Below are 44,531 nucleotides of genomic sequence, written 5' to 3' on the forward strand. Positions count from 1 at the left end.
GGACTTGCTGACGATAGCGTCCTCGGAGGATTCAATGATAGCGGCCAGGAAGGCGGCCGCGTCGTGCTCCGGCTTATCCGCTCCTGCGGCAGCATCAGGCGGCCGGAAGCGTCCGTCGGCTCCGTCGCCATCGCCGCTATCATGTCTGTCTGCCATTGGCGTTACGTACCCTGGGATGTTATCGAAAAGTTGGATGGAAAGAGCCCTACTCCCGTGGGAACATTAGCTCCCCACGCCAAGAAATAAAGGCTTTTGTATCGCCCGGCTGTTGCAAAATCGCGTGACGGTTTTACGGTGCGGCCGAACCCCACATCCTGGACGACCATCGCGATGAACGAACTTCCAAGACTATCAACCGGCATATCCGGTCTGGACACCATTCTTGGAGGCGGCCTTGTGGAAGGCGCATCCTACATCATCCAGGGCCACCCGGGTGCGGGCAAAACCATCTTCGCCAACCAGGTCGCCTTTGCCAACCTTTCGCGAGGGGGCAAGGTGCTTTACGTCACCCTTCTCGCCGAGACCCATGACCGGCTGTTTCAGTCGCTCGGAACGCTGGAGTTCTTCGACAACGCGCAGCTGGGGACTTCCATCACCTATGTCAGCGTCTTCCAGACACTGAGGGATGAAGGCCTTTCCGCTGTTGTGAGCCTGATCCGCCAGGAAATCGCCAGGAAAGAAGCAACGCTGCTGGTCTTTGACGGCCTCCTCAGCGCTCGCGATCGGGCCGACACGCAGCTCGACGTCAAGACCTTCGTCGCCGAAGTCCAGAGCCAGGCCGCGTTTGTTGGATGCACCGTTCTTTTCCTCACCAGCACCCGGATTGCAGAAGATAGCCCCGAACACACCATGGTCGACGGCGTCATAGAGCTTAAGGATGAGCTATCCGGTGTAAGAGCCGTACGGCGCCTTCAGGTGAGGAAGTCGAGAGGAAGTGCCGCTCTCGGCGGGTACCACCAGTTCGAGATTACCTCGGCCGGCATCACTGCATACCCGCGAATGGAAGCAATCGTGGCTCCGACGGTTGCTCCGGATGATCATAATCCTCCCCCTCCCCTCTCAAGCGGCACAAATGGACTGGATCGATTAATGGGTGGCGGCCTTCCTCGCAGCTCGGTCACGCTGATGTTCGGTCCTTCCGGCTGTGGGAAGACCGCAATGGGACTCAACTTCTTAAGCCAGGCAAGCAAGGAAGAACCTGGATTACATTTCGGCTTCTACGAAACACCGGCCCGCCTTCGGGCCAAAGCGCGCGCATTAGGCGTCGATCTGGACACGCCACTCGAATCCGGCGCCTTGGAAGTCATCTGGAACCCGATGACCGAGAACCTGCTCGACAAGCTCGGGCACCGTCTGCTTGATGCGATCCGGACGCGCGGCGTCAAGCGCCTGCTGATCGATGGTTTGGGCGGTTTTGAGCGCGCCGCCGTCCACCCGCCGCGGCTCGTGGAATTTTTTGCAGCGTTGATGAACGAGATACGTCGGCTCGGCGTTACCACCATTGCGACCTGGGAACTGCGGGACCTGTTCGGCCCGACTGTGGCGGCTCCGGGCCCGGAGATTTCAAGCCTCCTGGATAATCTCGTGATGCTGCGCCATGTAGAGATCGACTCGCGGTACAAGCGCACCATATCGGTGCTCAAGGTGAGGGATAGCGCCTATGAGCCGGTCATTCGGGAGATCGAGTTTGGACCTCGTGGGATAGCGGTTTCCGCGCCGCTCGAGGCAGTGATCGGCGCAGCCACCGGCGTGGCGACACCCTCACCGAATTGATTCAAGTCTGGCTGAAAGAGCATGAGCAGCAACAGATGCCATTGATCGTAATCGCCGAGGATGAGTTCCTGATCGCTGACGTTCTGGCCATCATGCTGGAAGATGCCGGTTACGAAGTCGCCACGGCATCACATGGCAAGGCAGCCTTGGCTCTCGTGCGCGAAAAGCGTCCTTCGCTGGTAATTACAGATTTCATGATGCCGCTGATGACCGGGCTAGAGTTGGCTCAGGCAATGCGCGGAGACGGTGAGCTATCGCACATTCCGATCATTCTGACGAGTGGAGCACAGGGAAGCATCGGTCGCGCCAATCCAGACGTGTTCGATGTCGTCCTCGACAAGCCTTACAACGAGAAGAAGTTGATCGCAGCAGTGAGAGCGCTCCTGGCGGAACCAGATTGAACCAGCCAGCAAGTTCCGGATTTTGCAGCAGATGGCGGAACAGGTTCTCCTGCCGGCAGTTCTGAACCTATGACCCAGGACACTGAAAAAGACTTAGCAAAGATCATCGGGCGCGCTGGCCGAGAGAGGAACAGGATGACTGCGCGCCTTGTTCTGCAGCGTGGCGATGAATCGGTTCAACGGCGGCGATCCCATGCCATTCGAGCGTGCGATGCGCGAGTCCAGGACAGACACGGGTATCTCTCAGCTCCAAACGGCGTGTGGTGGATGACGTTCTTCCCGTCACAGCCCGCTTTTGGATCAAGATGGTGGCTTTTAGATAACCATTACGCACGCGACCGTGCTATTGCGGTTTTGCGTTAGAGGAGGCTAAATCATGGTAGGCAGACGGGACGTTTCTTTTGAAGAGTGGCGCGCTCTTCTGCATCTTTTCAGAGCTGAAGACGTGGCGCTTAAGGAGAACGAACAAAGGCTCCTTCATCTCGGGTTGATCGATCAAGGCGACGGCATCGCACTCAGCGCGGCGGGGAGGACGCTTATAGAGCACGAGCTTCTGTTGGAGCGGAGAAACCGCCTTCAGCACTAATGGCGGTCTGGGCTGGGCAAAAGGCCAACCGCCTGTAATGAGGCCACCGTCCCGGGGTCTATCGGGACGTCCGAGAAAGCCCGCAGCGCGTTCGCAAATCTACGGTACGATAGGCCAGACAAACCGATTGCTTTCCGTCAGAACAATCCAGGAGCGTTCGTCGTCAAGACCCAGACGCCGCTTGGTGGCAGCCGGGATTTCAACGGCGTCTTGCGGGTCGGATGGCGGCGAATGCGTGACGGGGGAAACTCTCACGGCCGGCGTTCCGTCTTCCAGAGTAGCGACGATCGCCAGGACAAGCACCGGACGGTCTTTGTCTGCCTCCTCCCGTCCTTCGAGATGCTGCCAATGCCAGATATAAGAATATCGGAAGAGCCAGCCGACCTTTGGTTCAGTCGGCAGCATGCTTTTCCGTCAACAGTTCGGCATTGAGATGATATTACGGAACAAAGGAGTTTTGCCATGACATCCACAGTAACCGCTGCGGCGGTGTCGAAAAATTTCGGGGCTTATCAGGATGCCGCTGTCCGTGAGCCGCTGATCATCACCAAGAACGGCCGCCCGCGCACGGTGTTGATAGCTTATGAGGATTATCTCCGGCTGGCGAAACGGGATCGCCGGGTTGAACTCTCGGCAGCCCTTGGTGACGATGAACTCGCAGCCATCGAAGCTTCGCGGATGGAGCCGGGCCTGGTGTGATTCCGGGAAATGCGATTCTCGATCCTGCTAGAGATGACGAGAGAGGCTTCCACGGTTCGCCGTTCGGGGGCCTTTTTCTTTTGCGGTTCAGTCTCCGTTTGTTTCGGTTTTCGATCCTTTGTATTCCTCGTACAAACTACCGATGTGTGAAGACAGCCATTCGCTGAAAGGCCTTGCTTCAACATTCGTAAGCTCGATGGCAACCTTCTTGGCCTTCGAATTCATCACCATGTTCAATGCGCGATCGGTCGAAGTCCAGTCCCGGACAGGGACTTGAGTCTTCGGCTTTCTCGCGGCTGATTTGACTTGTACCGCTTCAGGTAGTTGTGGAGCGTATCGAAGCGCTCGTTCTCAGAAAGCTTTCGGAATTCGGCGGATTCCGAAAACTCCACTGCTACCTTCGACAGGGCAGGGGCAAGAACAAGCTGACGAAGGCTCAGCCATCGGTCGCGCCCTATTTTCTTGAACGCTCCCAATGCCGCGATTACTGATCTCGGCACTGCCTCGACCACCGCGAGCATCTTCGAGAGCATTGCTTCGTCGATGGCGAGCGAGGAACGAACCGTTTCCTTGGTCATGCCTGAGCCAATCAGGTTCTGTGCGAAGTAGGCGCGCTCGATGAAGGATAGGTTTGACCGGGCCGCGTTTTCCTGGCCTTGAACGATGGCCGAGGTGGTGTCGTCGAGCTGCTTGACGATTGCCTTGACCGGAACCCCAAGCTCACGAGCCACCCTGAGGCAACGATGCCCGAAGACGACCATATATCGCTTGGCGTCTGTCGAACTCGGGCGAACAAGGATAGGCGTCGTCTGTCCTGCTTCCTTGATCGCCTGAAGCAACTCCTGAAATTCTTCCCCATCGTCCGAAAGGCGGTCGGCCACGAAGGAGACATCGATCAGTCGCGGATCAAGATCCACGATAACCTCACCTTCCATAAGCTTCTTGGTGTTCTCGGCCATGTCCTCGATGGAGCGGACCACCGTCTTCGCAGCCCCCGTCATGCCATAGCCGGGCTTGGTCGGCGTCTGGTTTGCCGAGATCGACGCCATATCCAGCTTGGCGAAAGGATTTTCACGAGACATGAATACCCTCCAGATTTAGTGTCAACGCCAATAAGCCGTTGAAATTACGTAGTAAAATACCAAAAAAACGGCTGACAAGTGTCTCATTTTCGCCCCCAGGCACCGTGGATGAGCTCAACAATCTCCGCATTGGCCGAATTCAGGCTTTCCATGGCTCGGTCGTAGGTCGCCCGGACGAATTCTCCCCGTTCGACCTCATACAAAGTCTGCTTCTTGATCGACGCATCGGAAATCGCGGTCGACTTCAGCACGTGGTTTCTCGGCATTTGCTGTGCAAACATGACTGCATGAACCCGACCATCTGAGCCTGCGGGATGTCCGTGGGTTCAAATCGTGTGATGAGGTAGCGGAACCATTGAACACGCATTTCGGCGCCTGCCTCGGCGACCGGTCCCATGATCCCGCCGAGCATCATCAAAAACTGGCTCATCGACATGATGTCCAACATCTGAGGGTGGATGGTAATGAGGTGCAAAGCGCCCGATGGACAAGCGGTCGTCACCGGGATCGGCGGAGACGGCAAAGGGCCGGCTCCGTGCCATCGGTATAGAGCGCAGTCCGCTCACCGAGCGGATGATCCCCCACGCCGAAATCTTATTGCATATTTCGCATAAAATACGTAAATTACCTACTTCAAAATCGAGGCCGAAGATGAAGCAGTATACGTTTTCCGACATGAACCGGGCGTCCGGAGAAATCCTGGAGGCCGCCATGATCGAACCGGTCGCTCTCACCAAGCGCGGCAAGCAGAAGCTGGTGATCCTCACAGCCGATGCCTATGAGCGCCTGAAGGGTGAGCAGCATACCAAAGCTTACCTCCTGGAAGATGCTCCCAACGACATCCATAACGAGTTGATGGAAGGCATCGATGCAATCCTCGACGAGGCGGATCGCAATGCTTGAACGGGGCCAGATCGTCCGCTTCCATTATCTGTGGGCCAGACAGGCGGATGCCGGCGAGGAATCCGGCCGCAAGGCGCGACCGGTTTGCATCGTCGTGCGCGCGCTCGGCAATCCCGGTGCTGTCTACCTCTTCCCGATCACCTCACAGGAACCGCAGGACGGTCGCATTTCACTTTCCTTTTCCGAAATGGAATGCCGCCGCGCCGGTCTTTCCTTTCCGTGCTGGATCATTCTCGATGAGTATAATCGCGTCGATCTCGACAAGGCTTTCGACTTCGCCTCGACCCGGCCCATCGGCAGTGTAAGCACCGCCTTCCTCGAAAAGATCGCAACGGCAGTCAAGCAAGCTTCCGCAATCCGCCGGCTTAGGGGCGTCAACCGATCTTAGGGGAATGATATGGCGATGAACGATCTTGAATGCCCCGCACTCAAGCGGTGGCTGAAGATCGCCCGGTAACGTGAACCATCTTGGAGACCTGCATTTGGGGCCAGGCGGACGTTTCCCACGAGGCTCCGGAAAACCCTACGGCGCTATATGGGAGCGCGGGTTTCCTCCGCTTGGCTACCGCTCGCCTGCGATGCCGGCTCACTCCGGCCGCGGTCGCGCCGCCTGGCGGCACTGCGGCTGGAAAACGAATTCGAACAGCGCTCGCGCGCAGACTTAACCTGTCGATCGCGCCAGCGCGACGTGAAACGAGCACGGAGCGATCCGGAAAAGATGAAGAGTATCGGAGAAATCAGTATAGCGCCGGCCGACGCTCTGGATTTCGAGAATTCTCGCTGCGCAGGGAGCGGAATGAGGGCAGCCGCAGGAGCTTAAACATAGCGGCCCGGAGGGGAAGCGGGATCGACTGCCCCCGCTGCTTGCGCTCCGTTTTTCATGGGCGGGTGGGGAGTTTCGAGGGGTGGGCCGCCAGGGGGCACCCCTCGCGCCTGGCCCGCTCCGCTCGATGCGGCTCGGGACAGGCTGCGGCGTTACCAGCCACGCTTGTCGTTTGGCGCTCGCCGATCTGACTGAGGCCGCTACGGCATTCGTTTTCTGCAGTGGTACGTTATGATTGTCTCCATCCCGAGTGAAGGTTGCCGAGGAGACAGAAATAGAAACCCGCGTCTTCGGCAGGCTGCAGCTTCCAAAAGTCGAACGTGCGCTGACCCACCACCGGATGTTGCTCATGCCAGTTTTGATACCAGGGTTTTAGACTGTTGTACAAGTCGAAGAAGACCGCTGTCGCCAGTCACAGATATTCCTGCCCGTCAACAATAAGCTGAGCCAGTCAAATGTCAGAAGGAGCAGGCAGAGGTTACGTCGCATCCCTCACTGAGCCACTTGTGGCCGCTAGCGGCTTCCTCGAGTTGGGGTAAGGTCCTGTTGCCCTCTCTAAAGAGATTGATGAATACCTCCGCCGCCAAGGCCGCGTCCGGAGAATGTCTCGAGATCGAATGTGCAAGGCACCACTGCTCCAGCGCGGCGTCCAGGATCTTGAGCTCCGCCGGCCCAAACGTCGCGTCAAAGAATTCACTCATCTAACCCTCCCTTGATTCCTTTTTGTTTTGAAGCGGAGGTATGGATTCGAATGGCGCCATTCAAGGAGGTGTTTGGCGGCGGCCAGTGTATTGCGGCTGCAACATGCCTTGCGGATAAAGGCCTTCCGGGTCGCCTCACCCAAGCTTTCGCTTTGACACCAAAAACCTTCAGCAGCATCGTTGGGCGAGGCTGGAGCGGTTCGATATGTTTTCTTCTTACGATACCCTCGACAATGAGGACTTGACGGTTTTGCGTCAGGTTCTCGAGGAAGTTTGCGCCGAAAAGCAAATCACTCTCGACAGCGACGCGGCAGCGGCAACTGCTCGGGACTTGGTGAACTGGTACCTCTTTGGGATCAAACAGCCTCAACAACTGAAAGCAATACTCAAACCGCTTGCGTGAATGCGAGGTCTTGATGGGTATAGAACCGCAGCTTGCGTTCTCTGCCCTTCCCATCACCGACGTTCGTAATAGAAGTCATGGCGGCTCAATCCGCCCGCGCCTCGCAGGCGCTTGTTTAGGCAACTAGGCCAAGAAGACTTAGTCCTTCTTTTAGATCGGAGAAACAGCGGGCCGGTCGGATCCTGAAGGTCATGCTGTTCGGTTCATATAGCCGCGGCGGCTGGGTGGAAGACCACAAGAGCGGTTATCGCTCCGACTACGATATTCTGGTCGTCGTCAACATGCACAGCGTCGGAGAGGAAAACGAGCTCTGGCACGATGTCTCCGATCATTTTTTGCGCGAGCTATTGGTGACAAAGACGATCGAGACGCCAGTCAATGTCATCGTGCACACGCTCCAGGATGTGAACGACCAGCTCGCCCGGGGAAGGCCGTTCTTCATCGACATCATTCGTGATGGCATCGTGCTCTAGGAGAAGGAAGGTCATCCGTTTGTGGCGCCGAAGCCGCTAGATGAAGATGAGGCCTTGGAGGAGGCCAAGGGCTACTACGAGCGGTGGTTTCCAAGCGCACTGGCGTTCGGGATTCAGCAGATTCTCTTCTCCGACGAGGCAACCCGACAGAAGCGGCAATCAACTGCCATCAATCGACAGAACGCCTCTATCACTGCGTCCTACTCGTACTCACTGTCTACAGCCCGAAATCGCATCGGCTCAAATCACTGCGCTCGTCAGCCGAATGACTTGAACCGAAGCTGATCGAAGCATGGTCGCGTGACACGAAGTTTGCCCGACGCTGCTTCGAGCGGCTCGATCGTGCCTATGTCGACGCGCGATATTCGCCGCACTACGAGATCGCAGAAGAAGAGCTCCGCTGCTGATCGAACGGATCCAGGCTCTGCAAAACCTTGTCGAGCAGATCTGTAGGGAAAAGCTGGAAGGATATCGGCCGACGACGGGCACTTCCTGTTGAATGTATTGATTTCGAGGTTTCTGCGGCGGCTTTTGCGATGGCGGTCATCCCGTGAGCCACGCCAGCGGATTGAGACTGATCATCTTACCCAGAACTCAGGCAGGTTCAGTGCTCGAACCGCTCCAGCATCTTCTTCAATTGTGCATTTTGCAGTTGAAGCTTGCTCGCCAATTGCTCCCGCAGCAGCTGAATCTCTTCATCAAGGCTTAGCGTGTTGTCATTAACGGTGGGAACATCCGCCGAGGTCGGCGGAACGACTTCAAGCACTTTCGCCTTCTTGCCGCGTCTGCGACGACCTGGCTCGACGCGTTGGCGAAGCTGGGCCGGTTTCGCAGCAACTGGATCAACCGTATCGGCACTCTCAGACTGGACCGCATCAGCAGCCTCCGCGAAGTCGCTGCCTTCCACATCGGCCGTCCCCTGAGCGCTGATCACTGCCGTGGAATGCTGAAGATCCGCTAACGTCTCATCGGCTTGATCCTGCAGTTGCAGCTCTTCAACTGCCAGTCCATCGCTGGCGCTCACGCTTCCTTCGCTGGCGGGAATCTCAGAGGGCGTGACGATAGCCAACAGTTCCGGCGTCACGTCGTCAGCAGAACCGTTTTCTGGCCGCTGCTGCCGTCGCGGCGACACCAGCCGAGCCAGGAATTTCCAGGGAGACGCCATTTTGTCGACCTCTTATTCCACCCTGCATGCAGGCTGCGCGTTCAATCCTTGGCGGCAAAAATTACCGCCGCCAAAGTGAACATCTCGATAAGCATGAAATGCGGCCAGCGCTTGGCCGCGTGCTGCAGATCAATCGAGGTTCAGCCGCTTCCGCAGATCGGCATTTTCAGCACGAAGCTTCTCAGCCAGCAGCTTGCGAAGTCGCCGGTTTTCTTCCTCCAGCTGCAGAAGATCGGCCATCTCGTCAATTGCCGCCGGCGAAGGAGCAGCGACTGTTGGCACAGCCTTCGGACCACGTTTGACCGGCCCCCGCTTGGCACTCATTGCACCACCGTCAGACTTGGCCTTGCGTCCCCTCCTCTGCTTTCCAGCTGGGACGTTTAAAGCAGCGACGGGTTCCGCCGCAACTTCTGCAGACTGCGTTTCGGCGGCCGCCTTTTTGGCGCGCGGTTTGCGCTGTTTCTTGGGCACATCGGGCGATGCTGCGGCTGGCGCTTCAGCATCAGCGATCGTATCGTTTTCGTCTGCCATTCTGCTCTCCTGTAAATCCGATGCAGTTGTCTGATGCTCGATCGACACTGTCAATAATGGTCCGGCCGGTTCTTCGGGAGATAAAGATCCGCCACCGCCGGTTTTGCTATCTGGTGAGCCGACTGGCGAAAATGGCAGTGCCTCTTCCAGTATATCTTGTGACAGGGATTTGAGGTTTATGTCTCCCCAGATCGAATTGGATTTCGGTTCGGTCTTTCGCCGGCCGGATTTGTACTCGACGGCAAAATTGCGTTGTACTTTTTTCAATTGTGAAGCCTGGGTGCCTGCGGAGGTGTTTCACCGACGCTGTGAGCATCGCGACAAGCCTTGCAAATAGCGGCTCCCGCGCTGGCGGTCTATATCATCACGATTGTGTCCACCAGAGCAGGTACAAGCATACCAGTCTTCTTAAACGCAGATTCAACACAGCGCCCTACCAGAAACATGTCGGCGGCAATATTGCCGAGGACCGCAATTGCTCCTCAGGGAATGGTGACTTGGGGCCGATTCTGGACAGAACGAGTCAGGCGAAGAAACGGACAAAGCCGCCGCCCCGCAGTCGCCCATTGCAGACTGGAAGCCTCCTTGAGTCGACCATTGAAGCCATTAAGTAACATTACGCCTCAGCCCTTCGTCGATCTCGTGCGGCCTAGGGCAACCTCACGGCGTGCACTTTTAAGCGAAGTGGCGAACCCAGAATCGGGATCTTGCAGCAACCGCTCTGTCGCATTGACGTGCTGCCGAACCGCCACGTCTCGGTTTTCTGCCGCGAAAGCAAGGACAGGCGCGATCACGTCCTTTCCCAACGCAACAAGGGCCCGACTCAAACTGAGCTGAGCCTCGGCGCTTCCGTGGCCAAGGCGGGCGGCGAGTTTTCCCGCCAACCAGTCGCGCTCGCTTTCGGGCACCAGCGCCACGGCCGAATACCAGGCCGTGCGGACAACGCCCTGATCCTCGTCATCCAGGCGACCCGCCACGGCTGGCCACGCCGTCCGATCCTTGAACTTGGACAGCGTGTGGAGGGCCTGGCGCCTAGCCTGTGGTTCCGGGCGGGCCAGTTCCTCGACCACGCGCGGGACCACTCTATTCGCCGGGAGCCGGATCAGCGCCCAAGTCAGCATTTCACGGACCTGGAAATCCTGCTCGACCACACATTGACGCAACAAGATTTCCAGGTCCAGCAACGAAGGGCTCATCCCCGCTCGGAGGGCCGCTTTGAGACGCATTGATGGGTCGGGGTTGGATAAAGCGGCTTCGAGAGGGCTCATCGGAATATCGGTTTAAAGTTCGGAGAGGACCTTTGGTTGGTTGGCCACTCATGGCCGGACCGGCTGTTACTCAGTTCGGCCGACTGCTCGCTCTGGAGTGCAGCCCGAAACCCCGGTTCATAACCTGTGCCGGCTCCCTCGGTTTTGTCGATCACGGTCATGCCTCCAGGCATGCGCTAACGAGCTTAAGCAACATCGCGGCGTCGACCGGCGATGCGATGAGGATGATCTTGACGCTGCGACGCTCGGGGTCATGCGCAATATCGACCGAGATGGGCGCGCCGGAGGGTTCTTTGCCTTTGGAGGCTCCGAGCAAAACGGCTGACAGGCGTTGCAGAAGCGCCGGATCGACATCTTTAATGTCCACAATGCTGGTGGCTCTGGCCTCGTGCACGTCATTCGGACTATTCGAACCAGCGAAGGTGTTCAGGTCGGACCGCATCACTCGATACTGCTTGCCGACCTTGGCCGCGCGCAGCCGCCCCTCCCGGATAAACCGCAGAACGGTCTTCGGATGCAATTGCAGGAGTTGAGCGGCAGCTTCAACGGTCAAGAATTCAGTTGCCATTCGCCCTCATTATTCCCTATTGTTCTCATGAGAGGATAATGAAGGCGTTATAGGGAGTCAATACTGTCGGCTGTGAGGTGGCCGTCCCAACGGCAGGAACTGACGGTGAACCAAAAGCTATCTCGCGAGCCAGAACAAGCATTCGACCGCCCTATATGCCGGCGGAAACGAGCGGCCGCGAGCTCACCAGCTCGATGAGGCCGGGCAGAGTTGAGGATAATAGCTGGCCTATCAGGCGCCGCTCCATCATCTGTTTTGCCAGCCCCAGCCGGTCATGCTCCTTGAGGCCGAGCTCCGCGGCCGCGACGATGCCATTGACGATCGCCAGCAGCCTTGTGTCGCGACCGCGATGCCGGCGCCGCTCGACGGCGACGGATTTGAGGCCGAGATTGACGGCAGTCAGATGCGCCGCCGTTGTCAGTCCTGCCTGCCGCAGCGCTTCGGCGGCCAGCAGCCGGCCGGGCCATGGCGCGTGCTGCAGGATCTGCAGCACGTTCCAGGCGTCGAAGGCGATCGTCGCCCGCAATACCCCCCCGGCCTGGCTGCTCTGGTACTCAGCGTGGCATCTCGTTGAATGGACAAACGTCGTCTTCGAAGGGCACGTGCCGTCGCCGAAACTGTGTGCCCGCCACGATCTCCGGCTTGTTGATCCTGTCCATGCGGAAGTGGCGGAAATCTTCACGGCCGGAGTCCCAGGCCACGAGATACCAAAGTGGCGGCAGTATAAGCATTGCCTGTGGTTCGACCTCGCGGACGGTTTCCACTCCTTTGGCGTCACCGTAGCGGAACCGCAGATTTAGCCGCTGGAGAAATGCCGCCTCGAAGGCAGGCAACAGTTCGGGATCAATTGAACCCAGGTTTGAAATGTCCTGCCTGGGCGACAACTGTCCGACATACAGGCAGTCGAGGAGACGACGCAAGTCTCGCACCTTTTCTGCCGACAAGGCCTTTTCGATCTTGGCAAGCCCCGCATCGGCGAGATCGGAGAAGGGAAGGGATCGGGCCGCGCGCATTGCCGCAACGCTGATGATGAGTGCAAACATTTCCGTCACGGAGAGCCGAGTAGTTGTTTGCACCGATTCCGGGTCGAGTTGAAGCCCGCCACCCCGGCCGGATTCGGAATGGATGACGAAGCCTTGGTCACGCAACGCTCCGATGTCGCGCAGCACCGTTCGCCTGGAAGCGCCAATTTGCTCCGCCAAATCGTTGACCGTTGAGGTTCCGTTGCGCCGGAGGATGCGCACTATGGCGTCATGTCTGAGGCGGATGTTCATTTGCGGACCCTAGCACAATCGGTGCCAAATTATGGCACCGATTTACTCTAGGCGGGTCCTGGCAACTCAGCAAGGAGACTGAACATGACATCCCAAAGCCAAACACCTGCCGCCAGTGTAACGCCGGTCATCGTCAACCCTTCCCACCTGCATGACCCGACGCCGAATGGCTACAGCACAGTGGTCATCGCCCCTGCTTCCGGTCGGTTGGCTTTTATCTCAGGGCAAGGCGGACAGGACCAGGCCGGCGCACTCTCGTCCGATTTCGGCGAACAGGTGAAGCAAGCCTATGCGAACCTCGCAGCCGTGATCGACGCGCTCGGCGCTCGCCCGGACCAGGTTGTGAAACTGACGGTTTTCGTGGTCGACCACGATATGTCGAAGTTGGGTGTGCTGACCGAGAACGTGACGCGGATGTTCGGCGCCAAGCTGCCTGCGCAGACGCTGGTTCCGGTGCCAAAGCTCGCCATCGACCCCATGCTTTTCGAGGTTGAGGCTGTGGTTCTCTTGGATTAAGCACCTGAGCTGCGCCGACCTGTCGGTGCCCGCACTTAGCGGGACACCCCGGTCTGCGTCGCCGGCGAACCGGGGTCGGTCCGTAAGGCCGGGACCGATTTCTCTCGAGTTTTGAGAGTGCCTTTGGCGCATGCGGCTCAGGCCGCTTCAGACCGGCATTGGTGCCGAAACCATAGAGCAAAGAAGTAATCGTTAATCCAGAGCAGTCTTAGGAAGGGCGATACGCCGAGGTTTTGAAAGCATCGAGAAACCCCTTGTCCGGCGCCGCTTCCTTCAAAATATCAAGAAGGCCGGACGTCGGCCAGCGCTGGCCGATGACCGATTTGATGGCGGCCAGCCCCTTCGTTCCGGCTGGCTTGAACGGCGTGATCGAAATCCGGTTTTCGCAGCGCCAGAGATGATTATCACCTTTTCGTTTCGCGGGATTGTTTCATTGAGGAGCTGCAACTCGTGTTCCAACTCCTTGCGAGCCATCGTCACAAATTCGCGGGCATTCTGTGCCACTGATTGACCGATTTGGCAGCGCAGAGCCGCCGTTGAACGCTTCAATCGGGCCAGCAGGCCAACAAGCGGTGGAGCTTTCCGCCTTGAACGGATTCGAACTGCCGACACCCACCTAGAAGATGCTAACTGCTTGAGCATTCTTCGGTTTCTTATGTTCGAATGTCTCGGTCTCGGATCGGGAACATGTCCTCGCCGCGGTGATGTAGACGGGTGTGATGTAGCCGACATAGCCAGCGTACCCTCAGAGGCTCGTCGTATCGATCGTGATGAGCATCGACCGCACGAGTCCCACAGACTTTACATGTCTGCTTTTCCAGATCAGCCGCCTTCACCGCCCGCTGCACAACAAGATGAGCATCATATTTGGCCGGATTTGCTCGGCGCCAGTTCGCCTGACGGGTATGGGTTTTCAGCATTTACGCATCCCAGATGAGGCTAAGAGGCAACAAGCTCGGCGAGCTTGTCTGCAACCACTACCATCGTGTCTTCTTCAGTGCTCAGGCCGCTTCGCGACGCCAGAAGAGGGCTGACATTGCGGAGTGCCTCATACGTTGTGTTGTGGACGATGGGTACGAGCTGCTCGGTTGCCAGGAGCGCCGAAAGCTCCTTGTCAGCAACACCCGCAGCAGGGAGACGGCGTAGCAGCGCGGGTGTCACCAGCACAACTCCGACCCGGGACTTCACCAGACCTTTGTCAAAGATGTATCCTAGAACATCTGGATTGATCTCGTCATCATTGCGCAATGGGCGCTCGTCCAGGTGCCACTGGTAGCGATCAAAATAAGCGAAGATGCGAATGAAGGCTTCGTCATGCCAGAGCTCGTTTTCTTCCGCGACGCTGTGCATGTTGACGACGACGAGAATATCGTAGTCGGAGCGGTAACCGCTCTTATGGTCCTCCACCCAGCCGCCGCGGCTATACGAACCGAACAGGATGACCTTGAGGATCCGCCCGGCCTTCTGTTTTTCAGAAAGCTTTGACTGCTGCGCGGCGTCGAACTCCTCGAAGATGATCTTCAAGGCGCGCGAAAGCTCGCGCCGCTTGCGCTCAGGAAGATGGTTCAAGGCTTCGTTGTCAGTCACGCCACCGCTCGTATCCATTCGTCGTGCCGTATCCTTTAAAAAAAAGCACCGCTCGCAAACCAGTGCCTGACATGCCCATCAATCATCATCCTCGGTTTGGTCCGTCAAGGATATACAACCGGAAGACCAGGCCCGCCAGCAGGTTGAAGATCCGGCTCCGCGCTGAGCATACTGCTGGGCCTGTCGCGCCAGATCGGTCGAAGGAATGCCGGTTCAGATCGCATCATATCGTCCCCTGAACTCCGCATCGGCGTAATACCGCAGCTTGCGCGCGACGATCGGACGCCGTGCTGCCAGAAACAGCAATTGGTTTTGCTCGGCCATGTTGCGGACCTCGTCCGGCGTCAACAAATGCCGGCCGGTATGATGCTGGCTGAAGGAAAGCCCCGACTGTTCGGAATCGAGCGCCCACGCCACCGTCTGGAAGACAACGGTTTCCTGTCCGAGCAGATCGGAGACAAGACGGGCGGTGTCGTGATCGTTGACACCAAACACCTGCAATATGCCGGCATTCGATAGGAAGGTGCCGGCTCGCTTGCCATAGGTGGCGCGCAGCTGATGGATGTCCTGCAGGATCGGCCAAAGCTGCACGCCGTATCCTGCCATCAGACCCATGGCGCGTTCGACGGGAGCGAGAAACCCGAGGCTCGCAAATTCATCGAGGAGATACAGAACCGGCTTTGCCTCAGTGACCGGTACGACCGAGGTTCTGGCCACCTCGATCAGGCTATGGGTGATCAGCAGGCGAAGCCATCTGGAATAGGTGGAAAGACGATCCGGTGGCAGGACGAGGAAGACGGTGGTATTGCGCCTCTTGAGATCGGCGAACCTAAAATCCGATTGGCTCAAGACCGAGATCATTCGAGGGCTGTCGAGGCGGTGCCATCGATCAGCTCGCTTCTTTTGCCCGGCCCTTGGTGGGCTTGGAAGGCGTAGCTTTTTTGCCTGCGCTAGCTCGCGAAACACCTGACGGAAGGCGGTGCGGTTGTCGCGATGGAAATCAGCGATCGTCTTGAAGTCAGGCTTCAGATGCCGAAGCAGCCAGATCACCTCGATGTTGCGATGTGTTTCCGCTTCCAGTCGGCGGCTCGAACGCACACGGTTGAGATAGCCGTAGATGTAGAGCTTCAGCAGATCGGCCAGATCGTAGCCGGGGCGGCCGGTCGCTTTCGGTGTCACGCGACTGAACCCGCCGCCTGCAAATCCAGCCCATCAACGAAGGCTTCGATGAGCGTGCAGGATTCTCGGCACCGACATAATCATCCACCGCCTCTGGAAGAAGCAGCATCTGAGAGCGGCGGCATTGGGTGAAATCAGCTTCATGCTTGCATGTGAGATCGCCAATGGTTGGCCCGCGCCCGATCCACCAGGAGCGCGCTTGAGTTGCAGAGCACTTCGTAAGCGCGCCATTCCCCGTTGCCGCCGCGTTACCGCAAGACGTCGCCACCGAGTAAGCAAAAAAACCGTCAACCATCAGCAAAAGCAGCGATTTGATCAAATTCTACGAAATTTTACGGATATCAAAACCGCACCAAGTCTGCTTATCATATTCCCGGCCGACGAGATTTTGTCCGAGCCTCAACCAGATTGAGAATCAATTCCTGATTGCCGGGCTTCGCAGTTGTTTCTGTAGTCCCGCACGAGTGAGCTGCAAAACTGCGGGTCCGCCGCAGGTCGTCGCCCAAGCGGCGGCGAACGATTTTTCAGTGCAACCCTACGACTAAGATCCGGTTGCCAAAATCTGGAGAGCAAGATTCCCGACGAGGCGAGATGGGAGTGAGCTGGCGTTTCCTGCAGATGGTCGATCAAGCAAGACTTTCATTGTCATTACGTGTGTTACGGGCATTCAAGCGTCGGGAGGACCTTCTACCGGCGCTACAAAACCTATGCGAGCGGTACGGCCTTTCACACATATCGTTCCTCGTGGTTCACAGTGGAGGCAATGCCGGGCCCTACCCCTACTACTGCACGACCTATCCTGACACTTGGACCCAGATATACGTCGACAAGCGCTATTTCGACATAGACCCCGTCATTCACGTGGTTCGGTCGGAGTTACTGCCGGTCGACTGGTCCGCGCTCGATCGGCAGCCGAGAAAGGTGCAGAATTTCTTTCGTGAAGCCCGCTCCTACGGTATCGGTCCGCACGGTTTGACAATCCCAATCCGGGGCAGAAACGGCGAACGCTCGCTCTTTTCCGTAGCATCCGATCTGCCGAAGCGCGAATGGGCACGGCTACGCGCTTCGAGCATTCATGAGTTGCATATCCTTTCCCACTACTTCCATGAGGCCGCGCTCTCCGCCAGCGGTCTTCGGGAGGACGATCGCTATCGAACTCTCTCGGGCCGCGAAGGCCAATGCCTTCAGTTGCTTGCGAAAGGTCGGATCTCTAAACAGATAGCGGCAGATTTGGGCATCTCGCAAAACGCCGTCAAACTATACCTACGGTCGGCAAGGCTGAAACTTGGTGCCGCAACAAGTCATCAGGCGGTCGGCAGGGCGACCTTCCTTGAATTAATCGAAATCTGATTGCGCTCGCCAAGCCCGCCGGGACGGCCGACTTTTCGATTTTCATTTATCAGGGAAAGCCGGTTGGCCCCGCCTCGCGGCGGGGCCTCTCCGGGCCTCAGTCCCGGTTGGGGCGAGCCCAGATCAGCTGGTAGCTGTCCTCGCCTTCGACCCCGGTGAGCGTCGCGTAGATTGGGGCGGAGAAGCTTGGGTCGTCAAGTTTGACCGACAGGTAGTCGCGATCCTGCTCGGAGCGCTTTTGCCAAGCGGCACCCAGCTCGACATTGCCGGCGTAGATGCGGAAGTGCGGACCTCTGTCGGAGGGGTTCTCGATGCGGGTGATGCGGACCTTGACGTTGAGGGCGAGCGTTCGGATCGAGCCGTTGAGACCGGTTTGCGAGGTGGTGAAGATGCCGATGGTTGCCATTGTCGTATTCCTTTCCTGTTTCTGGCCGCGCCCATCGCGACCTCGATGGCTGTCGCAGGATCGGAGACGATCGGACCGCACCTGAAAGGCCGGAATGGAGTGGAGGGCGGCCAGGAGAAACTTTGTTGTCCGCGAGGAATGGGCGCACCGCGCTCAGGGGAAGAAAGTTTTGGAAGGCCGTTGCGGGAATACGATCGAGGCGAAGCCGGTTTTCGATCAGACATGCCTCATCGAGCCCGCGAAGGACGTGGCTTGCCCCAGGCCAAGGGCATACGGCGATGGTAGCTACGCCCCGACTGCCTGACGGGTCCCTGCAACGGCCGTTCCGCCGCCCGGTCCAGCTGATCAAAATCAAGCTCGGGGATGAGCCGAACAATGGTGCTGCTTTGGCGGCGTCCCGCATGCTCCGTTGCGCACGCGACACAATAACGAACAAGACCGCCCGGAATGGGCCTCGATCCGGATGCGAAAGCAGCCGCCGGGCCAAGCAATCGTTACCGGAGCCGGTGGAAACGGCCGAAGACTGTCCGGTGCTGCGTACCGAGGGGGGAAATCCTGAAATGGGTGCGCAAGGAAAATTCGCATGCCGGCAGCCGGCGACCGATGGGTCTAATCGAGACGGATGCCGGCGCAGTCGAGGTCTTCGACTATATAGACGACATCCGTTAACCAGCTCGATAAGGCCGGCGATCAGGACGATTTGTCCTCGCGATCCTGAATTTGACGGGTGGGACGGGAGCATGAGGGATGGGGCTTTGGGGCATCCCTCGTCCTGGCCGGCACCGCTCGATGCGGTAAGGGACAGGCAAGCGGCAACATCGGCGGACCGGCTCGCAACCTTGCAAACCAAAGGGAGTTGCGCCGCCTCCTTCGGCGGCGCGCTTGCTTGCCTGCTTACGCTTTCAACGCCGCCATCCTTTCTCCGAGCAGCCAGAGGGCTTTGTTGAGTTTGATATCCTGATCGATACCGTTGACGGCGCGGGACTTCACACGGCGCGGCCTGCCGAGCTCGTCGCGGCCAACGCCGCGCAACCCGCCCTTGATGGCGTTTTCCTGGACCACATTCCAGACGGTCCAGAGATCATTGGCGCGGTCATCGTAGCGGCGGGGAACAAGCAACTGCTGCGCCTTGATCGGCGTCATGCTCTCGCCTTCGTTGTCTCCAAAGCGGAGCACATGGGCAGCGTCGGCGAGAATGTCCGCCTCCTCAGGGTTCAGCCGCAAGGTCGACCAGTCCTGCGGAGCGGCCAGGGTGCGTTCGGCCTCGCCAAGGACCCGATAAGTACCTTCGATGACCTTGTGCTGTACGTCGCCGGAGTGGCGAACCTTGATGGTGTCAATGGTGCCGGTCTGCGTCACCAAGGAATTGAGGCAGCGAACGCGAAAAAGCCCAGCCATAAGCTCGTAGGCGCTTGTCCCGTCATTGGCATTCTTGAGCAGGATTTCGCAAACAGTGTCCCCGACACTGTACACCTTGCCCTCATCGACGCGGCGTAGGCGGATGAGATGCTTCGTAAAATCGGCCTTGCCTTCGGTGCGGCTGCGTGACTGCTTGGCGCCGACCGGCACGAAGCCTTCGGTGATAAGGCTACGCAATACCTCGATGGTCGGGATAGGTTTAAAGCGCTCTGACCGGCTCTCATGGGCCGTCACGGCAAAAATCGACGGTGCGATGCGACGCATTTCGGTTTCGGTCAGGGCGCGACCGGTATCGAAACGGGCGGTCTCGGTGTAGATGGTCATATTCTGTCTCCGTTGGTTTCGGTTGCCATCCCGAAGGGCAAGCCCCTCGGGCGAAGCCTTCCCGGTCTTGCCGGGGGAATGGCCTCTGACATTCCCCGGGACAGAGGGGGGAGGGCGAAGGCCCGCCCCACGGCGGCGGACAGGACTGTCAAGCGGCGTGGCGCGGAAGGCGGGCGATCTTCACGGGTCCGCTTGCGGACTGGCGCGGAAGATAGACCGGCTTCACGGGCCGCTTGACCGGCCTGGTCGGCGATGTCAGGGGCGGAAACGAACAAGGCGGTCCGGAACGGGCCTCGATCCGGATGCGAAAGCAGCCGCTGGACAAGCGATCATTACCCCTACTACTGCGCGATCTATTCTGACTTGGGCTCAAATATGCGTCGACAAGAGGTATCATCGACCCCGTGGTTCGTGTCGTCCGTTGGAGGCTTCTCCCGGTTGACCGGCCATTGTCGATTGGCAGCCGGCACAGGTGCAGAAAATTTCACGAAGCACGCACACGGAATCGGCCTAGGAGGATTGACGGTCCCAGTCCGAGGCAGAAACGGCGAACGCTCTCTCTTTTCGGTCACCAGGGAGCTGCCGAAGTGCGATTGGCTACGACTACGCGCTTCGACCATCCATGAGTTGCAAATCCTGCCCCAATATTTTCATGAGAAGGCGCTTTCTGCTGGCGGCCTTTGGGAGGGCGATCGCGATCTCAATCTTGCGAAACGCGAAAGCCAATACCTTCAGTTGCTTGCGAAGGTCGAATTTCCAAACAGTAGCAGCCGATCTCGGCATCAGAAGACTCTCCGTCAAGCTGTACCTGCGGTCGGTGTGGCTCAAGCTTGGTGCCGCCACAAGTCATCAGGCGGTTGGCAAGGCGAGCTTTCTCGAGCTGATTGAACTGTGATTTCGCTCGTCCTAAGGCCGCGGGCGCTTCGCCATGACAGTTTTTCAAAAGATCAATCTACCGGATTCGGCAAATTGGCGAGGCTCTCGGCTCGTGCGCAGATGTAGCCCATATATCGGCGGCAACCGTAAACATCTCGCCAAAAGCCGGGATGCGGCTTCCGCCTTTCAGATGGGGAGGTGGCGATGGTGGATCGACTGACGATTGAGCGCTGGAAGAAAGCGCCCAGGCTGACGTCCTTTGCGGCATTCTTCGAGAGGACCGCAAGCGGACAGGGTGGAGCGCCCGACCTTGCCGAACCGCAGCTCGACGTGAGCCTGCTTGATTTCGATCTGGACGCCGCTGTTTTCGCCGATACACATCGAAGGCTCTGGGGGCACTTCGACAGCCATTATTTCGCCAGCATCCCCTATAGGCTCGAAGAAGAATGCCGACTGGGGCCAGCAATCTTATCCTTCGCCTTGAGGGTCTGGGCGCAAAATGCCTCTCCGACGAGGATCTATACGCTCGGCACTGGTACCGGTTGCCTTGCGCGCACGCTCGCCACGCTTGGCGATGGTCGCATCGAGACGCTCTCCTGCAGTCCAACAGCCGCCAATAAGACTTCGTTTCTTTCAAGGAGGGGAAGCGAGCACGCGCACTTCTTCCACGGCCCGTTCTTTGAATTGGACGACGATCGCTACGCGACCGACGAGGATCTTTTGCCGTTTCGGGATGGGTTCGACGTGCTTTTCGAGGACACGACGTTTCAGATGTACGACCGTGATCGGCTAATGCAGCTGGATTTTGTAGCCCCTCGCATACGTCCTGGTGGCCTCCTCGTGCAGGTGCAGAAACTCTCGGATGCCGACCCGGCTGTCTATGAGGAACGCGAGCGGCAAAAGGACGAGCTTTTCAAATCCCGGTTCTTCTCGACGCGGCACATCTCCAAGAAAAAGGATGAAGTCCTCGACACGATGGCCGATCTTCAGGTCGACTTGCCGACGACGATCGCGGCGCTCAGAACGTTCTTCCGTTACTCGGTGATAACCTGGAACAGCGGAAACTTCTACACCATCGTGTCATCCAACGCCCGGGCTTCCATGTTGGAGCTGATTTCGCTAATGTTGAAGCCGGCCATCCCACCAGCCTATTGCTACCACCAGTTACCTGCCGCGATCGTTGATTCCTGGGGTGATCCCTTGGCTTCGGATCTGGCTTGGCGCAGCGCAAACACCATGACCCTGCTCGCGCCAAAGCGCCTGGCATCGTGAAATGACGGGAAACCCTCACTCGGAGGACCGCTGCAGCGCCACCGACGTGCGACACACACTGTCTGTGTTGATGCCGCGTGTTAAGGAGTTCTGGGAACGTCCGCTACAGGACTATGCATCGGCGGCCTACGATGTCTCCAAATTTCGAACCGGGTGTTTTGTGCGTCATCAAGCAATGGATCTGCTTCGCCGGTGCATAGAACGGGCGGCGAGACGATCCGGTTATGATGCCGAGGACGCCCGAAATGCCGGCCTTCAGATACTGGCATCGCCGGTGATGCAGACCGGCCCACATTGCCTGCTCCTCATCGATCACGACGCGTTTTACACGCATCTGTTCAGCCTGTCAGGGCTGACGGCTCATGGCCGCGAATGGCACATCACCTATCACGCCGCGACGGTGAGTTTCTCAGAAAAGGCAAAGAAGGGGCCGGGCTGGCTATGTCTCGACGGTGAGCCGCTCAACGTCTTTGGCTTGCCCCGCAGCCGGATGGACTCATTGAGCATCTGCGGTTGGAGTGGCCCCTATCGCTTCGCACTTTCGAACGCCAAAAGCGATCCGGCACCGAATGCTTCCGCCGCCCGTCTCCTCGCCGACTTGCCTTCGGATGATTTTCCTTCTGCGGCAGAAGCGATCAGAGCCGCCAATCGAGCCCTTTGGCGCAACAAGCTCCCCTTCCCCACCAAACTGCTTCAGCTTGATGACATGGATATCGCGGACCTGGTTGCCGACCACCTCGAAGATCCGCAGTCATGGCTATCGGCACGCTTTATCGGAGGAAAGGTTGCAGAGAGTATCCTGGACGCAATGGACCACCTCAATGCTGGACCATGGCAAGGTTGGGTCCGGAGGACCACCGACTTCTTCTGGCGCCTGGAAGGAGGCCGAATAATTCCGCTTCGGCTCCAGGACAATTTTCTTAGAGCGCGGTCGAGCTTTGAGGTGAAAGTTCGCCCTAAGATCCTCGCAGAGGCACTTCGACAACGGGCGATCGTGCCGAGCCTGTACACCGTGTTCCTGGTAACCTCGATCCTGCCGGGTGTCAGAGTGCTTGGAGGGTGCCGCCAGACGATCTACTACCCGCTCATGCGCTACCTGTCCGCGGTCGGCTTTCAGCGATCAGGGGAGCAGGATCTCCTGACGGAACTGGGCGGCGACGACCGACCCGGGGTTTGGGGTCATCGTGTTCTGAAATCTTCCGGTGGCTGCCCCTATAGTGAGATGGAGCTTCTGCAAGGCGCCGTGACACCGCTTGGGCAATTCGCAGAAATGTCCTTGTTGCAATCGAGCGGCGACCTTTCAAGTTTCACCAGGGATCCAATCTGGGCGAACCTTTCAGAGCACATCAGCACCGGAGCCATAACCGCCAATTCACCCGCGTGGCAGTGGTCTTAAAGCCCGATGACGTCGATATATTTCGCAGGATAAGGCTGGAGGCGCTTTCACAGGAACCGCTTTCGTTTGCAAGCGTATACGAGGACTGGGCCCAGCTTTCCGACGAGGAATGGCGCCAACATCTGGAATCATCCGGTCTTCATCGCGTTTGTGGATGAAGAACCCGTCGGGATGATGGGGGTCAAGTTCCAACGTCCGAGCCGCTTCTCGCATCGGGCGACGGTGATTGGCGTCTATGTGCGAAAAGAACAACGCGGGACCGGGATGGCCAGACAGCTTCTAGATCACGTCATCCAGCACGCGAGCGACCACAGGGTGCAGCAGCTTGAGCTCACCGTGAACGCGGAGAATTCGGCTGCGATCCGCTTTTACCAACGCCACGGTTTCACAGAAACCGGCCGGATTCCGAACGGATTTCGGGGTTTCGGCCAGAAGCAGACGAATTGATCATGGTTCTGCGCTTGAAGGCATAACCAAACTCTCTCATTCCGCTTCACCATTTGACGGCATTCTTCGCTCCCCCCACCTTCTCCTGATCGGTTTAGCTCGTGTTGATACGTTGCATTGGTGGCCTGCGAAGCAGGATGTCTCAGTGGCGGGAGGCCAGAGACCCGTGGCCAGAATTCTCCACTCGCTGACGATTAGCATGGGTCGTCGGCTCGGCGTCTCGGATTTATGTTCAGCAGGTTGCTCATGTGCCGAGGAGCATTTTCGAACTATTAACCTCTCCGTCCCTGGCGCGCATACTATTAAAACCTCCACTTGCATGCCCCATACAATCGAGCAACTTAACGAAGAAAATTCAGGGGGCTCAACTGACTCGATTCGACTCTTGCGAAGCAGTGGAGGCTGGCCTCCTAGTGCCCCTCGTGGCTGTAGCTGTCCCCTCTGCATCGCATGAAAATCGATTTTCCGGAGGGCGAATGGAGTTCTCCTCGCTCTCCGTCGCTTTGGAATTGCATTGTGTTCGGTCATGATTTTCGGGAATGGTCCCGCGAGAGCATCAGACGAGGCCGATTTTGCCAGCATAGTGATCGAAGGGCAAAATTTGAGCTTGCCCCTATCCGAAAGAACTTTATTTGAGTTCGATTCAGCAGTCGGTAATAAGGTCATCTGGCTCGGACCAGCCTTTCCTGCAAGCAAGGCGGATACTAAGAACCAGGTCACCAGAGCCGTTGCCGAGGGACAGAGGCTGGATTCCGCGAGCTTTGTCTTCCAATCTGCTTGCGATGACGGATTTCTGATCTCACCGCCATGCCAACATGCAAGAAACAGCATGGATGAAGAATATACTGTCTACGATGTACTGGTTAGGCCATTTAATGAGCGAATTCGGTCGCTGACGAGAATCGCTCGAGGTGTTTTTGACGCCCCCCAAGTCCTCGAAGATGGTTCGAAAATAAGAGTAATAAGATTCGAGGCGATACTCTACGCAGCTTCGGAAAAGGTAGTAATGCATTATACTATAATGTTGAATTGAACGGGACGATCATCGTTATTATACGCGCCTTAGACAAAATCCCGATAGCAAAAGCCTGCCGTGAGAGCGCTGCTCGACGCGCACGCCAATGATATCATTTTGTTGATGACCCGCAGCAGAGGACAGCGAGTTATCGGGTCGTCCTTTTGGGTCGGCATAACTGCTAGGGCAAGCGATGATCGACGACGCGTGGACTGCGATCAAGTTTGCCCTGCTTATCGCGACCGCATGCTACAGGTTTTACCACAAATGGATCAACGCAAAACATATCGTGACGCATCACCATGGACAGAGATGATCGCCGCCGTTGCAGAGAGGAAGGTCGCTTATCTAGTCGGAAACTTAGGACCGACATTAAGGAGGCCACACCGTCGTCACTACGTCTTAGGTGTATATTGACACTCCTACAACTCACAAACAAGATATTTCCTAATCTGGCGGTGGTTCATGCCAGAGCTTGTCATTACAAGCATTTGCCTCGCAGTTGAGCCACCGACATTCGAATCTGGAACTTGTAGAGAGTAGTTCGACGGGGTCTAGGGAAAGACGAGGTCCAGAATTTCAACCGCGATGGACTAGCACAGTTGGTTGTGCAAACAGGCGGCTGAATAATCATGTCAGCGGGCAAGTTATAAAGTCATCTCTGCCGCTGTTTACCATGAAAATAAACTCTAGGCGACGCAGGTGATCAATGGCAATGACGCTTCGCAGACGTGATATTTTGAGCGCAGCCGCACTATCCCCGATTTTTCTTATTCAGGGGAAGGCTACGTCATTGGCTCAATCCAGCCAGACAAACACAACACGTAGTAAGGTCGCACTTGTAATAGCTAACTCGACCTACGCCGAACAATCACCGTTAAACGGACCGTCGAGGGACTCGAAGCTGGTCGTCGATCAGCTTAGGAAGATCGGTTTTACATGTTCCCTGAAAACAGATCTCGATCAATCCACCACAATCCGGGAAATATGCGAATTTCGCAAGGGCGCTCGCCTCGCGGACATGGCGATCCTATACTACTGCGGCCATGCTATTGAACTTGATGGGACAAATTTTATTGTTCCAACTGATGCGAGTATGGAGGACACGTTTTCAGCCAGCAACACATGCATTGACATTCTGATGGCCGCTCAATCGGTGAGCTTTGCTAAGGTCCTTGGCATACTGGTTGTTGATGCGTGCCGAGATAATCCATACCTCTCGGACATGACCGTCGACGCTGGAGTAAGGCGACAGTTTTCTAGAGGGCTTGCTCCTTACCTCCCAGCACAAAACGTACTGATCCAGTATTCAGCAGCTCCCGGCCAAGTCGCCAAGGATGGAGACGGAACACGTGGCAGCCCATTCGCTCGAGCGTTTGTTTCCGCCCTATCAGCTAAGGATGAGCCAATAATGCGGGCGATGCAGGCAGTTGTGAAAGATGTCCTCGCCGACACTTACAATGAGCAAAAGCCGTATTTCGCAGGCAGTATTCACGATCAGAACCTTAGCCTAAACGGCAGTAACCCGGGCGCGCCCTCTAGCGGAGTGATCGTAGATTTTCAAATTGCGGACTATGAAGATGTCACTGTGTCCGACTTGGTTCAGTATGGGTTTGCTTACAAGGCAGAGGGTGTCGATAGCGAGGGAAACACTACGATCCGTCCTGACAACGACTATTTCGACGCGCTGGCGGAGGGGCGAACTCCCGTATGTTTGGCGGAGGATGTAGGCTATTTCTCGCCGGAGGAATTCAGCGGATGGGGCATTTCGTTCCCACTGCTGGATCTCGTCGCACGACGCGCCAAGAATGAGGTGATAACGATCTCTGAATTGGTTGTAGAGGTAAAAAGAAGCGCACCCGACAATACTACATATGTAGATTTCGAGGCACCCTCCGACGAATTTTGCCGTGTTGTAGTATATAATGAAGGTTGGAGTAACATCGAGTCGGCTGTGTTCGAATACAATGTCTATGTAAGCGACCCAACCGATGTTGATGACATGGACAAATTTGTCCAAGATGCCAATAGGAATAGCTATAGCTTCCGTCTGAAGACAGGTGAATTCAGAGAAAGCTGGCACCTCTCGGTTGAAGAAGGCGTAGCGCAAAGTCTTCCTGACTTCGCAATGCACAGCTATGCATTTTCAAACGCGCCTTGGTCGGGCGCAGGTAGGACGGGCCGAAAGCCGGCAGGCTATGATCAGTGGCTCGCTGCCCACCCTTACGTATTTGAGCCCGACAACGAGCAAAGGAAGTCTCCATGGATCGTCGGGCGCCTGACTGTGACACCTAAGGGGCAAGACAGTCTCCCATTCGTGGTCAACGTGGTGGCCAACATCTCGATCTACGCACCTGAGGGATTGGGTGGCGGGGGAGTGGCTTACAACGATGTCACATCTGTAGACCTGCGCGTCAACGGGGCTGACTACCTAGTCCGGAAGAACATTGTCTATCAGCTGGATAATGACACCAAGACTTATCGCGTCCTCATGCCGTTGGTCGCAGAAAAAACATCAGACCACGTGCTTCGGGTCAGCGTCATCGGAAACGGGGGGAAACAACTTTTCAGGTCTGATTGGTTGAATATCAAGTTGGTTGTTCCGCGCATGTCCAAGCGATATGCTTCATTCGAAAAGCAGTAACTACCCACCTAAGGCGATCCTTTATGACAATACTTTGTTGTAATTATATACTGCCAAACAGGCGCCTGTTCCTCGCGGGACTTACCGCATCAGTTGCGGCTTCGGTTTTTCCTGCCGGAGCACAGCAGCCGAACTTCGAGTCTCTTTTGCGCGAGTATACAGCGAATGAGAGGCTTCTAGAAAATGCTTGGAAATATCGTGAGGTGGGCGTCACAAGGGGCGTCGGGCGAGGCACGCGCTCTTCCCGAAAAATCTCGCAAAGCGCTATCGATCTGATCGTTGAATTGGAAGTAGGTGGCCGCAGCCAATATGAGCGAAAATATAGAAAGCCTATTTGGCCTCGGGGAGAATCCGGGGTCACGATGGGGATAGGCTACGATCTCCGTTTTGCCAATTCTTCTCTACTAAAGCGGGACTGGGAAAATCTGCTAACCCAGCAAGAGCTTGATATCCTCAAGCAGGTCTTGGGAAAAGGAGGAGAAGCTGCGCGCGTTGCGTTGCCCAGTGTGCAGACAATCTCGATTCCATGGCCCTCAGCAATGACCCAGTTCCTCAATTTCTTACCCTATCCCACCGCTGATGCCGAAAGTATCTTTCCAAACAGCAATGAATTGAGCGATGAAAGCTTCGGAGCCCTAGTGTCCCTCGTATACAATCGCGGTAAGGCCATACCCCGAAATTCCCCGCGACGAACGGAGATGGTGGCTATCCATGACTTAATGGGTGAGCGAAAATTCGGCGCCATACCTGAGCAAATTCGGAAGATGAAGAAGCTTTGGACCACGCCGGACTCGAGAGGGCTGGTAATTCGCCGTGAACTAGAGGCGCTCCTCTTCGAATTGGGACTTAAGTAACATCAGAAAGTCCCGCGCTTCCCCACGGCATCTCCATCGCGCAAGGATGTCAATCGGCTCGGAAAGTTGGCTCTGACTCAGTTTTGATGCAGTTGTAATGATGATGCTTTGCTGGTTTCCACAAAGGAATCAGCCTGATGAGCACCAAGTTTCGTCCTTCCGATTTGGTACCGGCTGGTTTCATCGCCGAACGCATCACCCACATTGACGATGAGACCTGCATCTTGCTGTCGCGAGCCGGCGCTACCGCGTCATGTCCGGCATGCGGACGAATCTCGCGAACGGTTCGAAGCCGTTATTGCCGCCAGGTCGCGGACCTCCCTCTGTCGGGAAGGCGTGTCCGACTTCTCGTCCGCACACGGAGGTTCACCTGTGACGCGGTGCTCTGCGGCAGACAGATGTTCTCCGAGCGGTTTGGCGATGTGCTCCCTCCCTACGCCAGACGAACCGGGCGTCTCGAGCATCTCGTCCACCATTTGGCACTTGCGCTTGGAGGACGCCCGGCGGCCCGTTTTGCTCAGCGGCTGATGCTTCCCGTCAGTAACGACACCCTGCTGCGAGTCATCCGCAGGCAAGGGTTACCGCCATCGACCCCGCCCTCGGTGATCGGCATCGACGACTGGGCCTGGCGGCGCAATCATCGCTATGGCACGATCGTCTGTGACCTGGAGCGCCGGCGGCCGATCCGTCTGCTTCCAGACCGTGAGCCAAAAACGGCAGAAGCCTGGTTGCGGGGAAATCCCCAAATCCAGATTATTGCGCGTGACCGCGGCGGCGCTTACGGGCTGGCGGCAGCAAAGGCGTTGCCCGATGCAGTGCAGGTCGCTGATCGATGGCACCTGATGGAAAATGCCAGCCGTGCATTTCTGGACTGTGTCCGCAAATCGATGCGGCAAATCCGCAAGACACTCGGTGCAACGCGCATCAATCCCAAGCTGCTGACCGCGGCCGAACGCCTTCAATACCAGGGCTATCTCCGGCGTGAACAGACCAACACGGTCATCATGGCGTTTGCAAAGGACGGTGCGACGATAAAGGAAATCGTGCGCCGTACCGGTCATAGCCGCGGCTTGGTCCGCCAAGTGCTCAGGGGACACGCAACGATGTCTTTCGGTCAAGAGAAAGCTCGCTGGAGACCTATCTCGAATGGCTCGATGCTCAATGGGCTGCTGGCAAGCGGAACGCTACTGAGCTATGGCGGCGGTTGAGAACACAGGGCTTTCGTGGGTCGCGCCGGGTCGTGAGCGAATGGGCAACACGACGGAAGCGGGCCGACAAGGCAGATGCGGAAACGCTGAACCGTATTCCCTCTGCCCGAACGATTGCCCGCCTTTTGACAACCAGCAGAGACAATCTGACGAAATCCGAGACCGTCACCATCGCTGCAATAGAGGGCGGTGTTCCCTTACTGGTCAAAGCTCGCGACATCATCGCCGACTTCCACCGCATGATCCGGCGCAAGGCGGAAAACGAGCTCGCGCCGTGGATCGACCGCGCTCGCGAAAGTCTGGTTGCCTCCTTTGCAATGGCGTTGCGAAAGACATACAGGCAGTCCGAGCAGCGATCGTGTCGCCGTGGTCCAACGGACAAACTGAGGGGCAGATTACCAAGCTCAAGCTGGTGAAGCGCCAGATGTACGGCCGCGGAAAGCTTGATCTGCTTCAAGCCCGCCTGATCGGTGCGACATGAGCACCAAATGTGCGTCAGAGCCAATATTCCACGCCGAAACACACCAGGATCATGCCACTGCAGACAGGCGAGACCGTCATCAGTGAAGCAGCGACAGAGATTTCACAACTAGGGGAGCCCGGCCGCGCCATAGCGCCCAGCGGCCGGATCGTGACGAATCAAGGATGATCTAAAAACGATGGCTAGACCGGCGGAAGGCTGGAATGACTTCTGCAGGCTCAGAGAGTGTCGAGCTAGTGAAACAACACGGCCAAGCTATGTTAAACAGTTTTCGCAAATGTGGGGCAGTTTGTAGGTCGGCGGCGCTTCAGCATCAAAAAATCAAACGAGAACAATTATTTGAAAAACAGTGTGGCGGAGAGGGTGGGACTCCACACCCTTGCTTGCCAGATATCGAGGAAAATCAACAAGCTATTGGAGTTCAAGGATTTTTAAGGACCGGATTGGTACACAAAGGTCGTACACATGGTCCTGAAAATGTCTCGTCCCGTCAAGCTCAAGTCCGGCATCTATCATTTCCGTAAACGCGTTCCGGAAAGCCTCCAGGCACTGGTAGGGAAGACCGAGGAAAAATTCAGCCTACAGACCCGCGATCCTCAGGAGGCAAAGGTAAGGCACGCCCGCGCCGCAGCGGAAATTGAGTTGCGTTGGCATCAACTCTCGGCCGGCCGCATCTCAATTTCGCAGAAGCAAGCCACGGCGATTGCGGGTGAGATATACAAGGAGCTTGTAGCCGACCACGAGGACAATCCGGGCAAGAAGGGGTCGTGGACTGGTCGCCTCTATCTTGACTACATGTTTCTTCACCCAGAAAAAGTTCGGGTGACGAACCTATCGGCGGACAAGGAGGCAGCCGGGCGTTCGTTGGAGAAGCTGCGGGTTGAGCGCAATGACCATGCAATCAATCGATACCTCGCGAAACATGGCTACTTGCTTGACGATGAGAGCATGATCCTCATTCGCGACGCGGTGGCATCCGCCGTTCTGCAAGCAAAGGAACACATAAGCCGACTTGCTGGCGGTGATTACCGCCCCGATCCTGATGCAAATCGATTTCCACCTGTTGAGATTGCAGCGGCAAGAGTTCGTGACGACGAGCCCAACAAATTCCTTCTCATTCAGGTGTTCGAGAAGTTCGCCGACGAACAGAAAATCGCATCGTCGAGCTACAAGAAATGGAAGGGCATCATCCGGACCGTCGCCAAGGAGGTCCCGGATATCCGAGACCTCACCCGCCAGTGGATTGTCGATTGGAAAGACCGCCTACTGGCGTCGGGAATTGCGAACGTCAGCATAAGAGATTCATATCTCAGCGCGCTTCGAAGGGTGTGCTCTTATGGAGTGGCGAACGGACTCATCTCAGAAAACCCCGGAACGGGCGTCACAGTTTACGTTCCGAGAAAAATCCAAACCCGGGAGAAGGAATACACGGCTACCGAGGTTTCAACCGTGCTTCGCGGCACGTTGGATCCTGCTCCTGCACGCATGTCCAGAGGCATGCGCGACGCACGGCGTTGGGTTCCATGGCTCTGCGCCTATACGGGTGCCAGAGTGGGAGAAATTGCCCAGCTTCGGAAGCAGGATATTCAAGAGCACAGAGGACACTGGTTGTTATGGATCACCCCTGAAGCCGGGACGACCAAAGACGCGAAACCCCGGTACGTGGCATTGCATTCGCATCTCGTGGAGCAGGGGTTTCTGCAGTTTGTCCAAACCATAAAGTCCGGTCCGTTGTTCTATGATCCTGAGCTGAGCCGCGGGGGAAGCGACGCGCACCCCCAATATAAGAAAGTGGGCGAAAAGATCTGCTCGTGGATCCGGAAGGATCTAGGGGTTAAGGATGATCGGATACGGCCCAACCACGCGTGGAGACATCTGTTCAAGACGATCTCCCGCGACGTGGACATGGATGACGGCGCAACTCGTTACATGCAGGGACACGCGTTGAACTCGGAAGGCGATAAGTATGGATCGTTCCGGGCAGGAGTGCTCTCCCGCGAGATCGAAAAGATCCCACGTTTCGAAATTTGACCACAAACGCCCGGCACAGCGTCACCATGCAGAGTCCGTCAGCGCAACGTAGCCGAAACATGAGCCTGATCCGAAGCAAGGACACCGGACCAGAGCTTCGGGTGCGCAGGCTCGTTCATGCAATGGGATTTCGCTACAGGCTCCATCGGAAGGACCTACCGGGCAAACCGGACATGGTTTTCGGGCCTCGGCGACGAGTGATATTGGTTCATGGCTGCTACTGGCATGCACATCTTCGGTATGATCCAGGCTGCAAGCGAGCGCGGCCGGCAAAGTCGAATATCGAATACTGGGGTCCCAAGCTGGAACGCAATATAGCCCGCGACCAATCGAACCTTTACAAGCTCGAGCATATGGGATGGAAGGTGCTTGTATTATGGGAGTGCGAACTGAAAGACGACGAGACATTGTCCGCACGCATCCGATCGTTTCTCGAATAGCCCACCCTGCGCGAACCTTACGCCACCTTGGAAAAGCGGAGAAAGCGGATTCACAAAAATTTAGTCATCGTATAGGCTGCGTTGTTAACGTTCTTGTTTTGTACTAATAGAACGATTGATTCGATTCGGAGATGACTATGCGGCGTATGGGAACGGTCATTGATCTGTTTTGTGGTGCAGGCGGCCTGAGTGAGGGCTTCCGGCAGGCTGGATTCGAAGTGCTCGCTGGCAGCGATTTCGACGATACCGCAGGCAAAACCTTTGCGGCGACGCATCCAGAAGCAACCTTTTTGGGTGGCCGAATCCAGGATCTGACGGTCTCCCGTCTTCTCGAAGTCACAGGCCTAAAATCCGGCCAACTCGATGTTCTCGTGGGCGGGCCGCCCTGTCAGGGGTATTCCGTCTACAACCACAATCGGGGCGTGGATGACCCGCGCGCAGGACTGTTCCGCGAATACCTGCGGATCGTTGAAGGCTTGCGTCCAAAATGGCTGGTTATGGAAAACGTTTCGGGCCTCACGTCCATCGCCGACGGAGGCATTATCCGGGAAATTCAGACCGGAATGAAAGAGCTTGGGTATGAAGTCGACTTCAAGATCTTAAAGGCGGAGGAGTACGGCGTTCCACAGGAGCGCCGCCGTATCTTCTTCATAGCCAATAGGATCGGAGCTCCGATACGTTTCCCAGAGCCGACCCACGGCAAGGATTTGAAGCCGTTTGTGACCATCTGGGACGCGATTTCGGATCTCCCTGCGGTGGAGAATGGGAAAGGCGGAGAGCTCGAAAAATACGCTTCTGCTCCATCGAATTCTTATCAGGCTGAATTGCGCGGCAACCGTAAGCAAGTCGCAAACCACGCTGCGCCCAAGCTGAGCTCCACGAACATGGAGCGCATGAAGCATATCCCGGCCGGAGGATCGTGGCGGGATATTCCGTTCGACCTTCTTCCGGAGGGGATGAAGAAGGCAAAGCGGTCCGATCACACAAAGAGGTATGGGCGCCCAAGGAAGTCCGATCTTGCCTGCACGATCCTCACGAAGTGCGATGTGCACTGGGGAGCGTACATTCATCCCGAGCAAGATCGGGCGATCACGGTCAGGGAAGCGGCTCGATTGCAGTCGTTCCCAGACGGCTTCGTTTTCCATGGCTCCAGGACAGAGCAGTACATTCAAGTTGGGAATGCTGTCCCACCCCTACTCGGCCGGGCGGTAGCAGATGCGCTAATCTCTTGCGATTATTCGTTGTCACGAGAGAAAGCGGTCGCATAAATGGCAAGAAGACCGGCCGGCCGGAATGTCGACCAGGCGAAATACGGCATTGCGGAATGGTACGGTCGGCTCTTCCGGAACATGGGAGCCAGCGAGCGTCAGGCATACCTGAATCCAACTCCAATACCGGAATGTCCGTTTCTGGCGGCTGCACCAGAATTGGCCCCTCGGGGTAGTACGCGCTGCTCAAAGAAAGGCGGCGTATGCTCCATCAGGAACTTCACGCAGACTGATGATCAAGACGTTCGCTTCGGGAAGATTACCTCAACCTGTCCGAACCGCTTCCTCGAAGACAAGGAAGTGATCCGCTACATCGGTCGGCTCATGCTTGGCACTGACGACCCTGTTGTCGTGAAGGAGATCCCTTTTCTTCGACGAGTCACCGCTGGGCCCGTTGAAGGCGAGGATGTTCCTATTTCGGACGAAGCAGCCGGAGAACAGCCAGACACTGAAGATGTCGGAAAGATCGACCTAGTTTTCGTCCACCCTGAGAAGGACCCCAAGGAATGGTGCGCCGTCGAGATTCAGGCCGTCTATTTTTCGGGCGCGTCGATGTCGCGGGATTACGAGGCGATTAGATCCTACACGGGCAACGGGACTCCGATGCCGGGCGGCGGTAGGCGGCCTGACTTTCGAAGCAGCGGCCCCAAGCGGCTGATGCCGCAGCTTCAGATCAAGGTCCCTAGCCTTCGGCGGTGGGGGAAAAAGATGGTCGTGATCATCGATCGCCCTTTCCTCGACGCTATGGCTCCCATGGATACGGTCGGTCATGTCAGCAACTGCGACATAGTCTGGGTCGTGGTCGATTACGACGAGCAGCGCGAGCAAGGCAGCGCGAAATTGATCGTGGACCAGGTGCTCTTCACCACCCTTGAGGATTCCGTCGTCGGCCTGACGGCCGGTGTGCCAACGACGTTGCCCGAATTCGAGGAAAAGCTCGCACAGAAGGTGCGGTCAAGGACTATAAGATGATAACTCTCACCTAGCAGCCGAGGGTCAAAGGCGCTGGGCGCGAGAATGGCGAACGCGCTCTGGGGCAGTTTTACGCGAAAATTTCTTCGGTACCAACTTCAACTGCAGTCTCGGTCGCCTGCTGCTCTGGTTCAACTTTCGGAGTGAGAATAGCGTCGATCAACGAAAATACTTGTTCGAACGCCTCAAAGTCTTCAACGGGAAGAGTCGGCACAACCTTCTCAGCAAACCATTTCTTTCCGTCGTCGACAATCATTTGCCAGATTTCGGTTCCTTGGATGGTCGTGATCACTGTATTGCCGCAGCGAGTTTCTACTGGCAACCCCCTGAGCCGGAGCCCTTTGTCTTCGACCGTCTTTTTCAAAGCATCGATCGGGAACATGAACTCTACGCAGTGGTGACTACTCTTCTCCAAATCTGGCACCTTTGCAGGTACGGGCAAACGGATCGCGTAGGCCTTTTTATTCTTGGAAACCTTTACGTCGTCGTAGGTTTCGAACCTGCCAAAGTTCGCATCCAGGTTCCATCCTTTAATCCCATCGATATCCCGATCGAACAATCCGATTACCGAGTGCTGATGATCAGCCATTATGGATCGAAGGCACATAGCGAGTTGAGCCGCGCCGGCCGCGTCTGTCTTCTCTTGTTCCCCAAGGACATTGCAAGACTTGATTTCGAAAGGAGGCGTCCCGCCCCGAAGTTTCTTCCACGCCTCAATCAATATCAAGACGTCCGTTTTGCCTTCAGTGAGCAGGACAGGCCTGTTCAACTTGTTCACTTCCTCCATTGCCGCCGCTAGATGCCGTTCAGCCTCTTCTGCGGCTGCCAGCCGCGCCTGGAGCTTCTCGTGGAGATCGTTCATGAGCTTGATGTGACCAAGCTCGTCCGCGATCAGCATCTCGGGGTCTTCTTGGGACACCTTTTGTTTTTTCGCGCTATTAAGGTGAGTGAAGATTGTGTCTCCGCCCTCCCGCTTCGCCATGTAGATTGATTGGCCTTCCCGGGTAAGATCGATGAAAGCTGGCGAATGGGTTGTCAGAAAGATCTGCGCGTTCTGACAGTAGCTCGATGTCATTGCGTTAGCGAGTTCGAAGGCCCGCTTGTACTCCATCGAGTTTTCCGGTTCCTCAATCCCCCAGACATGCAGTTTTGGCGAGCGTTCGGCAATATAGTTCAAAATGGCTGGCAGAAACCGCACCCTGACTCCGTCGCCTCGGTTGTCCAGTGAGACAGACTCCTCGAAGGAGCCGGACGTTTTTATGTTGAAGGCCCTGAACAATTCCGCATAAGTTGAGGGGAGTGATATCCTTGCGTCCACGCCAGTGATATCGAAGAACGCCTGCCGAAGTTCCTGCGCTTGGCCCTCAAGCTCGCCGCTGAAGCGTTCGATGTCGTTAGCAAACCCTCCACTGCTGCTCTCGAAGAGGACAGATTGCAGGTCCGAGAGAACGGCTTGAAAAATGCTGCGGTCTTTAATCGCTGGCAGATAGGTGAAGACGATAGAGTTAAGGAACCGTTGGAGGCTGCCTTCTGCTTTGTTTTTGGTCGTTTGAAGCGAACCCTGAGCAAGGTGTCTTTCCAAGTCATGGCTCAGGTTTGGCGTCTTACTGTCTCGATACCAAGTCTTCCGCACCTTGAAACGAGGCGGCAACGTCTTCTGGAAGGAATCCTGGCAGTTGAATTCGACCTCTATCTGGATGAACTGACGGCCCTTCACCGACTCTCTACGGACCGCATCGAGACGGGAGTGAGAGAATTCGTCCCGGAATACGATATCGGCCCCGTGCTCGTCCTTCTCGTTGAAGAAAAGGTTCAAGGCACGCAAGAGATTTGACTTCCCAATGTCGTTGCTACCCGTAATTATGTTCACGGGTTTGCACTCTCGAATTCTCTGCGAGTTGATCGACCGGAAATACTTAACTTCCACGCTATTTATAAGGTTGGGATTTTTTCGCATTCAACCGTCGCCCCGAATCATGCGCCTATCATAACGTGCATAACTCGGAGGACCAGCGTCCCCACCGCTACCAACATTAAATCTTGTGCTTGACCGATTTGCCGCCGACGACGAGCATAAAAAGACCGCCTTCATAGGACTGGAATCCTCAGGCGGTCTTTTGGAGCATTGTTCAAAAAATGATGAACGACGGCGAAATGATTGTAAAGACCCTTGAAACGGGTCGGTGACGCGGGGGCTGGGACATAGCCCAGCCCGGACAACAGAATCTGATACTCTACAGCGTCAACAAATTTGGCTCGACGGATTCGACTACGGCGCTTTCGGGCCTCGCCAGCATCTCGAAAACCTCCATCCGATCAGCAGCCGCGACGGCGGCATCCGTAACGGTGTCGTCAGCTTCGCGCAGCGCGTCCGCAACAGTGACAAACCGTGGCGCGAATGGACGGCGCATGCGGGCCCTTACGCCGCAGAGGAAGGCGAACGGTTGCTGCGGCAAGACAACCGCGCTGACATCTACGTGTCGCAGGCCGCATTCGGGAAATGGCGGTCGATATCAGACCTGACGGCGATCGGCGCGTGTTATGCCGACCTAGACTATCACACCGTCGCACGCTGGCGCGGAAAGGCTCCCGGCGATGTCGCGAGCGCCGTTCTCGGTCATCTTGAGGACGCGATAGTTCCGCATCCGTCCTATGTGCTTTCGACCGGCCGTGGCCTCGTCTGCATCTGGCTAACTGAACTGCTGCCGCGCGCCGTCCTGCCGCGCTGGAATGCCGTCCAGAAGCGATTGGGGGTGATCCTGGACGTGTTCGGGGCGGACAAGCGGGCACAGGATGCCGCGCGCGTCTTCCGCCTCGCGGGAAGCGAGAACAGCCGCGCCGATTGGGATCGTCGCACGGTCGGCATGGTCTGGTGCCAAGGGTCGCCAGAGGCACCGACACGTCACGTCTTCGGGACGCTGGCGGACGAGGTCTTGCCCGTCACACATGCCGACCTCATCTCCCTCCGTGCCGAGCGCGCCAAGCGCAAGGCCGAGGGCAAGGACAAGACAGGCCCGGCGGTGTATCTGTCGGCGGCATCGTATTGGGAGACGGTCCTGACCGATCTTCAACGGCTGCGGGCGCACCGCTGTCCAGAAGGGGCGTTGCCAGAGGGCCAGCGCGACGCCTGGCTCTTCATTGCGGGCATTTCGATGTCGTGGATTTCACCGCCGGAAGTCCTCGGGCGGGAAATCATCGCGTTGGCGAGCGAGGCGGCAGGATGGCGCGCCAGCGCGACGACATCCCGAATGTCCACCGTGATCAAGCGGGCGCGACAGGCTGCGGCGGGGCAGACGGTGACATTCCAGGGGCGTGAGGTGGACACCCGCTATCGGATGCGCGCCTCGACGATCATCGAGTGGCTGGGCATCGATCCGGCGGAGCAGCGCGCGGCAGGCTTGCGCGTGCTCGTAGACGAGGACCGGAAACGGGAACTGTCTGTCGAGCGGACGGAGAAGTCACGCCGGAGCCGTGGTGTGAAGGATCGGACCGAACAACAGGCGGCGCGGCTGGAGATGGGGCGCAAGGCCCTGTACCTGCGGGCATCGGCAGGGATGACGGTTGCGGAACTGGCCGCCCACCTCGGAGTGTCGGTCGGGCAGGTGCATAAGGCGATGCGGCAGGCCGAGCAGCAGTGACTTTTCTATGGCGGATCGGCTGGGGGACAAAGCCCCCCAGACCCCAGCGCGAGGTAAACACCATACACCGCATCACTTCGTGAATATGCCGCCCGGCGGTGTGACGACGGGCAACCGCGTCATCATGACCTAACGTGAAATCACGTCAGGTCTCGCCGTCCTCCCGGACGGCGACAAGGCCCCTGCCAGGTTCCTCGGAAGAGTCCGCCGGAAGGCTCCCCGAAGGGCCGACGGTTTGAACGCAGTGAAAGCCATTAGTCGGTCACTAAAGACTATTGTTTCAGGCTCCGCCGGCACTGAAGATTCTTCCACCAGCATTCACCGGGAGGATCACATGCGGGAATACGATCTGCCAATTATTGTCACCAACCACGGCCCGGCTGCATCGGCGCAGCTCAAGGTCATTCGGCTGCCAACGTCCTGGTACGCGGTCGTCTGGGAAAGCCCCAAAAGGTATGCCAGCTTCAGTCAGGACCGGACGGAACTGAACGGAGGTCACGAGCATCTGAGCGACAACGATTTCCTCGGTCGCGTCCGGCTCGTCGCCAGCTTCGCCCACGGCATCGATTTCGACTATTCGGAGGTTCTGTGATGGTCCTGAATATCACTACCACGCTCCGCGATCGGGTTCGCCGCATGGTCCATGCCAAGGCACGCGCCGAAGGACTTGGAATCGCTCTGATGACGCAGATCAAGGCCGATCCGAACTATGGACCGCTCTATGCCGAGCACAAGGCCGCATACGAGGAATCCTTGATGCTCGAAGCCAAGACGTTGGGCATGGTGGACGGCAACGTCGATCTCCTCGAACGACTCATTCGAGATGTCCATTCCGAAGGCGGGGCGACTTCTCGGAAACACTGATGGCCTTCCAATTCATCCACATGACGGCTTACAGCCGCAAGGGCGACGGCAAGGGTCGCTCTACGAGCTACGTGTTCAATGAAGCCCGACGCGATCCAGCGGCCTCCATCCACGTCTCGAATCCTTCGTCGCCCGTGGTTGTCTATGGCTCGACGATCGATGAGGTGGAAGCGCGGCACGATGCTGCTGCCGATGTCGCGACGACAACGCCGAAGGGTGGCAAACCTCGGAAAATCCAGAAGACGCAGCACACGTTGATGACGGTAGTGGCGAGCCATCCGCTGACAATGGAAGAGGTTCGCGCCGATCCTGACAAGCGACGTGAAGCTGAAGAGTGGGAGAAGCGGACGGTGGCATGGCTCCGTTCACAGTACGGCGACAAGGTCGTCTCTGTGATCCGGCATGAGGACGAGTCGCATTACCACCTTCATGCCTACATCGTGCCGGACGATCTGGCCATGCGTGCAGCGGCACTGCATCCGGGGCAGGTGGCGAAGGCTGCCGTCATGGCGGCCGGTCCCGTCGATGGTGAAGACATCAAGGCTTTGAACAAGCGCGGGGATCAAGCGTATCGAGCGGCGATGCGGGCGTGGCAGGACTCGTATCACGAGACCGTCGCCATCCCCTGCGGCTTGACTCGTCTCGGCCCGCAGCGCCGCCGCCTGACGCGGGCCGAATGGCAAGCGGAGCAGACGCAGGCCCAGGCGCTACGCACCACCCTCGATCGGGCCAGAGAGGTGAAGCGCAAGGGCGAATCCTTTGTCGCGGCGACAAAGGAAGATGTCGCCGCGCTGAAGGCTGAAGCGACCGCGGCACAGGCCGAGGCAGCCCGTCAGATGGAGGCCGCGAAGACTGCCCGGGAGGCTGCCCTTGCGGCACAGGACAAGGCCGTTGCCGAGCAGCGGAAGGCGCGCTCCATGATGGCTCGTGTGCGTCAAGAGGCCGCTCGCGTCCGCGAAGCGACGGCAAGGCTCCAGCGCCTGCCGGGTGCACTGCGCAGCGTGTTTGACGGGTTCCGGCGCTCGAAGGTCGCGGCACGCATCCGCGCCGCTGTCGAATCTGAGATGGAAGCGCTCCGGCGAACCGCCGCTGATGCCACTGACCGTGCCAGCGCTGCCAGCGCCGCGCTGCGGGAGGCTGAGGCGCGGGCGAAGAACCTACGGCAGAACCTTACAGAGACCGGGCGCGATCTGGCGACGGCCAGGCGCGAACTCGCGGCATTCCGCCCGCCAGAGCCGGAACAGACCCCGGGCATTTCGACGCCCGCTCTGCGACGGCGAAGCTGAAATCCTCCGAAAATCGCGATTTGCACAAAAATTGAGCGCCAGAGAAGGCCGTATAATGCGTTCAGCGCTGCTGGACGGGTTCGTACGCGTCCAGATTCGACGTCGAATCCTTGTTCCGGGGGTCGCAGCGCCCGCCCGGCGTTTGCGCCGGTCCCCGCCTGCCCGCATCCTTTTCAGGTGCAAAGGCAACGGAGGCCGTCGATGAAGCTAGCGGCGAAAAAGAGACGTCGAACATGCGCCGACAGGCTGCGCCGCGATCTCGCGGAACGGCAGCGGCAACGCCGTGGCGGCGATCCGGCGGGCCGGGTGATGCTCCAGCTCCTAGGCATTCTGTCCGGCGCACTCGCGCTGTTCCCGCCGATGCCGTCGTTTCCCTTCACGGTCGGTGCGACTTCCCGCAGGGCAGTTTCTTCGCCTCCCGGGCGCGCGGTTCGACCACAGTTCTATGGAGATGGCTGCGTCTCTCCCGCGATCGCCCGGGACTCGCGTTCGCGGTCTTCTAGGAAGGCCGATCTCGATCACGTCGATGACGAGGATCGCGGCCCCACGGCCCGTGCGATGGAGCGCGGGATTGATCCAACGTACTATCGGACGAGCAGCCGCGCAGCGCCGACATGGTCGAAGCTCGTGAAGGACCTCAAGCGCCGCCAGACAGCGGACAGGGCTCGTGAACTGATCGAGTTCCGCGTGCCGCCGGAAGCTGTCGAGTGGCTGCACAGCCGCATCTACCTCGAAGATTGGTTGTCACTCCGGCTGCTCGGCCGGGACGGTGCCAGTGACGACGAGATCGCGGCTGCCGCGCTCGCGGAGGCGCAGCGGTGGCAGGCCGCGCAGAGCAAGCCACCAGAACCAGAACCGAAGCCGGAGCCGGACGGTTCCGGCGATCCAGACTCAGGAGCAGGACCGAAACCATGACCGATACCATCACCCTTGCCAGCAACAGCCTCGCCGACTTCCTCGATCGCCTCGGACTGTCTCACACGGCGCGCGATCGCGTTGTGGAGATCGATCGGACGCTTGCCGAAGAGCTTGAGAGCGAAGCGAGCGACGCTGACCGCTGCGCCGATCTCGTGCTCGAAGCGGCGGATCTCGTGTCCGGTCGGCTTCGGCCTCTGATTCCGTCGTCGGGCGGCTTCGACTTCGACGCGATGGACTGGGGCTCTGAAGACGAGGAGGAATAGTCATGTATAATTTGGTCATCGGCGTGGTCGCGGGCATCATCCTCGGCGTGCTGTCAGTCGCCGGGATCTGGTACGGCGGCGCGGTCTACGAGCGAGCGCGGCTCCGATCGGAGCTTGTCGCGGTCATAGGGCAGCAGCAGCAGATAGCAGCGGCGCTCGATCTCTACGAGACGGACGGCGGTCGCGTGTCTTCCCTCGGCAATGACGGGGCGGCTCTCACCGGGCTCCTGGAATCCGGCTTCCTGAACGCACCCCCTCCCGGGACATGGCGCATCCGGCGCGGCGGAGAACAGGTTTGGCATCCGCTGAGCATCCAGACTCCAGAAGCTTGCGCCTCGGTGAATGCGTTCGCTGGGCTCCCGGAAGTCTGTCCGCCATGTGACAGCGAGACGCTTTCTCGCTACCCCGCATGTGAACTGCCGGAGGGCGAGGTATGAGGACGGCTGTTGTCATTCTCGCCGCTCTCGCGGCTCTCTCGAACGAAGCGTCGGCCGGGACGTTTGTGCTGCGGTCGTCGACGACGGGCGTGATCGCCGCCCCGGTCGTGGTTCCTCCGGAAGAGCCGACGATACCGCTGCCCCCTGAGACTCCGGCGGGCTTCATGTTGTCCATGACTGGTCAGACATCTGTGGCAGCGGGCGCGGCGCTCGGTCTGCGTCCGGTCGTGTCCGGGGCATCCGGCTCGGTGTCGTACTCATACTTCGGCAGGCTGCCGCTCGGGGCGACTTTCGACGTCGCGACAGGGAGGATCGCGGGGAAGGCGTTGAAGCCCGGGACGTATCAAGTCTGGCTGTCGGCTACGGATTCCGCAGGGGCGACGGTGACGGCGGAAATTGTGATCGTCGTGACCTGAAACGCGAAATCGGGGCCGACGAGCCCCGATGTCCACTTTCTATTGCGTTTAAACGGCCCGTACAGCGCTTCTAGGCGCTTGGGTGGTGTCTTTTCCCATCCGTTTTCGAGATGGTGCCTGAGCGCATCGCCCGCTCGGTTTCTTGGATAGTTTCCCAAACCCCGTGAAGATCGGACCAGATGGCCATAAGGCGCTTGTCCAAGTCCTTGCCTCCCGGCCACCCCCTCTCGTCGAGCCAGGCAAAACCTCGGGCGGCATCGCGCAGCTCGTCCATCAAGTGGTTATAGCGGTGCCAGTTCAGCGGGAACTGTTCTGTCGGGATATTCATAATGTCGGTCATGCTTGTCTCCATCGGCTGATCCGGTCGCTGTATTCGCGCCGGAGTTTGAGCACCGCCGCAACGTTGCCGGGGTCGAGATAGTCCCAGGCATCGCGCTCCGAAAGCGTCGTGATGCCTTCCAGCGTGCCCAGCACAAGCCCCATCGCACATCGGACGGATGTCGCGCCGGGGATTTCTTCTGGCTTCTTGTCGCCGTCGAGAACGGCTTCGATCCGTTCGCGGACCTGATCTTCGAACATTGTCTTTCCTTCCTTATCGTCAGTCTCTGGCTGCGATGAAGAGTTGGTATCCGGTGGCAGTCTCTTCGGCCTGCACGCTGTCGAGACAATCGCCACATCGCCGCTCGACGAACTCCTCGAGTCCGTCGAGCGTTGCGGGGCCGTGCTCTCCTTCATGCCAGTCTCCAAGAGCCCGGACGATGATGCGAGGCACAAGGCAGGATCGGCATCGCTGATCCACCGTGACAAGAATGCTCTCTTGCTGTTCGGGAATCGGCATGTCGCGTCCTCACCTTTTTGCGAATGGCCCGACGTTCCAAAGGACAACGTCCTTTGCGTCGCGCATGAAGATCGAAACGTCATCCAGCCCGAGGATGAGGCACCTAGCCTTCCGTTGAAGCGGTGTGTCGTACTCCAGCGAGCCGACAAGATTGTCCATCTCATCGACGTATCTGTCGTACGCCTCGTTAAACCTTTCAAACGTGGCGATGATCTTGCGGGCGGTGGCGCTATCGGTGGTCTGCTGCTCTCGTTCTGTCATGTGGTTCTCCTGTAACCGGGTTGATGACGGCGATACAAAGTTCACACATTTGAAGAGACGTCAATGTGTTTATCTATTTGAAAATATTCAAGGATTCGACATCGAATCCTTCCCGGAGAAGGCTCTGCAAGGACTCGAAGACGCACAAGTAAGGATTCGATGTCATCGAGTCCTTTGGAACGGTTTTTGAATCCTTGCGGGGAAGGTAAGAGGTCGTTAACCACGTCAAACGGTTTCGTCGTGTCAACAATTTGCTGTCACGCTGAAAGGTGATCCAGGGCGCGGACACCAAGGCGTTGCACGTCCCGGGCGAGGGCTTCACCGGAGCCGGGAACACGTGTCCGGCGGATAAGTTTTTCGGTGCCAGTCTTCCGCTCGCGGACGTGGATTTCGGCAATATAGAAAAGCATGCCAACCGCGTCCGTCTGCATCGTTTCTATGACCAGAACGTCGATCGCGAGGCCTCGGATCAGCGTCTTTTTCTTCTTCACCGAATATCTCCTAACTCGTTGACAATGTTAGATTTATAGAAGATTTCGGGTGGCGAGCCCAGGCTTCCGGAAATGATTTCCGGGATCAATGATCGGATGGCGATCGAAGTGTTAACGGCTCCGGCGGAGCGGGAGGGCTGTCAGGCAGAATCTGTCGGGGTGGTGCGGCCCGCAGACCGCCGCAGGTGGTCGAGGACACGGCCCGGCCGATTGTGCTTGACCGGCCGGAGCGACCAATCCTCCCGCAACCGGGTGAGGACTGAGGGAAGGCCGGAGGCCGCACCTACTGCCCTCACCCGGACTAGGCCCTCGCCAATGAGAGCGGAGGGTAGCAGAGCGCAGCGACGCGAGGAGGCTGAGCCTCCTTAGTCTTCAGGGAAAGAGAGCATATCGGAGCTCTGAGCATAGCGACGGCTGCGCCGCAGAGTGGGAATTCGCGCATGCTTCGGCGGTTCCTGAGGTAGCCGTAGGAAGTCCAGCATAGCGCCGCCGTTCCGGCGGGGACTGGGACCGACTACCTCCGTCGAGGCATTCCTAATTGTTGACACCTCAAAATTGGCGTCGTACCGAAAGTTGCGGATAACCGTGGCCCACAATAGTGGTACACACAGCCTCAACCCCGGCCTTAAAAGTACTTTATTTTCAATAGCTTGTGCCCGACCTGAGAGATAGGTGACGTTTCGTACCGGAGACATGGGTGACACTTTTCGCTTTTTGGCGGGAGGTGTTGATGCCGTGGAAAGAGACTTCGGTGATGGAGGAACGTCTACGTTTTGTCGCCCGG

Annotated in this window: 46 protein-coding genes and 7 pseudogenes (1 of these 53 running past the window's edge); 30 read left to right on the forward strand and 23 right to left on the reverse strand. The window is 57.7% G+C overall.

Annotation, left to right across the window (positions count from 1 at the left end; all coding sequences use genetic code 11):
* A protein-coding gene (locus EDE05_RS20050) for a PAS domain S-box protein (protein WP_134102569.1) crosses the window boundary here: on the reverse strand, positions 1-156 show its start. It extends 930 nt beyond the left edge of the window; only the first 156 of its 1,086 coding nucleotides appear in the window; it begins with the start codon at positions 154-156; its stop codon lies beyond the left edge, outside the window.
* Between the two features lie 174 nt (positions 157-330).
* Between EDE05_RS20050 and EDE05_RS20055 the strand changes: the two genes are divergently transcribed.
* Together EDE05_RS20055 and EDE05_RS20060 are read left to right on the forward strand one after the other, a co-directional pair.
* Entirely contained in the window at positions 331-1,773 is a 1,443-nt protein-coding gene (locus EDE05_RS20055) for an ATPase domain-containing protein (RefSeq protein WP_134102572.1), read from the forward strand.
* A gap of 35 nt (positions 1,774-1,808) precedes the next feature.
* Entirely contained in the window at positions 1,809-2,174 is a 366-nt protein-coding gene (locus tag EDE05_RS20060; protein ID WP_134102574.1) for a response regulator, read from the forward strand.
* Between the two features lie 685 nt (positions 2,175-2,859).
* Here EDE05_RS20060 and EDE05_RS20070 read toward each other — a convergent pair.
* Entirely contained in the window at positions 2,860-3,165 is a 306-nt protein-coding gene (locus EDE05_RS20070; RefSeq protein ID WP_245519946.1) for a hypothetical protein, read from the reverse strand.
* A 57-nt stretch (positions 3,166-3,222) separates the two neighbouring features.
* Here EDE05_RS20070 and EDE05_RS20075 point away from each other — a divergent pair, with 57 nt between their 5' ends.
* Entirely contained in the window at positions 3,223-3,459 is a 237-nt protein-coding gene (locus EDE05_RS20075; protein ID WP_134102580.1) for a type II toxin-antitoxin system Phd/YefM family antitoxin, read from the forward strand.
* 87 nt (positions 3,460-3,546) lie between these two features.
* Here EDE05_RS20075 and repB read toward each other — a convergent pair.
* Positions 3,547-4,541: pseudogene (repB, locus tag EDE05_RS20080) on the reverse strand (plasmid partitioning protein RepB).
* A gap of 83 nt (positions 4,542-4,624) precedes the next feature.
* A pseudogene (locus EDE05_RS20085) lies at positions 4,625-5,010 on the reverse strand (plasmid partitioning protein RepA); the annotation flags it as partial.
* Between the two features lie 182 nt (positions 5,011-5,192).
* On the opposite strand from EDE05_RS20085, the gene EDE05_RS20090 reads away from it, so the two are divergent.
* Together EDE05_RS20090 and EDE05_RS20095 are read left to right on the forward strand one after the other, a co-directional pair.
* Positions 5,193-5,444, forward strand: coding sequence for a type II toxin-antitoxin system prevent-host-death family antitoxin (locus tag EDE05_RS20090; RefSeq protein ID WP_132413472.1), 252 nt, complete (start codon positions 5,193-5,195; stop codon positions 5,442-5,444).
* On the forward strand, positions 5,437-5,832 hold the full coding sequence (locus EDE05_RS20095) for a type II toxin-antitoxin system PemK/MazF family toxin (protein WP_132413470.1): 396 nt from the start codon (positions 5,437-5,439) through the stop codon (positions 5,830-5,832). The genes EDE05_RS20090 and EDE05_RS20095 overlap by 8 nt, the downstream gene beginning before the upstream one ends.
* A gap of 893 nt (positions 5,833-6,725) precedes the next feature.
* On the opposite strand, the gene EDE05_RS20100 is transcribed toward EDE05_RS20095, so the two are convergent.
* On the reverse strand, positions 6,726-6,968 hold the full coding sequence (locus EDE05_RS20100) for a hypothetical protein (protein ID WP_134102583.1): 243 nt from the start codon (positions 6,966-6,968) through the stop codon (positions 6,726-6,728).
* 205 nt (positions 6,969-7,173) lie between these two features.
* Between EDE05_RS20100 and EDE05_RS20105 the strand changes: the two genes are divergently transcribed.
* Together EDE05_RS20105 and EDE05_RS20110 are read left to right on the forward strand one after the other, a co-directional pair.
* Complete coding sequence (locus EDE05_RS20105) at positions 7,174-7,371, forward strand: hypothetical protein (protein ID WP_134102585.1); 198 nt, start codon at positions 7,174-7,176, stop codon at positions 7,369-7,371.
* 191 nt (positions 7,372-7,562) lie between these two features.
* Positions 7,563-7,844 carry a nucleotidyltransferase domain-containing protein gene (locus tag EDE05_RS20110; protein WP_134102587.1) on the forward strand — a complete coding sequence of 94 codons (282 nt, stop codon included), beginning with the start codon at positions 7,563-7,565 and terminating at the stop codon, positions 7,842-7,844.
* 604 nt (positions 7,845-8,448) lie between these two features.
* Here EDE05_RS20110 and EDE05_RS20120 read toward each other — a convergent pair.
* The 6 genes and pseudogenes from EDE05_RS20120 to EDE05_RS20145 form a co-directional block, all read right to left on the reverse strand.
* Positions 8,449-9,009, reverse strand: a complete 561-nt coding sequence (locus tag EDE05_RS20120; protein ID WP_134102590.1) for a hypothetical protein — start codon at positions 9,007-9,009, stop codon at positions 8,449-8,451.
* A 129-nt stretch (positions 9,010-9,138) separates the two neighbouring features.
* Complete coding sequence (locus tag EDE05_RS20125; RefSeq protein WP_134102593.1) at positions 9,139-9,807, reverse strand: transcriptional regulator; 669 nt, start codon at positions 9,805-9,807, stop codon at positions 9,139-9,141.
* A 356-nt stretch (positions 9,808-10,163) separates the two neighbouring features.
* Positions 10,164-10,724 (reverse strand): HEAT repeat domain-containing protein, encoded by a 561-nt coding sequence (locus EDE05_RS20130; RefSeq protein WP_245519947.1) that lies wholly within the window; start codon positions 10,722-10,724, stop codon positions 10,164-10,166.
* Between the two features lie 241 nt (positions 10,725-10,965).
* Positions 10,966-11,361, reverse strand: a complete 396-nt coding sequence (locus EDE05_RS20135) for a helix-turn-helix domain-containing protein (protein WP_166675484.1) — start codon at positions 11,359-11,361, stop codon at positions 10,966-10,968.
* A 169-nt stretch (positions 11,362-11,530) separates the two neighbouring features.
* Positions 11,531-11,905, reverse strand: a pseudogene (locus tag EDE05_RS20140) (DUF1612 domain-containing protein); the annotation flags it as partial.
* Between the two features lie 25 nt (positions 11,906-11,930).
* Positions 11,931-12,650, reverse strand: coding sequence for a WYL domain-containing protein (locus EDE05_RS20145; protein ID WP_134102602.1), 720 nt, complete (start codon positions 12,648-12,650; stop codon positions 11,931-11,933).
* A gap of 84 nt (positions 12,651-12,734) precedes the next feature.
* Here EDE05_RS20145 and EDE05_RS20150 point away from each other — a divergent pair, with 84 nt between their 5' ends.
* Positions 12,735-13,166, forward strand: coding sequence for a RidA family protein (locus tag EDE05_RS20150; protein WP_134102605.1), 432 nt, complete (start codon positions 12,735-12,737; stop codon positions 13,164-13,166).
* Positions 13,167-13,819: 653 nt separating this feature from the next.
* Here EDE05_RS20150 and EDE05_RS27305 read toward each other — a convergent pair.
* The 3 genes and pseudogenes from EDE05_RS27305 to EDE05_RS27315 form a co-directional block, all read right to left on the reverse strand.
* Positions 13,820-14,086: a hypothetical protein gene (locus EDE05_RS27305; protein ID WP_134102608.1), complete on the reverse strand. Its 267-nt coding sequence runs from the start codon at positions 14,084-14,086 to the stop codon at positions 13,820-13,822.
* 19 nt (positions 14,087-14,105) lie between these two features.
* Complete coding sequence (locus tag EDE05_RS27310) at positions 14,106-14,753, reverse strand: nucleotidyltransferase domain-containing protein (protein WP_245519948.1); 648 nt, start codon at positions 14,751-14,753, stop codon at positions 14,106-14,108.
* 213 nt (positions 14,754-14,966) lie between these two features.
* Positions 14,967-16,041, reverse strand: a pseudogene (locus EDE05_RS27315) (type IV secretory system conjugative DNA transfer family protein).
* A gap of 509 nt (positions 16,042-16,550) precedes the next feature.
* Between EDE05_RS27315 and EDE05_RS20180 the strand changes: the two are divergent.
* Positions 16,551-17,282, forward strand: a complete 732-nt coding sequence (locus EDE05_RS20180; RefSeq protein WP_134102699.1) for a LuxR family transcriptional regulator — start codon at positions 16,551-16,553, stop codon at positions 17,280-17,282.
* A gap of 97 nt (positions 17,283-17,379) precedes the next feature.
* Here the strand turns inward: EDE05_RS20180 and EDE05_RS20185 are convergent, their stop codons facing one another.
* Positions 17,380-17,688, reverse strand: a complete 309-nt coding sequence (locus EDE05_RS20185; RefSeq protein ID WP_134102611.1) for a DUF736 domain-containing protein — start codon at positions 17,686-17,688, stop codon at positions 17,380-17,382.
* 447 nt (positions 17,689-18,135) lie between these two features.
* Between EDE05_RS20185 and EDE05_RS20195 the strand changes: the two genes are divergently transcribed.
* Positions 18,136-18,357, forward strand: a complete 222-nt coding sequence (locus EDE05_RS20195; protein ID WP_134102614.1) for an MbcA/ParS/Xre antitoxin family protein — start codon at positions 18,136-18,138, stop codon at positions 18,355-18,357.
* 225 nt (positions 18,358-18,582) lie between these two features.
* Here EDE05_RS20195 and EDE05_RS20200 read toward each other — a convergent pair whose 3' ends face one another.
* A complete protein-coding gene (locus tag EDE05_RS20200) occupies positions 18,583-19,431 on the reverse strand; it encodes a DUF932 domain-containing protein (protein WP_134102616.1) in 849 nt (282 codons plus the stop codon).
* A gap of 375 nt (positions 19,432-19,806) precedes the next feature.
* On the opposite strand from EDE05_RS20200, the pseudogene EDE05_RS27320 reads away from it, so the two are divergent.
* The 12 genes and pseudogenes from EDE05_RS27320 to EDE05_RS20255 all read left to right on the forward strand — a co-directional run.
* A pseudogene (locus EDE05_RS27320) lies at positions 19,807-20,031 on the forward strand (hypothetical protein); the annotation flags it as partial.
* A 52-nt stretch (positions 20,032-20,083) separates the two neighbouring features.
* Positions 20,084-20,326, forward strand: a complete 243-nt coding sequence (locus EDE05_RS27325; RefSeq protein WP_245519952.1) for a hypothetical protein — start codon at positions 20,084-20,086, stop codon at positions 20,324-20,326.
* 185 nt (positions 20,327-20,511) lie between these two features.
* Positions 20,512-21,579, forward strand: coding sequence for a class I SAM-dependent methyltransferase (locus tag EDE05_RS20210; protein ID WP_166675485.1), 1,068 nt, complete (start codon positions 20,512-20,514; stop codon positions 21,577-21,579).
* Positions 21,580-21,754: 175 nt separating this feature from the next.
* Positions 21,755-22,975 carry a hypothetical protein gene (locus EDE05_RS20215; RefSeq protein WP_166675489.1) on the forward strand — a complete coding sequence of 407 codons (1,221 nt, stop codon included), beginning with the start codon at positions 21,755-21,757 and terminating at the stop codon, positions 22,973-22,975.
* A pseudogene (locus EDE05_RS20220) lies at positions 22,960-23,448 on the forward strand (GNAT family N-acetyltransferase). The gene EDE05_RS20215 and the pseudogene EDE05_RS20220 overlap by 16 nt, the downstream one beginning before the upstream one ends.
* Before the next feature lie 1,698 nt (positions 23,449-25,146).
* Positions 25,147-27,081 (forward strand): caspase family protein, encoded by a 1,935-nt coding sequence (locus tag EDE05_RS20225; protein WP_134102625.1) that lies wholly within the window; start codon positions 25,147-25,149, stop codon positions 27,079-27,081.
* A 23-nt stretch (positions 27,082-27,104) separates the two neighbouring features.
* Positions 27,105-27,935, forward strand: a complete 831-nt coding sequence (locus EDE05_RS20230) for a hypothetical protein (protein ID WP_134102628.1) — start codon at positions 27,105-27,107, stop codon at positions 27,933-27,935.
* A gap of 137 nt (positions 27,936-28,072) precedes the next feature.
* Positions 28,073-29,624: pseudogene (locus EDE05_RS20235) on the forward strand (ISL3 family transposase).
* A 465-nt stretch (positions 29,625-30,089) separates the two neighbouring features.
* Positions 30,090-31,655, forward strand: coding sequence for a DUF6538 domain-containing protein (locus EDE05_RS20240; protein WP_134102631.1), 1,566 nt, complete (start codon positions 30,090-30,092; stop codon positions 31,653-31,655).
* Between the two features lie 26 nt (positions 31,656-31,681).
* Positions 31,682-32,095, forward strand: a complete 414-nt coding sequence (locus tag EDE05_RS20245; protein ID WP_134102634.1) for a very short patch repair endonuclease — start codon at positions 31,682-31,684, stop codon at positions 32,093-32,095.
* A 137-nt stretch (positions 32,096-32,232) separates the two neighbouring features.
* Positions 32,233-33,363: a DNA cytosine methyltransferase gene (locus EDE05_RS20250; RefSeq protein ID WP_208325230.1), complete on the forward strand. Its 1,131-nt coding sequence runs from the start codon at positions 32,233-32,235 to the stop codon at positions 33,361-33,363.
* A gap of 81 nt (positions 33,364-33,444) precedes the next feature.
* A complete protein-coding gene (locus tag EDE05_RS20255; protein WP_166675486.1) occupies positions 33,445-34,335 on the forward strand; it encodes a NotI family restriction endonuclease in 891 nt (296 codons plus the stop codon).
* A gap of 70 nt (positions 34,336-34,405) precedes the next feature.
* On the opposite strand, the gene EDE05_RS20260 is transcribed toward EDE05_RS20255, so the two are convergent.
* Entirely contained in the window at positions 34,406-36,292 is a 1,887-nt protein-coding gene (locus EDE05_RS20260) for an ATP-binding protein (protein WP_134102640.1), read from the reverse strand.
* A gap of 277 nt (positions 36,293-36,569) precedes the next feature.
* On the reverse strand, positions 36,570-36,746 hold the full coding sequence (locus tag EDE05_RS26950) for a hypothetical protein (protein WP_166675488.1): 177 nt from the start codon (positions 36,744-36,746) through the stop codon (positions 36,570-36,572).
* A 33-nt stretch (positions 36,747-36,779) separates the two neighbouring features.
* Between EDE05_RS26950 and EDE05_RS20265 the strand changes: the two genes are divergently transcribed.
* From EDE05_RS20265 to EDE05_RS20300, 8 genes are all read left to right on the forward strand, one after another.
* Positions 36,780-37,973 carry a sigma-70 family RNA polymerase sigma factor gene (locus EDE05_RS20265; RefSeq protein WP_134102643.1) on the forward strand — a complete coding sequence of 398 codons (1,194 nt, stop codon included), beginning with the start codon at positions 36,780-36,782 and terminating at the stop codon, positions 37,971-37,973.
* A 334-nt stretch (positions 37,974-38,307) separates the two neighbouring features.
* Entirely contained in the window at positions 38,308-38,565 is a 258-nt protein-coding gene (locus EDE05_RS20270) for a hypothetical protein (protein ID WP_134102646.1), read from the forward strand.
* Entirely contained in the window at positions 38,565-38,837 is a 273-nt protein-coding gene (locus tag EDE05_RS20275; protein ID WP_134102649.1) for a hypothetical protein, read from the forward strand. The genes EDE05_RS20270 and EDE05_RS20275 overlap by 1 nt, the downstream gene beginning before the upstream one ends.
* The gene (locus EDE05_RS20280; protein WP_134102651.1) at positions 38,837-40,123 is read left to right on the forward strand and encodes a plasmid recombination protein; all 1,287 of its coding nucleotides are present in this window, start codon (positions 38,837-38,839) and stop codon (positions 40,121-40,123) included. Before EDE05_RS20275 ends, EDE05_RS20280 begins: the two co-directional genes overlap by 1 nt.
* A gap of 201 nt (positions 40,124-40,324) precedes the next feature.
* Positions 40,325-41,038 (forward strand): hypothetical protein, encoded by a 714-nt coding sequence (locus tag EDE05_RS20285; protein ID WP_134102654.1) that lies wholly within the window; start codon positions 40,325-40,327, stop codon positions 41,036-41,038.
* Positions 41,035-41,304, forward strand: coding sequence for a hypothetical protein (locus EDE05_RS20290; RefSeq protein ID WP_134102656.1), 270 nt, complete (start codon positions 41,035-41,037; stop codon positions 41,302-41,304). Before EDE05_RS20285 ends, EDE05_RS20290 begins: the two co-directional genes overlap by 4 nt.
* Positions 41,305-41,306: 2 nt before the next feature.
* Positions 41,307-41,741: a hypothetical protein gene (locus EDE05_RS20295; protein ID WP_134102658.1), complete on the forward strand. Its 435-nt coding sequence runs from the start codon at positions 41,307-41,309 to the stop codon at positions 41,739-41,741.
* Positions 41,738-42,157, forward strand: a complete 420-nt coding sequence (locus tag EDE05_RS20300) for a putative Ig domain-containing protein (RefSeq protein ID WP_134102661.1) — start codon at positions 41,738-41,740, stop codon at positions 42,155-42,157. The genes EDE05_RS20295 and EDE05_RS20300 overlap by 4 nt, the downstream gene beginning before the upstream one ends.
* Positions 42,158-42,227: 70 nt before the next feature.
* On the opposite strand, the gene EDE05_RS20305 is transcribed toward EDE05_RS20300, so the two are convergent.
* The 5 genes from EDE05_RS20305 to EDE05_RS20325 all read right to left on the reverse strand — a co-directional run bounded on the left by EDE05_RS20305 (position 42,228) and on the right by EDE05_RS20325 (position 43,747).
* Positions 42,228-42,497 (reverse strand): hypothetical protein, encoded by a 270-nt coding sequence (locus EDE05_RS20305; RefSeq protein WP_134102663.1) that lies wholly within the window; start codon positions 42,495-42,497, stop codon positions 42,228-42,230.
* On the reverse strand, positions 42,494-42,736 hold the full coding sequence (locus EDE05_RS20310) for a hypothetical protein (RefSeq protein WP_134102666.1): 243 nt from the start codon (positions 42,734-42,736) through the stop codon (positions 42,494-42,496). The genes EDE05_RS20305 and EDE05_RS20310 overlap by 4 nt, the downstream gene beginning before the upstream one ends.
* 19 nt (positions 42,737-42,755) lie before the next feature.
* A complete protein-coding gene (locus EDE05_RS20315; RefSeq protein WP_134102669.1) occupies positions 42,756-42,995 on the reverse strand; it encodes a hypothetical protein in 240 nt (79 codons plus the stop codon).
* 9 nt (positions 42,996-43,004) lie between these two features.
* Positions 43,005-43,256 (reverse strand): hypothetical protein, encoded by a 252-nt coding sequence (locus EDE05_RS20320; RefSeq protein WP_134102673.1) that lies wholly within the window; start codon positions 43,254-43,256, stop codon positions 43,005-43,007.
* A gap of 257 nt (positions 43,257-43,513) precedes the next feature.
* Positions 43,514-43,747: a hypothetical protein gene (locus EDE05_RS20325; protein WP_134102675.1), complete on the reverse strand. Its 234-nt coding sequence runs from the start codon at positions 43,745-43,747 to the stop codon at positions 43,514-43,516.
* Positions 43,748-44,531: the final 784 nt, after the last annotated feature.

The sequence above is a fragment of the Neorhizobium sp. R1-B genome (genome assembly GCF_004368875.1).
Lineage (GTDB): Bacteria > Pseudomonadota > Alphaproteobacteria > Rhizobiales > Rhizobiaceae > Neorhizobium > Neorhizobium huautlense.

What these genes read in the sequence shown, in the direction of transcription:
- EDE05_RS20245 (WP_134102634.1), top strand. Translation starts at nt 31,682, where the DNA reads ATGCAGAGTCCGTCAGCGCAACGTAGCCGAAACATGAGCCTGATCCGA.
- EDE05_RS20240 (WP_134102631.1), top strand. Translation starts at nt 30,090, where the DNA reads ATGGTCCTGAAAATGTCTCGTCCCGTCAAGCTCAAGTCCGGCATCTAT.
- EDE05_RS27325 (WP_245519952.1), top strand. Translation starts at nt 20,084, where the DNA reads ATGAGAAGGCGCTTTCTGCTGGCGGCCTTTGGGAGGGCGATCGCGATC.
- EDE05_RS20310 (WP_134102666.1), bottom strand. Translation starts at nt 42,736, where the DNA reads ATGTTCGAAGATCAGGTCCGCGAACGGATCGAAGCCGTTCTCGACGGC.
- EDE05_RS20275 (WP_134102649.1), top strand. Translation starts at nt 38,565, where the DNA reads ATGGTCCTGAATATCACTACCACGCTCCGCGATCGGGTTCGCCGCATG.
- EDE05_RS20150 (WP_134102605.1), top strand. Translation starts at nt 12,735, where the DNA reads ATGACATCCCAAAGCCAAACACCTGCCGCCAGTGTAACGCCGGTCATC.
- EDE05_RS20230 (WP_134102628.1), top strand. Translation starts at nt 27,105, where the DNA reads ATGACAATACTTTGTTGTAATTATATACTGCCAAACAGGCGCCTGTTC.
- EDE05_RS20100 (WP_134102583.1), bottom strand. Translation starts at nt 6,968, where the DNA reads ATGAGTGAATTCTTTGACGCGACGTTTGGGCCGGCGGAGCTCAAGATC.
- EDE05_RS20070 (WP_245519946.1), bottom strand. Translation starts at nt 3,165, where the DNA reads ATGCTGCCGACTGAACCAAAGGTCGGCTGGCTCTTCCGATATTCTTAT.
- EDE05_RS20060 (WP_134102574.1), top strand. Translation starts at nt 1,809, where the DNA reads ATGCCATTGATCGTAATCGCCGAGGATGAGTTCCTGATCGCTGACGTT.
- EDE05_RS20195 (WP_134102614.1), top strand. Translation starts at nt 18,136, where the DNA reads ATGGGCCTCGATCCGGATGCGAAAGCAGCCGCCGGGCCAAGCAATCGT.
- EDE05_RS27305 (WP_134102608.1), bottom strand. Translation starts at nt 14,086, where the DNA reads ATGCTGAAAACCCATACCCGTCAGGCGAACTGGCGCCGAGCAAATCCG.
- EDE05_RS20110 (WP_134102587.1), top strand. Translation starts at nt 7,563, where the DNA reads ATGCTGTTCGGTTCATATAGCCGCGGCGGCTGGGTGGAAGACCACAAG.
- EDE05_RS20300 (WP_134102661.1), top strand. Translation starts at nt 41,738, where the DNA reads ATGAGGACGGCTGTTGTCATTCTCGCCGCTCTCGCGGCTCTCTCGAAC.
- EDE05_RS20145 (WP_134102602.1), bottom strand. Translation starts at nt 12,650, where the DNA reads ATGAACATCCGCCTCAGACATGACGCCATAGTGCGCATCCTCCGGCGC.
- EDE05_RS20210 (WP_166675485.1), top strand. Translation starts at nt 20,512, where the DNA reads ATGGTGGATCGACTGACGATTGAGCGCTGGAAGAAAGCGCCCAGGCTG.
- EDE05_RS20075 (WP_134102580.1), top strand. Translation starts at nt 3,223, where the DNA reads ATGACATCCACAGTAACCGCTGCGGCGGTGTCGAAAAATTTCGGGGCT.
- EDE05_RS20180 (WP_134102699.1), top strand. Translation starts at nt 16,551, where the DNA reads ATGGTCGATCAAGCAAGACTTTCATTGTCATTACGTGTGTTACGGGCA.
- EDE05_RS20120 (WP_134102590.1), bottom strand. Translation starts at nt 9,009, where the DNA reads ATGGCGTCTCCCTGGAAATTCCTGGCTCGGCTGGTGTCGCCGCGACGG.
- EDE05_RS20215 (WP_166675489.1), top strand. Translation starts at nt 21,755, where the DNA reads ATGGATCTGCTTCGCCGGTGCATAGAACGGGCGGCGAGACGATCCGGT.
- EDE05_RS20290 (WP_134102656.1), top strand. Translation starts at nt 41,035, where the DNA reads ATGACCGATACCATCACCCTTGCCAGCAACAGCCTCGCCGACTTCCTC.
- EDE05_RS20260 (WP_134102640.1), bottom strand. Translation starts at nt 36,292, where the DNA reads ATGCGAAAAAATCCCAACCTTATAAATAGCGTGGAAGTTAAGTATTTC.
- EDE05_RS20105 (WP_134102585.1), top strand. Translation starts at nt 7,174, where the DNA reads ATGTTTTCTTCTTACGATACCCTCGACAATGAGGACTTGACGGTTTTG.
- EDE05_RS20305 (WP_134102663.1), bottom strand. Translation starts at nt 42,497, where the DNA reads ATGACCGACATTATGAATATCCCGACAGAACAGTTCCCGCTGAACTGG.
- EDE05_RS20095 (WP_132413470.1), top strand. Translation starts at nt 5,437, where the DNA reads ATGCTTGAACGGGGCCAGATCGTCCGCTTCCATTATCTGTGGGCCAGA.
- EDE05_RS20295 (WP_134102658.1), top strand. Translation starts at nt 41,307, where the DNA reads ATGTATAATTTGGTCATCGGCGTGGTCGCGGGCATCATCCTCGGCGTG.
- EDE05_RS20255 (WP_166675486.1), top strand. Translation starts at nt 33,445, where the DNA reads ATGGGAGCCAGCGAGCGTCAGGCATACCTGAATCCAACTCCAATACCG.
- EDE05_RS20090 (WP_132413472.1), top strand. Translation starts at nt 5,193, where the DNA reads ATGAAGCAGTATACGTTTTCCGACATGAACCGGGCGTCCGGAGAAATC.
- EDE05_RS20185 (WP_134102611.1), bottom strand. Translation starts at nt 17,688, where the DNA reads ATGGCAACCATCGGCATCTTCACCACCTCGCAAACCGGTCTCAACGGC.
- EDE05_RS20280 (WP_134102651.1), top strand. Translation starts at nt 38,837, where the DNA reads ATGGCCTTCCAATTCATCCACATGACGGCTTACAGCCGCAAGGGCGAC.
- EDE05_RS26950 (WP_166675488.1), bottom strand. Translation starts at nt 36,746, where the DNA reads ATGCGCCGTCCATTCGCGCCACGGTTTGTCACTGTTGCGGACGCGCTG.
- EDE05_RS20055 (WP_134102572.1), top strand. Translation starts at nt 331, where the DNA reads ATGAACGAACTTCCAAGACTATCAACCGGCATATCCGGTCTGGACACC.
- EDE05_RS20320 (WP_134102673.1), bottom strand. Translation starts at nt 43,256, where the DNA reads ATGACAGAACGAGAGCAGCAGACCACCGATAGCGCCACCGCCCGCAAG.
- EDE05_RS20285 (WP_134102654.1), top strand. Translation starts at nt 40,325, where the DNA reads ATGAAGCTAGCGGCGAAAAAGAGACGTCGAACATGCGCCGACAGGCTG.
- EDE05_RS20270 (WP_134102646.1), top strand. Translation starts at nt 38,308, where the DNA reads ATGCGGGAATACGATCTGCCAATTATTGTCACCAACCACGGCCCGGCT.
- EDE05_RS20315 (WP_134102669.1), bottom strand. Translation starts at nt 42,995, where the DNA reads ATGCCGATTCCCGAACAGCAAGAGAGCATTCTTGTCACGGTGGATCAG.
- EDE05_RS20200 (WP_134102616.1), bottom strand. Translation starts at nt 19,431, where the DNA reads ATGACCATCTACACCGAGACCGCCCGTTTCGATACCGGTCGCGCCCTG.
- EDE05_RS20225 (WP_134102625.1), top strand. Translation starts at nt 25,147, where the DNA reads ATGGCAATGACGCTTCGCAGACGTGATATTTTGAGCGCAGCCGCACTA.
- EDE05_RS20250 (WP_208325230.1), top strand. Translation starts at nt 32,233, where the DNA reads ATGCGGCGTATGGGAACGGTCATTGATCTGTTTTGTGGTGCAGGCGGC.